Raw genomic sequence first — 57,671 nt, 5'->3', positions numbered from 1 at the left:
GTTATTCCGGTTTGTCTGTGTGGCATCCACAGTATTTTATGAGGAAAATGTCTCCGGTAAGAGAATGACGCCTCATCTGCCGTCTCTTAGCAATATGGAAATTCTTGCCTGCCACCAGGATGTAGATACCTATGTGCAGGTAATCATGAAGGATATAGTGCGGAAAATGAGCGGAGATGGGTACAAGGCCATGCATAAGGGAATCCGGCAGCTCTTAGAGTATATCCATGAAAATTACAACAGGGATATCGGCCTTACGGAGTTATCGGATTTCATCCATATGAATCCGGCCTATTTGAGCGTTCTGTTTAAAGAAGAGGTGGGAATGAGCTTCATTAAATACTTGACCCAGATCAGAATCGAGAAGGCCAAGGGACTTCTGGCTGAGAATTATAAGAATACGGAGGTCTGCCGGATGGTCGGCTATCAGAACTATCCTTATTTCTGCGAGATTTTTAAGAAAGAAACGGGAAAGACGCCTGGGGAGTTCCGCAATTCAAAGAGGGGGTAATCGTGTGGAGTGGAAAGGGATCGTCAGGAAATTGTCGCTGAATAAGATCAAGAGCCAGATTTTAATATCTATGATCATATTGACGTTTTTAACGACCATATTTTTAGCGTTTTTTATCTACAGGGTATCGGCAGACCGGAATTATAAGATGTACGGGGAGTTTAACAAAAGCAACATGACAGCCTACAGCAAAATGCTGGATTTAAAAATGGGCAATTTTGTGGAAATTGTCCGGGAACAGATTTTAAAGGATGAATTTCTGGTTTTGTTGGAAAATGGCGGAGGCAGCGCTTCCGGGACCCGATTCGACAGTGTGCGGGCAGTCAGCATTCTTCCGGTGCTTTCAAAAACCATTTCGAAGGATCACGCTTTTTCAGAAATCGCAGTGTTTGACCTCAACGGTCATTGCCAGATGGCATTTCAAAACACGAAAAACAGCACGGATTACCAAAAATATTATGAAGTACCGGTAACTGGCGAAGAGGACTGGTACCGGTCCGCAGTCCAGGGAAACGGCAAAGAAGTTTTCTGGGGATGTGATGTTCTGAATGAATCCAATAAGCAGGACATTTCATTTGTCAAACTGCTGAAAAGTACCAGGACATTTGAACCGGTGGGAGTTCTTGTGGTTGCTGTGAATAAAAAGGTGATCACCGATTTAATGGAAGACTGGGATATGGGGCAGAAGGCATACTCAATTGTGATCAATGACAGCAAGCTGAAAGACGGCGCCGTTTATTTCCGCGGCGAAGAACCGTCTGAGAATGATTTATATATGACCTGTACAAATGGAATTACGGGCTGGGAAATCACCAATGCAATTCCTTATGGCATTCTAAACCGGGATAATTTGTACATTAAAATGGTTATTTCAGTTTTGGTTATCTCAATCTGTGTGATTAATATTGTGCTTTCATTTGTGGTAAGCCGTAAGATTAACGGGCCGCTGAAAAAACTCCAGGTAGCAATTAACCGGATGAAAGAGGAAAACTGTGGGATAGAAACGGTTTTTGATGAGGGTGAAATAGGGGCCATAGGAAATCTTCTGAAGGAAACGGTGAACTACAATCTTTCCCTGAACACAAAATTGAACGAAGCCAGGATCAGGGAGCGGGATGCCCAGCTCCTTCTCTTACAGTCACAGATCAATCCCCATTTTTTATATAACACGCTGGATTCCCTGTATTGTATGGCGATCATTGACAATGCGGATGATGTGGCGGAAATGGTTTCCGCTCTATCGGATATGTTCAAATTATCATTGATTAGGGGGAAGCGCTTTCTGCCTCTTAAAGAAGAACTTGAATATGTAAAAAAATACATGCAGATTCAAAATATGAGATATAAGGACCGGTTTGAGACGGTTTTTTCAGTGAGAGACCAGGCTGAGGACTATTATATACTGAAATTTTTGATTCAGCCATTTGTGGAAAATGCGGTGTACCACGGTCTGGAACCTAAGATCGGAGAGGGAAAGGTGGAAGTTTCATGCTGGCTTGACGGAGCCTTATACATATCTGTAAAAGATAATGGAGTTGGAGCGGAGGACTGCCGCCAAATTGAAAATGGTTACGGGATCAATAATGTGAAGGAACGCATACGCCTCTTTTATGGAGAAAACTATGGCATATCCATAAAAAGTAAGAAGGGGGAAGGCACAGAAGTTGTTATACGCATCCCGCCCTGGGGCAAAGAACAGTACAGGGCAGTGATGAGGGAAATAAAATATTAGGACTTTAAAAGTGTAAACAGGCTGAACAAAAATAATAAGCCGGTTTACACTTTTTTTAGATTAAAAAAACAGACAGATCGAAAGAATCATGAATGAATTCTAAAATATGAGCTGTATCTATCTAAGCCATCTGATATTAAAATATATGTAACAGAAAAAATGAAAGGGAGGCTGCTTATGAACAAGAGACGTTTATTAACTATTTTATTGACATCGGTAAGTGTAATAACCGCGGCGGCAGGATGTGCGGGGAATGGCGGGCAGACACAGGCGCCAAGTGAGAGCGCCGGAGAAAGCGCTTCTGCAGCTCGTGAAACCCAGGCAGGAACAGAAACCCAACAGGCACAAGATGAGTGGACGCTTCATTTTATGATGCCTTACGCAGAAAACCATGCATTGGCAAAGACCATAGCAGGAGTTGTGGCCAAGTATCAGGAAACGCATCCCGAATTCGTGTATCATCCCGAATACATTTCAGACAGTGAGGCTTATTATCAGAAACTAAAAATTCTTATCAGCAGCAACGAAGCACCGGACTGGTTTTTTGGTGATCCCGATACATTTACCGAGGGGCTGAGAGATATGGGGATGCTGTATGATATCGGGGGGCTGATTGAGGAATTGGGAATCCGTGATTATTTCATGGATATTACTTATGAGTATCCCAAATATGACGACGGATCTTTATATCTGATGGCAACCGGAGCCAATACGGAATATTTTTTCTATCATCCATCTCTGTTTGAAAAGGCCGGAGTGGAGCCGCCGAAGACATTTAATGAATTCTTTGAAGTTTGTGACAAATTAAAGGAGGCGGGGATTACACCATTATCAGCCCAAAGCGATCCTTGGTATCTGCTGAGATTTGCGGCAATGGTGCCGTACCGCATGACAAAAAATGAGTTTATAGATTCTGCCAGAACGGGGCAGACGTCATTTCATTCTGAGGCGGGGATCAAAGCCGGTGAATTTGTCCAGCAGATTTCCCAGTATTTTGTGGATGGATGGGCGGGAAATGACGCGTCTACGGCCAGGGACTATTTTTTAAGCGGCGGCGCGGCCATGTGGTATAACCCCACGTCTTCCGCCCTGGATTATGTGACAGATGAGAATCAGGAATGGAAAGAAGATATCGCATATTTTACCATGCCCACACTGGATGGTTACAATGTGACAGCAGGCACGGATTATTTTGCGAACTCAGGAAAAGGCATTGCCATGCTTGCGGATTCCATGAGTGTGGAAATGAAGGATTTTGTCAAGTTTTTTGTGGAAAATTTCGGCGATACGGCCTTTTATGAAAATAATTATATCAGCGGCATCAAACCGGAAAATACCACGGACATTTCAGACTGTTACAAGGAACTTCTGGATAATTTCAGCAAAGTAGGCCCTCAGAATTATGCTTATTGCTGGGACGTGCGGATGGATGCGGCCAGTAATGAGGTGTTGAAAGCGGAAACCGTCAATCTGGCCATAGGGGAAATCACTCCGGAAGAATGGGCTGACCGGATTGATAAAGCGGTGAAAGAAAATGCAGGGAATTGATTAAAAGATTGATAGATGACAGAAGGAGAGTGAACAATGCGGGTTAAAAATCGTTTTACTCCATGGCTGTTCTCAATGCCGGCCTTAGCGGTATATCTGTTTGTTGTGCTGATTCCCGTAGTTTGGACCATATGCCTGAGCTTTTTCCAATGGGATGGAATTGCCCCTATGAAGTTTGCAGGAAGCGGGAATCTGCAAAAGCTTGTGGGAGATCAGACATTCCGTAAAGCGGTTATAAATAATCTGAAATTTACGTGCATCAGCACATGTTACCAGTTTACCGTGGGCATGGCGCTGGCCGTCATTCTGAGCAGCGTGAGCAGGGGCAGAAATCTGTTGAAAGTAATCTATTTCATACCGTGCATTATAGCGACGGTAGCGTTGAGCCAGATTTTTATCAAGTTACTGGCGCTGGAACCGATGGGGGTTTTTAATATTGTGATCGGTAAGCTGGGATTCCAGCCGAGATCATTTTTGGGAAGTCCCAAAACCTCTCTGGTTACTCTGGCGATGGTGGACGGATATAAATACTGCGGGATTTATATGGTCATTTTTTATTCTGCGTTTCTATCGGTCTCTCAGGATGTGCTGGATGCGGCGATGATTGACGGCTGCGGATTTTTTAACCAATACAGATACATTAAAATACCGATGATTAAAGATATTTGCGGATTGGTGCTGGTTATGCTGATTAACGGAACGTTGAAATCTTTTGAAATGCCATATGTTCTCACCAACGGAGGGCCTGGAACATCCAGCGAAATGGTGGCGACCTACATGTATAAAAGCGCATTTTCATCGATGAAATACGGTTACAGCAGCGCGATTGCGGTATTCCTTTTGATGGAGTGTCTGTTGGCGGTATCCTTGCTCAGAAAAGCTGTGGCCGCAGGCGGCGGAGAATAGGGGGGAGAATGTGAAGGGAAAGAAATTCAGGCCGGTGGCAGTTTTTTTCTATATTATTCTTATTTCTTTTGCTGTTATCCAGATCTATCCGGTGATTTGGGTAATGGCTTCAAGCCTCAAAACAGAGGAAGAGCTGGTAAACAGCGCGTCCTATACTCTTCCGTCGGGATTTTATTTCGGCCATTACAGGAATGCGCTGAAAAATTCCAACATACCGAGGGCTTATGTTAACAGCATTATTGTGGCCGTCAGCACATTGCTGATGGAAATCAGCCTGGACTGTCCGGCCGCGTATGCGATCTCGAAACTGCGTTTTAAATATGGAAAAAAACTGCTGTCTTTCTTTTTAATGGGGATGATGATTCCTACCTTTGTATGTTTGATTCCCATGTTCCGTGTATACAATATTTTGGGGCTCAGGAATACATACCTTGCGCTCATACTGCCACAGGTTGGCTTTGGGCTTCCTCTCGGAATTTATATGTACACCGGTTTTATGGGATTTATATCGGATTCGCTGCTGGAGGCGGCTAATATTGACGGCGCCGGGCCTCTCCAGATCTTTTTCAGGATCGTGGTTCCTATGGTAAAAAATACAACAATAACAATTGTTACATTTAAATTTATTTATGTATGGAATGAATTTACCTATGCGAATACATTTATGACCAGCAAGGCGATGAAAACCCTGCCTGTGGCCCTGAAAGATTTTGCGGGAGAAAATGGCCTTGTGGAATGGGGGTCAACCTACGCGGCAATTACCATGGCAATTCTGCCTACATTGGTGATTTATTTCCTATTGAGCAAGAATGTGATTGAAGGAATGGCGCTGGGAGCGGTGAAGAGCTGAATGGAGGAAAAATAATGAAGAATAGCGTAACAGTGAAAATTGGCCGTGCAGGGGAAACGGTCATCCAGCCAAATCTTTTTGCGCATAATCTGGAACATACCAGAAGCTGCATGTATCATGGGCTGAGCGCCCAGATGATCAGGAACAGAAAATTCGCGGGAAAACCGGCGTGCCGTACCGGTGTGGCGGATCAGTGGTACAGGATTGGCCGAAAGGAAGTCTATATGACGCTGGACAGAATGGACTCCTATGTCCGCCATGTAAATGATTCCGGCGTCCGAAGAAATGAATGCAATTCCCTGATAATACAGAATCCTTTTGAAGGCATGGAAGCGGGAATTGGGCAGGACGGCATTTATCTGGAAAAGGGGAAATATTATAAAGTTAGTGCAGTGATTAAATGCAGAGGTGAAAACCGGTTCCCCTGCCGCATCAGAATAATCAGCGGCAGCAGAGAAACAGTCTATGCTTACCATGAGGTATTGCCGGAGCAGGGAAGATGGGAAAAAACCGGTTTTTGTTTCAAAGCAGAGGAAAGTGACGCGAATGCCCGTCTGGAACTGGTCTTTTCTTCCAAAGGCGAGGTTAAGGCAGGAGTTGTATCAATGCTTCCGGAGGACAATTTTCACGGTATGAGGCGGGATGTTGTGGAACTGCTAAAAGAAATGGGAGTGACCGTACTCCGGTGGCCCGGCGGCAATTTTGCCGGAGAATACAGGTGGAAAGACGGCCTTCTCGATGTAGATGAAAGGGGGGCTCTGTTGTCCTACCGGTCAGTTGAAACTCATCCGCATACAGGCGGGTTTGATTTCCATGAAATGGGTGTCGATGATTTTATAGCCCTCTGCCGGGAGATAGGCGCCCAGCCCTATATAACGATCAATCTGGCCTGGGACAGCCCAAAAGAGAGCGGGGAATTTGTGGAATACTGCAATGGAAGTGAAGAGACCGTTTGGGGCCAAAAACGCTGTGAAAGAGGAAATCGGGAACCGTACAATGTGAAATTCTGGTCTTTGGGAAATGAATTCGGCCTGGGACACATGGAAGGCCCCAATACGCCAAAGGAATATAGTGAAAAGGCGCTGCTGTGCGCGGAAAAAATGAAGGAAGCAGATGACACAATTATACTATTCGCTTCGGGGGCCTATTCGCCGGAGCATGATTCCGGCCTATGGGTAAAGGAAAGCCTGCCCCGCCTGGCCCCTGTGATCGATTATATTTCATACCACTATTATCTTCCCCGGCTTTTTGAAAGCGGAATGGATTTTATCACTGAATCCGGCCTGAGGGAGTGCTGGAAAGCGGTTTTGCAGGCGCCGCAGCATTGTGCCGGCGATCTGAAGCATTTGCGGGAGAAGATGGATTCAGGAACTGAGGAGATGAAAAAGGTCAAAATTGCATTTGATGAGTGGAACCTTTATTTTACCTGGTATCACGATCCCTGTGTGCTGGAGGGCTTGTACACAGCCCTTATGCTGGAAATGTTCTGCCGGAAGCAGGACGCTTATAAAATGATGATGGCCATGTATTTTCAGCCGGTTAATGAAGGCGCGGTCAATGTCTATCCAGGCCATGCGGAGTTAACGGCAAATGGCCAGGTATTTAAACTGATGAAGGCGCACCGGGGAAACCGGCTCCTGGTTTCTGAAACCACCGACAGCAGCCTGCACTGCCTGGTATCGGAAAATGAAGATAAGACAGTGATAACGCTGATTAATACTGATTATGATTCTGATATGGAAGTTAAATTTGAGGGGATTGCTGTCTCCGGCGCTGAAAAGAGAGAGGTGCTGAGGGGGACTGAGATTTTACATGGATATAAGTTTATCGAGGAGACTATTGCGGGGGATTCTGAAACTTTGGCAGTGCCGAAACGTTCTATTGTGCAGATTGAAATGGGGAATGGCAGTGAGGAATAACAGTGAAACTCCTCACTGTTATTCCCCACGTCATTCATGTAACTATCGAACGATAGAGCCACGCGGTTCCTCAGTCTATCACTGCCACGCGGTCCGCTGCCGCCTCAAGCTTCTGTTCGTCCAGATAAATACCAAATCCATAGCCGCTTCTGTCGGGCCCGATAGGGTTTTTCTGGCTGTTTGTAGGGATTTTTAAAATGGAGTCGTAGTAAAAGTCCGATTCTGCTTCTTTTTCCGTCGCTTCTACCCATCCAGCGGAAAGGCCGACGGCCAATTGCTGCCATATGGTGCAGCCAGGCCCCACCAGGCTGTCGTCTCCGATGAAGAGGATGGAACCCAGAGCTTTAATTTTCTCTGCAAGGGCCACGGCGTCTATGATGGAAGCGGAGCAGCCCGGGTGGATGTTGTAGATATCGCCCATTCCGCTCACTATGGTTTCCCGGGCTTTCCGCGACGGCCTCATGGGATAGTCGGGAATCAGGGACAGGGGATGGACGCTGCTTTGGAGTTTCACCCATTCGTCCCGGGTTAAGAACGCGGGATCTTCACAGGCGTCCAGACCGGCTTCGTATAAGCGTTCCATGCTCGTAATGATTTCATCCAGTTCTTTTTTTGTACCCTCCGGCCGGTAGCCGCAGTTTACGTCGCCGATCAGATAAGTTTCCCGGCGGGACAGGTGTTTTCTCACAGTTTTAATCACCTGGCAGTCCAATTCCTCCCTGCCAAAAAGTTTTACCTTAATATATCTGGCTTTTCCACAGGAAATTGCGTAGCGGACTTTCTCATCCACAAAATCCAGGTCATCGCTGAGGATAACATAGACCCCGTATACCGGCTCTCTGCCTGGAAGTTCCAGTAAGTCCAGGGCGTTTTCTTTGGTTAATTTTCCCCAAAGATCGATCAGGGACATTTCTGTCATCTCTGTCATCCGGTCTTCCCATGCGTCTCTGTGATCTCTCAGGTAAGTGATGGCCTCTCCGACCGGCTTTCCAACCAGTTCCTGAAGCCAGCGGCTCCAGGTTTCAAGAGAGACATCCGGCCGGTTGACGGAGATGATGTTTTCCCCGCAGCCGGTTTCATTTCCGGCTTTTACTGCTATAAATACATGCTGTCTGCTGGTCCAGGTGCCGAAACTGAACTTTTTCGTTGCGTTTATCTGATACAAATATAGTTTAGCTTCTGTAATTACCGCATTAACGTTTTCGTATGATTTCATATTTTCCTATCTTCCTATCTATTCTTGATTCTCAGCGGATTCCATATGAGTGAGGAAACCGTCATTCTGTTCTTTGAGCCAGGAAATAAGCATTTTTTCCAGAGATCCCGCTATGGGATGGCTGGAAGGAGATGCAATGAGGGCCGGATTCATTTCCAAGGGGTCTTCTTTCAGGTCATAGAGCAGCCGTTTCATGTGGGGCGTGGTGTCGTATCCTGCTTCCGCGATATAGACATAGCGTGAGGTGCGGATTCCCCGCCAGCCAAAATCCAATGGATTTTTACCGGCCTCCCGGAATGCTTTGAGGAATACGTCCCGGCCCGGACATGCCGCCAAAAAACAGACTTTATCCGGATGAGCCGGAATGCCTTTGATGTCTGCCGAACAGTCCGTGCCTTCAACCGTTTTTGGAATGGGAAGATCCATCAGGCCCAGGAGTGTGGGCATAAAATCCGGACTTCCGATCAGGGTATGGCAGACGGCGGGGGATAAACCGGCCCCTCCTGCGATCAGCGGGATGCCGATGGATTCTTCAAACCACACGTGTTTTGCCATCAGGCCATGGGAGCCCATCATATCGCCGTGATCCGCGGACAGTACAATCAGGGTGTCATCGTAGATTCCCTGTTCCTTTAACGTTTCGATCAGGCGTCCGAACTGATCGTCCAGGCCGGAAACCGCTGCGTAATATTCTTTGGTGATCTGAATCAGCTCTTCTTTTGTATAACAGGCCGGTTCGTAGGTGTGATGATGGATGTTGGCCAGGTCTACATTTTCCTTTAAAGGGATGTCTTCTTCCTGATATAAATCCAGGTAACGTTTGGGAACCAGTTCATAGGGGCTGTGAGGCGGATTCCAGGAAATGAACAAGGCAAAGGGTTCATTTCCGGTCTGGTTCTTTAAATAGTCGATGGCAATATCTGCCTCATGCTCGGGTGACCAGGTATTTACCTTGATCTGCTCCGGAGTGTCCTTCCAGTAGTGGGGGGACAGATGCTGGTCGCAGGCCCCGTAAGAATACCAGAAGTCAAAACCGTGACGTTTTGGTCCTGGCGGAGTATAGGCGTCCCAGTTCACTGCGCCTGATTCCGGGTGGGGCGATTTATTCTGGTCCGGTTCGTCCAGGTGCCATTTGCCGATGTATCCGGTATGGTAGCCGTTTGCTTTCAGCACATCGCCGATACAGATTTCTTCCTCCTTTAAGCCCATGGACAGGTCGGTTTTACAGTTGGTAAATACTCCGGTGTTCAGCGGATGTCTGCCTGTCAAAAGGCTGGCCCGGTGAGGGGAGCAGAGGGGGAAGGTGCTGACTGCATCAGTGCAGTATACGGAATTTCTGGCAAATGCGTCCATATTCGGAGTTTTTACCGGGTCCTTACCCGCGAATCCCACCGCGTCCCTGCGCCACTGATCGGCAAAGACGAACAGGAGGTTTTTCTTTTTCCCTTTCATTTCCCGGAAAAATGGGTCGTTTTGCTTTTGGGCCCATTCCTTCAGCTCCTGATAGAGACGGCCGGAGGTTTCTTTGTATCGTTCGTCCAGGCAGAGGTTGGTTCTTTCGTGGGGGTCGGCATTTAAATCGTACAATTCTTCGGATACATTATCATAGATATATTTGTACCCGTCCTTTACGATCATGCGGCGCATATCCCCGAACTGGTGGTTTCCGCAGTATACGCTGAATATTGGGCGTTCCTCCGGTTCCGTTCCATTTATTATGCTTTCCTTTAACGAATGGCCGTCCAGATCATTGGATGTTTCAAACCCCAGCAGGCCGCCCAGGGTGGGCACGAAGTCCAGATGGGACACGGGAGTTGAAAAAAGGCGGCTTTTTGTACCTGGAACGTGGAAGATGGCAGGCACGCGGACCGCGGATTCGTACAGTTCCATTTTCTGATACATGCTGTGCTGGCCCATGTGTTCGCCGTGATCAGTTGTGAATACCATCACGGTATTTTCAGATAAGCCCTGCTGTTTTAGGGTGTCTCTGATCCGCCCGATTTGAGCGTCGCATAACGAGGATAGGGAGAGATGGGCGTGCCAGCCCTCTTTCCAGCCGTGTTCCGGCGGATAACTGCCAAGCTGCGCGGCCGCGCCTTTTCTGCGGTTTAGCGGTTCGCCGCAGGAGGGTTCGCCGGTGCCCGGAGGAAGCTGGATTTGGTCTTCATCAAACAAATCCCAGTATTCCTTTGGCACAATTAAAGGCGGATGAGGGGCCCACATGTATAAAAACAGGGCGAAAGGTTTGGCGTGGGGCTGTTTTAAGTAACTGACCGCTTTATCCGCAAACCATACGTCCTTGAAGTCTTTCAAGTCATAGGGCCAGATTGAGGTGCGGGCGTTGGAATAGCGGTGCTTTTCGTATGTTCCGTCCGCCAGTTCGTCGATTACAACGGAATCCGTGTCTTTCCGTTTGATATCCAGACCTTTCGCTTCTGCATAGGCGGCATAAGTGTGGTCATCCTCCCAGGCGGCGAAGGGAATGGAATCCTTCAGGGGCGGTTTAACGCTGATATGGTTCACTCCGATGTGGGCGACTTCGTATCCTGCGTTGTAAAGCATTTGATGGATGGTTTGGTGATTTTTTGCGTATTTTCCGGGTAAATCGTTGAGCATCATGCCATTTTTGATGGGATTGATGCCAGTGGCGAGGGCGGTTCTGGCGGGGACGCACAGAGGGCAGGCGTTATAGGCCTGCCGGAATACGGTGCTCTCGTCAGAGAGACGGTTCAGGCTGGGCGTCACTTCCCTGCCGCCGGATATCATTCCCAAGGTATCGGCACGCTGCTGGTCTGTCATGATAAATACCAGATTTTGTTTCATAGATTCTCTCATTCTGCCGGTCACGGCGGTTGTTGTGATTATAGGGTTGAGTGGTTTTAACATCAAGGGTGAAGGCATTTTCGAAAATGCCTTCACCCTTTACTTTAAATCAGCCATTATTCCAGCGACTGATAACGGTCATATGCTGTCTGATAGATGCCGATATAGTCCTGAATATGCATCTGATCCAGCTTCTTCAAATATCCGTCCCACTCAGTGTCAATGCCTCCGTTTACAATCCAGTTTGCATAGCACTGATCCACATAAGCCTTAATGTCTGTTTCCAGGGCAGAAATCTGTTCCACTTCTTCCATGGTGAAGTAAACGCTTGGGAACACTTCTTCGGCGGGCACGTTGTATGGTGCGAAGAATTCATCCAGTTCTTTTCTCTCCTGAAGGTTCGCATTCAGTTCCAGCTTGGAAGCGATATCCATGGTGACTGCGCCGACGCTGTTAACGCCTGGTGAGTAGTCGTGGATCATTTCTGTAAATGTTTTGCCATCCGGTACCGGCAGATAGTGATAGGTGCCGTCCTCTCTCTTTTCCAGTGTGCGTCCAAACAATCCCTGGTCGATCTGAAGGGAGGTTTCAGGGTCAAAATGAAGGTCGATCCAGCGCATCAGAACTTCCGGGTTCTGGGCTTTATTGGTGATGGCAAAGGAACCTTTTGAGTTGATGGCAGAGGTATATGTGTTCCAAATCTGTTTGCCGTCCGCCCCTTTAAGCGGCGCCAGGGGGATGAAATCATCCTTGTTTGCTCCGGCGCTGGAGGAAAGGCTCCAGGCCATGAAGGAACCGATATTTTTCTCAGGCGCTTTGATTTTGGCTGTGAACACATTGAAATCATGGGTGAAGCCCTCTTTGTCCACCAACTGCTCTTTGTACAGTCCATTAAAATATTCAATGGCTTCTTTATACGGTTCTGTGATTGCCGTATAGATGACTTTGCCGTCTTTTACAATAAAATGATCCAGTTTGTCAAGCTGTCCGAAACTTCCGAATAAAGAGAACAGGCCGTTTTCTTTTCTGTTGTAGAGAAATGTGAACGGGATCTCATCGTCGGTACGTCCGTCGCCGTTCATGTCATTGTCCCGGAACGCGATTAAAACATCTCTGAATTCATCCAGGGTTTCCGGCGCTTTCAGGCCAAGCTTATCCAGCCACACTTTGTTGATGAAGAGTTTGTCATGAGTGGTGGGTGAGAGTTCGGTCAGGGAAGGCAGGCTGTAAATATTGCCGTCCGGGGCGGTAAGCTGTTTGCGGTACTCATCGTTGCTTTCCAAAAGGTGTTTTACATTGGGGGCGTACTGGTCGATCAGATCATTTAAGGGGATCAGCATGCCCTGGGAGCCGTATTTAATCACGTCAACATCTGTTAAAATAGCCTGGCCGTAAAATGCATCCGGCAGCTCGCCTGCGAACAGAAGCCCTTTTTTCTCTTTCCATCCGTCCTCAGAGCTCATGTTCCATTCAATATGTACTCCGGTGTTTTCCTCCAGCTTTTGGAAGAATTCCAGCTCCGAGAAGTTCTTGTTGTGCCTTGACTTTGCGGCCATTTCGTAAGTGACCGGTTCATTGACGATGGGGAGTCCGGCCGCGTTAAACAGCCCTTTTTCGGCGGCAGCGGAGCTTTCCCCTGAAGACCCGCCCTGAGCCTCGGTTTGGGCAGCCGTAGTGGCAGTGGATGCTGCGGTTGCCTGTGTGGTTTTCTGCGGTACGCAGGCAGTCATCATTCCGGCTGTCATGGCTGCCGCCATCGCCGCGCTTAAAATTCGTTTCTTGTTTTGTTTCATGATACGTCCTCCTTATTCATTATATAGCTTGTTTGTATTAGAGCCAAACATTAAAACCGATATTCAATCCGTCATCCCTTAACAGCTCCCACCATAACCCCTTTAGCGAAATATTTCTGCAGGAATGGATAGATAACCAGTACGGGAAGGGCGGATACGATAATCAAACCGTATTTAATTAACTCCGCCGCTTTCTGCTGTGCCATCATGCTGTCGATATCTGCCATCATGTCAGCGGAAGCCTGATTTTGAACCAGAATGCCGCGAAGCACAAGCTGAAGGGGATAAAGCCCCTCGTCTCTGAGGTAGACCAGACCGTTCATAAATTCATTCCAATGGGCCACGCCGTAATAAAGAACTAAAACAGCCACAATGGATTTTGACAGCGGCATCACGATCTTACAGAAGAATTTGAAATGGCTGCATCCGTCGATTGCGGCCGCTTCATACAGCTCCTCAGGTATATTGTTCTGGATATTGGTCTTTGCGATGATCACGTTAAATACGTTGATTGCCGGCAGCAGGACCATAACCCAGGGGGTGTCATACAGATGGATATTCTGCATCAGTATGTAGGTGGGCATCAGGCCGCCCTGAAAATACATGGTGAACATCATAAAGAATGTTAAAAACTTTCGCCCGCAGAAATCCTTTCTGGAAAGCGGGTAGGCGAAGAGCATTGTGAGCACGATATTGATGCAGGTTCCCACTAAAGTATAGAAAATGGTATTTCCATATGCGCGCCAGATCTTGGTGTCTTCAAATATTTTTTGATATCCCAGGACATTAAAGCCCTTGGGCCAGAAAACGACCTGTCCCGTATTGATGAAATCCGGGTCCGAAAAGGAAGCGATTACGATGAAATACAGCGGATAGAGCACCAGTATGGTGATAATGCCCAGCATGGTATAGTTGAAGAGATCAAAGATGAGGTCGCCTTTGCTTTTCATTTTCAGTTTTGCTATCATCTGTCCCACCCCCTACCAAAGACTGTTTTCGCTGGTTTTCTGAGCGATTTTATTGACGGTTACCAGCAAAATAATATTGATGATGTTGTTGAACAAACTGATGGCCGCAGAATAGCTGTACTGGGCGTCGATCAGGCCGATTTTGTAAATGTAGGTTGGTATGATCTCGCTGGCGGATATATTTAATCCGTTCTGCATCAGGTATGCTTTCTGGAAGCCGATGTTCATCACCTTTCCCATTTCCATGATCAGCATCATGGTGATGGTAGGCATGATCCCCGGAATGTCGATATTGCGGATGATCTGCCATTTGTTGGCCCCGTCCATTCTGGCCGCTTCGTACAGATCGGTGCTGATTCCAGCCAAAGCGGCTATGTAGATGATGGCGCTCCAACCTGCATTCTGCCAGACGCCTGACAGCACGAATATGGGGCGGAACCAGGAAGGTTCACCTAAAAAGAATTTCGGATCGCCGCCGAATAATGTTATTATATTATTAATTAATCCGGTACGGGGCGATAGAAAAATGTACAGCATTCCGGTCAGTACTACGATGGAAATAAAATGCGGACAGTAAGTCACAGTCTGGACGAACTTTCTGAACCGCTGGTTTTTCATCTGGTTTAAAAGGATTGCCAGTATGATTGGAAATGGAAACCCGATCAGAATCTGTAAGAAACTGAGGGACAACGTATTTTTGATCAAAGGCCAAAACTGATAGGATTCAAAAAAACGTTTGAAATACTTAAACCCGACCCATTCACTCCCCCATATACCCTTGCTTGCATAGAAATCTTTAAATGCAATCTGTACCCCGTACATAGGGAGATAGTGGAATACAATAAAATAAATGACAGGCAGCGAACACATGAGAAGAAGCTGCCAGTCTTTCCGGACCGCCTTTTGGATTCGGACCGGCAATGGTTTTTTTGTTTGCTTATTGGACAATTGCCACACCTCCTGGTACGATTATAGGTGTGCAAAGTATATAATTACAATGTTCATTTTTTAATGCATAATACAAAATTTATATAAAAAACCGTTTAAAATCCGGGCGAAATGTTTAAAAATGCCCATAAAACCGTTGGTTTTAATACTTGGAGTATACATTTTTTACTACATAGGCATTTTTTTGATGGTTGCAAAGTCAGGGGCTGGTTGTTACAATTGATGTAATTATTCTGGCTTTGGAAAGGCAGGATGGGGGGACATCTATGCGTGGGTTAAAATTCGATAAACTTTTCTTTAAATTTTTACTTTCTTATTTACTGGTTCTTTTGATTCCTGTTTTGCTGATTAACGGTCTGTTCGGATACCGGTTTATCCGTACGTATCAGAAGGAGATACAGGCCCAGGTGGATGTGGATTTGATTCATTTCGGGGATACCATTGATTCCGAGATGCAGACGCTGGCCAGAACTGTGGATCAGATGCACCTTTTGATGGATTTTAATGGATACCATTTTGATGACAATCCGCTGGAAGGGCGGCGGTATGTGAATAATCTTTCCATTTACTGTACGACCAATCCGTTTATCAGGGAGATGGCCTTATATCTGCAGAATGAAGATTATATGTACATAGACCAGTCCACCTGCAAAGTGGATTTCTTTTTAGGGCAGTTATACCGGTTTGAAAATACCGATCCGGACAGCCTGAAGGAGCAGCTCGTTCACGGAGAGCGCAGGATGGTGCTGCCTGCTCAGATGGTGAAGACGCCGGGAAAAGATGTGGAATATATCACGGTTTTGGAGCCGCTGTATACGGATTACCAGACTATAAAGGGAACCTGCATCTTTTTTATAGAAGCGGATGTGATCAGGAACCGGGTTCACAACCAGTTGGGCAAATACGGGGTTGTGCTGTCCATAGAAGACCGGGATGGGAAACGGCTCTTTACCTCGGATCCGGAGTTTGACAGTATGGATGCGGCTGAGGAAAGAAAGGAGTTTTTTACCTCGGTCCATAGATCCGACCAGACGGGATGGACTTATACGGCCCATGTACCCAGGGATCAGCAGTTTTTACAGAAGATTAACATGATTAACCGGGAACTGCTGTTCATCACCCTGCTTGTGCTTTTTCTGGCCGGTCTGTTGATCTCCGTGCTGATGCGCATGAATTATTCCCCGATCCGCAGGCTGGGGGAGAAGGCGTCCTCTCTGCTGGACAGCCCGGGGCAGAATGGCGAGCTGGAAACCATATCCAGCACCCTGGACTTTTTGTCGGACCAGAACCAGTATCTGTCCGCTAAATTAAAAAGCAGCGCTGCGGCCATCAAGAGCAACCGGATTCATAAACTGCTGACCGGACATTACATGAGCCGGGAAGATTTCAACCTGGATGTCCAGGATCTGAATATGGGATATGAAAATGACTGGTTCTTCGTGGCGGTGGTTCAGGTTCACGGGAAAATCGAAGATTATGATGCGTTTGCCCTGCGCCTTCAGGAGCTGCTGTCCGGGTCCATGGAAAGTTTTTATACATTTACCCCGGAACCGGATAAGATCATCCTGATTAACGGAACCAAAAAGGAATCTGGTAAAAAGGCGGAAAAGGCATTGGAACAGATGAGGCTGACCGTAAAAGAAGAAACACGCATGGAGCTGACCATAGGCGTGGGCAAGCTTTATTCCGGCACTCTTTCGGTTCCGCGTTCCTATCTGGAGGCCCGCAGCGCCCTGGATTACCGTTTTGTGAAAGGAAATGGAAATACAATCCTCTATAAAGACCTCCTGACCGGGGATAATGCGGCATTTCCATATCCCAAAAGCCAGTTTGAGCAGTTGAAGGAGGCCATTGCCCGGGCGGACCAGAACGTGATCCATGCCTGCGTCGGCTCTTTGATCGACTATATACAGAGAAAGAACCTGCCGCTGTTTGTGGCTAAAGGCATTTGTTTTGACATACTCAGCATGTTTATTGAAATTTCTGATTCATTCCATTACACGTTATCGGATACGGTGGATCTATCGTGTCTCATGCAGCTGGACACCGTGGACGACGTGATCCGGCTGATCCAACAGCTTAACACGGAACTGACCGCCCATCCGGCAGGCCAGCCGAAACAGGACTCCGACCGGCTGCTTCAGGAGATCCTTGTGTACATTAAAGAGAACTGTCTGCGCTGCGATTTTTCAATCCAGGAAACAGCGGAACATTTTAATATGCTGCTGCCCAATTTGAGCCAGTTTTTTAAAGAGAAGACCGGGCAGAATGTTTTGGACTACAGCACGGATTTCCGCATGGAGAGAGCAAAAAAACTGCTGGCCGACCCTAAGCTAACGCTTAAAGAGATCAGCCAGCAGGTGGGCTATTATAATGTTTCCAGCTTCATCCGCCGGTTTAAACAGTTAAATGGCATCACGCCCGGAGATTACCGCAAACAGAAACGGTGAAAGGGGCCGGTTTACCAGCAGAGTACGGTGCCTCCGGTCTTTGGCTCTCCCGGCTTGAAGACCAGGACGGTGCCCAGTCCCATATATCCGTCTGCGCACAGCATTTCATTGGCTCCGGCAATATCTTTGTGGCCGATGATCACCACATAGGTCTGCCCGTTAAAGGTGATTCTCAGTCCGTGGGCATCTTCCTCCGGCAGGGTGATCCCTCTCGCCGGTGAGGTGACGTCAAGACGGGTGACCTGGGGTTTTGCATAAGAACCTTTTTTACCGCCTGCGATGACGGTTACCAGGGTGCAGCAGCCGTTTTTCTTCCGGGATAAGGTGATGGTCCGGTTTGATTCCATCTGGTTATAATTTCTGGAAATCCGGGTGGATGTGACGGCAGCGTCCCATTCCGTATTGATGTCAAAGATGAAATCAGCTTCCGCGTTCCGCCCGGTATAATGGGCGGAATTTTTCTGTTCAGACAGTTCAACGGTTCCGTCCGGGTTAAAATGATAGTTCTGCTGGTAAACATGCTCTGTGGAGCCATAAAATGTATCCGCAATGATATAAACTCCGGTTCCAACAGCCAGTACCCTGCGGTTGATATAGACGTCTCCCAGCCCTTCCTGCAGGTATCCGCCGTGACCGCCCTGAACCAGGGTGAATTCCCCTTTTTGGCAGTATGGCTGGCGGTAAGCGGGGGAGAGGCCGCTCACGCCCCAGGAATCCAGGCAGGTGAGGTAATCCCTGCTGTCCACGGTTGGGGTGTTGTGGCTGAGGGCATTTTTAAGTTCGTACCGGATTGGGCCGCCTACATAGTGATACCGGCCCGCATCCATCAGGATGTCTTCTCCGCCTAAAACCAGGTCAATGTGAAGTTTGTCGGAATGCCCGTGTCCGCCGCCCAGGCTTCCGCAGCGGAAATGGAAGAAATCATCGTCTTCGTTCCAGCCGGATCTCAGGTAGAAGTTCCCGCTGCTGTTAAGATCCTTTAAGAGGAAGTCCGGTTTCTGGGGTTCCATAGCTTCATAGGCCTTCACCCCATCTTCCAGATAATCCCAGATTCCGTCAAAATCCAAATGTTCATACGCGGCGTATTTTAACACCGGATCGCCGAACAAATAGGCGCTTTGGGCCAGCAGATCCCTGAGATCGGTTTCGTCGCTGTCGCCCTGGGCGGGCTGGCAGTGATTGGGCTTTTTCCACGCCAGGTTGACCCGTGCCATCTGATGCGCCTTATGTACAAAGGTTTCCGGCATGGAAAAACCGTACCGTTTCGCCAGGCGGAGGGCTTCTATGCTGCAGTGGAATACTTCGTTATGGTACATAGGAGACTGCTCCCACTGAACCCCGTCATCCATAATCTGAACCCTCAACCCCTCGTCCAGGCGGCTGATGGCAGTTTCTATCCAGGTTTTGGTTTCGCCGGTTTTGGAGATTTCCAATGCATCGGACAGTGCTAAACCGATTTCTAAAAGCCCTCTGCTTTCAATTACCCCCCAATTGCTTTTAATCTGGAAATATTTGTAAGATCCCATCAGATAGCGTGCGTGGTCGGTTAAACAGTTTACATAAAGTTCCATCAGCTCTTCTGTGACAACGGGACTGTCCTTAAAGTAAGCCATGGCCTTCACCCAGGTTTCCGCGCGGATTCCCGCCTCAATGCTCCGCCAGGTGGTTTCCCTGGAATGATCGGTCAGCGGATTTTCTTTGATCCAGGATTCCAGCAGTTTGGCAAACGCTTCTGCATATTTTTCATTTCCGGTCAAAGCATACGCCTGCCCCAGGCAGATAAAAAACTGGTGTCTGTTAAACTGAAAAATGAATTCCGGATCGTCCCCCGGCTGATAATCCCACTTGACAGGGCCGTCAAAATGGACAGGTTCATAAGTACGCTCCATATCCCAGCGGAGATCGAACAGGAACGTATGGTTCACCGCATCGTCCGCAATCCGGAGAATATGCCTGACTTCCTCCGGCCAATGAGTTTTACAGTAATCCCCGCACCAGGACATTTGACCGGAGGAGATGAAGTTGTTGGGGTTATTAAAGTAGGCTTTATACATAGTGATACCTCCATGGTTATTGTAAGTTTAGTATATAACGGCCTGGAGGTTTAGGAAATGTACTTTTTCTAAGATTAATATACAATTTTTAAAATATACCCGGTTTTTTACTTTATTTTGGCGAGAGTAACGCCATGAATCCTGGGAACGGGGCCGGGCATGGCCTGCGGGACCAGGGGCCGGCTTCCAACCGTAAGTGGTTCTAGGCCTGCAAGGGCGGACAGAATAGTAACCCCTCAAGGCATTTTCGGAAATGCCTTGAGGGGTGATGTTAAATGGTGTGGGGATTTACATTAAAGGGTGAAGCCATTTTCGAAAATGCCTTCACCCTTTATTTTAATTACTTTAGCCAGAGAAAACCAGCAGAAAAGCGGGACGAGGGAGCGGAGGCGGGATTGGATGTTTGGAGGCGGGCATGGGGAGCGGAATCCGTCGGGGATGAAAGCCATCTGGAAACCGTTAGTGAAACTTAGGCTCCAGAGATGGAAAAAGACGGGCAGAAACTGAAAACCAAATCAGTTTCTGAGATGCCCACTGAACGGTAAAGTCCCATAAAGAGTTTACCGTGAATGGGCATCGGACCGTCTTTTTCCATCCCTGGAGTCTTAGTTTCACTTACGGTTGGAAGCAGGTTTTCATCCCCGACGGATTCCGCTCCCCATGCCCGCCTCCAAACATCCAATCCCGCCTCCGCTCCCTCGTCCCGCTTTCCTGCGTAACTTTCACTAACTAAATCCCAATTTAAATCTCATTTATCTTCCCCAGCAATTCCTGCGCCTCCCTCGCCTGCTTTTGGATCATTTCCACATCCGGAATCTCAATATCATGGATCAGCACATTGCGCAGTTTCCTAAGGGATGCGATCTTGCCCAGCGCATCCTGGCTCAGGATATTGAGGCGCTTTAAGGAGTTGATATTGAAGGCCCCCCGGCTTCGCGGCGCGTTCTTATAGGTCATCCGGTTCAAGGTATTTTCCAGACGCACCCAGTGGGTAAAGAATTCATCCACCGCATGCCGTGTTTTTTCGTCCGCCCTGCTCTCGTCAGAGCGCAGTTCCCTGTAACTCTGGTAGCGCTTTTCACTCCCTGTTATGATCTGGTCTATGATCTGCTGGGAAATGTTGCGGCGGTCCTTTTCAAATTTCACGGATTTTAAGATCGGCTCGATTTCCTTAACGGTTGTGATCTTTAAATGGTTCAGAAGCTTAAAAAGCAGCTCTACATTGCCCATTCTGAGCTCTATATCTTCCGGCCGGAAGTTGTTGCTCAGATAATTATAGAGGTAGGACGCCAGATCGTACTGGCTGACAAATGAGGTGCTCTTGTTGCGTATGCGCTCATTTCCCGCGTTCTGAAGCCGCTCCAGGGCGATTTCACCGGTCAGCACCAGACCGTTCAGCTCATCGATGATGGCCAGTTCCTCTTCGGATAAAGTCCCCTGAAGTGGTTTGTAGATCAAGTCGTGCTCCACTTCCGACCAGGCATGCATGAGAACAGACGCTACCTGGATTTCGATGCGGGCCGCTGCATATTTCTGCTGGGACGGATCTAAATGTTCTTCCCTCATATGGGCGCGGTAATGGTTGGCCCAGTAGCCGGAAAAACGTTTATTATAAGAAGGAGGCTTTGACTGTTCGGGAAACTGTTTTGTTTCCAGGACCGCGAATAAATCGGCTATCAAAGCATTGGCCTTCTCACGGTCGCCGGGGAAATATAAGGAAACCCTGACGCCGGAAAGATCAGCAATATCCTCATAAATTTCCCTCATATTCTTATAGGGCACTTCCCTTCTGGAATTTCTCCGGAGCACTTTGCTTTTCAGCCTGCCTGGGTTCTTTGCCCGGGATGTGACGATGGCGCGGATACCGGCGGACTGCAGGGCGTCTTCCAACTGCTTTGCCGCCAGCCGGCCTGCGGTTTCATAGAACTGGAAACGTCTTTTATAATTTTCTATAAACTGGTTGACTAAGTCCATTAGAGCCTCCTCACTGCTTGGAGCGGGCCGGCAGGCGATGTTCCGGCGCGCTCTTGGTTTGGCTATATTATAGCTCAATTGGGTTTGTAACTGCAACAAAAGGTTTTCTTGAGATTCCTTACATATTTGTATTTGCTCCATGTGCCGCTTATGATATACTGAATTCATGGTTCTGGAGGAGCTTTTGTGAGGGGGTAATAAAATGGCTGGAATAGCTCTGCTCCTGCCCGATGCGCTTCTGTGCAGACAGGCAGAAGAGATTATAAAAAAGAAAAAACACCATGTGGTATATATTAAGGAAACAACTATCGACACCGTGGTGCTGGAAGCGAGAAATGCGATTGCCAAAGGGGCCAATATCGTCATTTCCCGAGGGAGCCAGGCCAGTGCGGTGAAACAGCATACCAATATCCCGGTTGTGGAGATCGAGCTGACGGCCCAGGAACTGGGGCTGTCGATTGTGAAGGCAAAGAAGATACTGAAAAAGAAAAAGCCGTTGATCGGTATCTTTTTCTGGAAAGGAATGCTGTGCGACACGTCTAAATTTGAAGAGCTGTTTGATGTGAGAATCATCAGACGGGATTTAAACAGCGAAAGGCCATGGATTGAAGAGGTGGAAGAGGCCATTTTAAGAGGGATGGACTTTCTGATCAGCGGGGAACAGTGTGTAAATTATGCTAACTAGAAGGGGATTCCCGCCATGCTGTTCCGCACCACCGGCGAAGCGCTTCAGGTGGCTTTAAACAACGCGGAAAAGATGTATTACACTTCCCGGGTGGAACAGCAGAGCTATGCCCAGTTCGTGTCCGTTTTGGACAGTGCATTTAATGGGATTATCAAGACCGATGCGGAAGGCAGCGTGCTTTTGATGAACCGGATGATGGAACAGCTTTTAAAGGCTTCTTCAGAAGAGCTTTTAGGCAGGCATATTGCGGATGTGCTGGAGGGGCTGGACCGGGATACCTTCGGCCAGGTGTTAAATGGTTCCATGGACAGCTATTCCACATTTATCAATACCAATTACCAGGCTCTGGTGGTGGTGGTGGAACCGATTGCTGTGGACGGCATGATCACCGGTACGATTGTGTCCTGCAATATGATGAAACGGCTGAACTGGGACCGGGAAGAGAACATGAGGGAGCAGTTTCTCCGTGGATTTGTGGCAAAAGGCAGCCTGGACGAGCTGGCGGCCCGGATGCCCAGCCTGAAAAATGTGGTGGATTTAGCCAAACTCTATGCCCAGTCCGCCAGTCCCATTCTGGTAGAAGGCAAGACTGCCCAGGAGCTGGAGGATTTATGCCAGGGAATCCACAACTACAGTCTCAGAAAAAACGGCCCGTTTCTGGTGGTCAATGTGGCCGGAATCCGGGAGGAGGACCAGATGAAGGTCCTTTTTGGCGAGGGGGAGGATAAAGGGCTTTTGATGCAGGCCAATTACGGCACAATTGTAATCCGGGCCATTGATAAACTGACCCTGAACGCCCAGTACCATCTCTTACAGGCCATACGGAAAAAGCGCCGTGTTTCCTCCATCGTGGACAATGACAATGTGCAGGAATTGGATGTTAGGATTATCGGGTGTACATCAAAAAAGCTGATTGAGCTGAAACGTAACGGTAAGATGAGAAAGGATCTCTACTATCTGCTCCAGACATTCCGCCTCACGGTTCCCGAGTTTTCAGAACGAAAAGAAGATGTGAGAATTCTGGTGGATGAATATGTGAAAAAGTATATGGATCTGTATTCCAGATTCCATATTCTCACCGATGAAGCCAGGGACGTGATCGTCAATTATTACTGGGAGGGAAATGACCTGCAGCTTGAAGCGTTTTGTGAACGTCTGATCCTCACCACCAGGCGGAGGAAGATAACTGCCGATTACGTAAATTATCTTCTGGATGATCTATACAATATCAGGGATAAGGATGAGTTTGAAGAGCAGCCCATCGGAGAACTACTGACCGGAGAGCTGGAAAATCTGAAAGCCGCGTTGGAAAAATACGGCGGAAACAGGATTTTAACCGCAAGAGCTTTAAATATCAGCACATCCACTCTTTGGAGGCGGATGAAAAAGTATAATTTGGACTGATAAAAATTTCATTTAGAAATGTCACTGACATGTTTGAAATGAATCTGAAACGAATAAATTTCAATAAAGAATCTATGCATGTTTTGTATAAAATGCATAGGTTCTTCTTGTTTGTTGTGTCAATTGCACTAAAAGATCATTTTAAATATAATAAAAACAGTTAAAAACAACTAAATAAAATGGAGGGAGGTTACAAGATGAAGAATAATAACGCATTTAAAGGCCAAAGGGTGAAAAGCAAGCTTTATTATAAACGGGCCGCGATTCCATACCTGTTATTGCTTCCGGTAGTGTTATTCGTAGCTCTGTTCATGCTATGGCCCATGCTTAACGTATTTATTATGAGTCTTCAGAACTATGTAGTAATCAAACCAAAGGACAGGGCCTTTATCGGCTTCCAGAACTATATTGAAATATTCACCAATGACAAGCTGTTTTTTAAAGGGCTTAAAAACTCCGCCGTATGGGTGTTTGTCAGCGTATTTTTCCAGACCATACTGGGTTTCTGGCTGGCATACCTGCTGAATAAGAAGTTCAAGGGCAGAGGCCTTTACCGGGCGCTGGTATTGTCTCCCTGGGCGGTAGCGGGAGTTATGGTAGGTATCATCTGGAGCTTGATTCTGGGTGAGACTTACGGGGTTTTAAACGATGTGCTTCAGAAACTGGGCGTCATCCAGAGGAACATTTCCTGGTTCTCCAGCGGAAACAGGGCTATGACAGCCGCCATTATGGCAAATATCTGGAGAGGTATCCCGTTCTTCACCATCAGCTACATATCGGCTCTTTCCAGCATTTCGGAAGATATCTACGAATCGGCTAAGATCGACGGAGCTGGCACAGGAGTGATCTTATTCAAAATCACCATTCCTATGATTAAAGATACCATCGTGCTCACAACCCTGCTGCGCGCCATCTGGACCTTTAACGCGGTGGATTTGATCTACAGCCTGACTTACGGCGGACCCAACAACGCGACTATGACAATGCCGCTCTACATCATGCAGATGTTTAAGGGCGAACTGAATTACGGATATGCTTCCGCATTGGCAGCCATTGCCACCCTGATTATGATGGTGGTAGCCTTTATCTACATTACAGGAAGCGGTATGGGAAAGGAGGAGATGTATTAATGGATATCAAGCAGAAAAGAAGAATCGGCAGAGTGTTCTGGCTCCATATTCCGCTGGCATTTTTCATTATCATCACTCTGGCGCCCTTTTACTGGATTCTGGTCACTTCGTTGAAGACCAGCACGGAGGTATTCGCAAGGCCCATCACCTATTGGCCTAAGGTGCTCACTTTTGAGAATTATACGTACCTGTTCCAAAAGCTTGGATTCAGCAAATACTTCATGAACAGCTTAATCGTATCGGTGTCCACCACATTCATCGTGAGCATGCTGGCGCTGATCGGCGGTTACGCCATGTCCCGTTACCGTTTCAGAGGCAAAGGATTTGTGTATGTGCTGCTTCTGTTCACACAGATGTTTCCGGCTGTAGTGCTCATGATCCCTCTGTTTGAGACGATGAATAAGCTGCGGTTAATCAATACCCTTCCATCCCTGATCATCACCTGTTCGGTAACAAACCTGCCGTTCTGCCTGTTTATGATGATGGGTTATTACAACTCAATTCCCAGGTCATTGGAAGAAGCCGCCCAGGTGGACGGAAGTTCCCTGATAGGAGCGGTATTTAAGATTCTGCTTCCTACCATGAGGCCCAGCATTGTGGCTACCGGAGCGTATGCGTTTATCAACTCCTGGAATGTGTTCATCTATGCAACGGCATTTATTACGAAAAAAGATAATTATACCATACCTCTGGCGTTAAATGTGTTCCAGGGCGAATTCAATACCAACTATTCCGGCCTGGCGGCAGGCTGTGTGGTAGCGCTGATCCCTGTACTGGTGATCTTCGCATTCATTCAGAAGAACCTGGCAGGCGGAGCTACAAGCGGAGCGGTTAAAGGTTAAAACATTAAATATTATAATATTTTTTAAGGAGGAAATTCTATGAAAAAGTTATTAGCACTGGCATTGGCATCAGGTATGTTGGTAAGCGGTATTACAGGATGCGGCGGCAAGCAGGAAGCTGCGCCCGCCACGACGGCAGCAGGGGCAGCGGGCTCGGAGGCTGCGAAGGAAACGCCAAAAGAGACTGCAAAAACAGCTTCCAAGGATAGGGAAGTCATTGAGTTCTGGTTCCATGCAGCGGATGAAAAGAACAATGAAATTTACGAAGCTGTATTCGAAGAATTTAATAATTCCCAGGATAAATATGAAGCCAGGTATACGGGATTTGCCAATAAAGATTTCCCTGACAAATTCGCTATGGCAATTGCCACTAACACCATGCCTGACGTGGTGAGCTTAGGCTTTTCCAATGTTATGACTTATGTTGCTCAGGACGCATTGATCGATGTCAACGACTATTTTGAAGGATGGGAAGACAAATCCAAGATCGCGCCGTCCATGGTTGAGACCTTAAAAGAACTGGGCGGAGGCAAACTTTACGGAGTACCGTATAACTATAATCAGGAAATTTCATGGTACAATACAAAATTCTTTGAAGAAAACGGCATCGAAGTTCCTAAGACACAGAAAGAATTTCTGGCTCTCTGCGAGAAATACGCGAATCCTGATGAGGGAACATATTTCTACAGCCTCAGAGGCGTAAAACCCTATGATAACCTGTTGGGCTGGATCTTTACATATGCAGACGGCGGCGGCTACAATGGTTCCTATTTTGATGAAAACGGCAACTGTATCATCAATAAGCCTGAATTCGTGGAAGCTCTTGACTTATACGCTTCTATTTATAAAAACGGATGGGTTTCCGGCGACTGTGTAAACAACGGATTTAACGAAATGGTAGCTGAATTCGGTTCCCAGACAGCGATGTACATCATGCATAACTCCTCTTCCAGATCTTCTCACATGAGCAACTTGGGAGACGGCAATTTCGACGCTGCAAAAGCTCTGGCAAATGATGAAGGAAGATATTATACATCGGCAATCCAGCCACAGCTCTATGCTGTAACCAATACAAAAGGCGAGGACGCGGATTATACCGGCGCATTTGAACTCTGCAAATATTTATCCAGCGCATCGACTGTAGAAAAAATTTCCAAGAATTTGGGAAGAATCCCTGTAAACTCAGACAACTATGAGAACCAGTGGTTTAAAGAAGACAAGTTCATGCCTCTGTATCAGGAAATCATGACAGATGAAAACTTCATCCAGATTCAGAACCCATACTGGCTGACCTCTTACTTTAACTTTATCAATAACGATATGACCGCTGATTTCCAGGCAGTTCTGCTTGGCGATATGACATCCCAGGAAGCTCTTGACAGATGGGCCGACTTCCTGACAAAAGAGCAGGCTGCTTACAAGCAAAACCAATAATAGGAGGTTCTTAAATGAACGAGCAGGTTCTGCTGTTTCAAGATGATTTTTTATCCTTTAAAATAGGTCCCTTCCCCTATGATCCGGATCATTCCGCCATGGGAGAATACCACTACTATCCTGTAAAAGGGTATACCGGCCAATGGTATGATCCAATCGTATGTACCAATTACCGCGGTCCAAGCTGGCTGATCACCGAGATGAACGGTGTCAAATACATGGAGCAGATGCGGGTCAGAAATCCTCTGACCCGCGGGGTATGCCCCATGCTGGCAGGCGGAGATGAGGACTGGGAAGATTATGAGGCCGGGGTCAGAATAAGAGCGCTGGATACAAAAGAAGAAGCGGGGCTTCTGTTCCGATATCAGACCTCCCTGATGCATTATGCTTTTTACCTGTGCGGGCAGAAGGCCCAGATATGGAAGATCGAGAAGAAGACCAGAACTCTGCTGGCGGAAACAAACTATCCATATAACTGCGATACATACTACGACTTAAAAGTGTGCTGCAAAGGCAGCAGGTTTGTCTGCTCCATCAATGGAGACGAAGTTCTGGACGTGGAAGACAGCCGCTATTCATATGGAAAAATCGGCCTGTCCAGCTATATGCCGGCGCAGTTCACCAACGTATGGGTAAAAACCGATAAAGACAGCTATGAAAAGCTGATAGATAAAAGAAAAGCACAGGAAGAGCGGGTGGCCGCAAAACGGCTGAAATATGCAAAACCTAAACTTCACAAAGTCATCGACCTTCAGAATTACGGCGCCGCCAGACAGGTGCGTTTCGGACACCTGACAGGCGGGGACACCTGGTATTTTGTGATGGCCCAGCACCAGAAACGGGTGTTTAAGGACCGTTATTCGGTGATCAGCTGTCTGACTGCGGTCAACATGGAAAACGGAAACATTTTATGGCAGATCGGCGAGCCGTCGGAATTGAAGGACAATCAGAACGTAACCGCAGACCTCCCGTTCCAGGTCTGCGATATCGACAACGACGGAGCGGATGAAGTGATCATTTCCAGAGATTTCAAGCTGATGATCTTAAATGGCCGCACCGGAGAGGTGATCCGTTCTGTGGATACACCATACAATGAAGACCCAGCGGATCAGATTCTGGGAATCGAGTTCCAGAAACACGCCTTTGACCGGGTAAATGTGGACGCCATCCGCATCATCAACGTATCGGGAAATGACCGTCCGTCGGACATCATGATAAAAGACCGCTACGCCAGAATCTGGGTTTACGACAGCCAGTTAAACTTAAAATGGAAATTCAACCACAACAACACAGGCCATTTCCCATACGCCTATGATTTCAACGGAGACGGAAAAGACGAGATTTTCAGCTGCTACAACATGATAAGCAGCGACGGAAAACTGGTCTGGCAGCTCCCCATCGACAGGGATCACACGGATGAAATCATCGTAGGCCGGTTCGACCCGGACGAAGACGAGCAGATCGCCATCGTGTCAGGCTGGGAAGGCTTCATGATCGTGGATAAGCAGGGAAATATCAAAGTCCGGGATATCAACGGCCACGGCCAGCGGATCAGCACGGCAAACTACTGCCCGGACCGGAAAGGCCTTGAAATCTGCACCACAACCTACTGGGAGTACCAGGGAATCGTCTATCTCTATGACTGTAAGGGCAATGAAATCTGGCATAAAGAGAACGGCAGCAACGGCAACATCATCGCGCCGGTAAACTGGAAGGGGGACGGAACGGAACTGATTCTGCTGAACGGAAATGTGAAGTACGGCGGAATGATGGACGGAGACGGCGACGTGGTCGTTACCTTCCCGGACGACGGACATCCTGACCTGTGCGCGGAAGTGATCAATCTCACCGGAGACAGCCGGGACGAGATCGTCTTGTGGGATGCCGGAAAGATGTATATCTACACCCAGGACCGGCCCTGTGAGATACAGGACATGGAATATGTTCCGGATAAATACCCGCATTACAACGCATCGAACTACAGAGGAGAATTCTCCTTTGCAAAATGGATAAAAAAAGAGAAGGATCAGAACTGATAAATTCAGGCAGGAAGGGGACATATGGTTTTTGACGTATATTTTTCAGATTATTTAAAGCAGTTCAACGCAATGGAATTGAACCGCTGGAATTACCACTACGGCTGCGTTCTGACGGGCGCGAAATACCTGTATGAGGTGACGGGGAATGAAGAGTACCTGGAATCCATTTTAAACTTCGGAAGAAAGTATGTGGATGAAAATGGTGTGATCATAGGATTTAAGGCGGAGGAGCAGAATGTGGACCTGATGGCCAGCGGCCGGCTTTTGTATTTCCTTTATGACCAGACCGGAGAAGAGAAATACATAAAGGGAATCCACAGCATTATGGATGTTTTGAGAAACCAGCCCAGAACCAGCACGGGCAATTTCTGGCACAAAAAGATCTATCCCTATCAGGTCTGGCTGGACGGTTTATATATGGTGCAGCCGTTTTATATGGAATATGAAAAGCGGTTCAACCACAAAGAAAATTATTCTGACACTTTAAATCAGTTTAAAAATGTGAGAAAATATCTCTATGATGACGAAAAACACCTGTATTACCATGCTTACGACGAAAAGAGGGAAATGATCTGGGCCAACAAGGAAACCGGATGTTCTCCCTGCTTCTGGCTCAGGTCCATGGGCTGGTATCTGATGGCTCTGTGCGACTGCTATGAGATATCAGAAGACTTCGAAGCAAAAGTGGCCTTAGGCACCCTGTTAAAAGAGGCTGTAGACGGGATTCTCCCTTATCAGGATAAGGAATCGGGGTTGTTCTACCAGTTGATTGACCGGGCGGATTTAGAAGACAACTATCTTGAAACTTCAGGTTCTGCCATGGTGGCTTATGCGGTGTTAAAAGGATGCCGTCTGGGCGTTCTGGATAAAGAAAAATATTTAAAGACAGGTGAATTCATCTTAGCGTCTCTGGAAGCGCAGAAATCTGCGGTCGGGAACGGAGAAATCCATCTGACCGGAACATGTGCCAGCGCAGGACTGGGGCCAAAGGACGAAAGGGACGGAAGCCCTGAATACTATTTGAGCGAGGCCGTTAAGGATGACAACGCCCATGGCGTCGCGACCTGCATGATGGCGTACAGCGAATGGCTGAAAATCAGGGATAATTGGAAGGCATAGTAAAAATAAGCCGGCATGGAGGACAAAATGACAAAACGGGAACGCATCTATAATTTAATAGAAGGAAAAGAAATCGACCGCTGCCCGGCAGGATTCTGGATTCATTTTCCTGAAGAATGCCAGCATGGGGCGGAAGCGGTAAAAGCCCATATTGATTTTATGAATCACACGGACACGGATATCTTAAAGGTCATGAATGAAAATATTCTTTATGACGGTGAGAGTAAGATCATGTGTCTGAACGACATAAAGAAATTCCGGGGCTTTTCCAGAAAAGATGGAATTTTCCAGGACCAGATGGAGATTATCAAGAGAATCGCAGACAGTTCAAAGGCGGAATACCCCATTCTTGCCACGATTCACGGCCTGCTGGCCTCTGCATTTCATGAAACCGGATTTTCCGGCAATTTCACCAGCATGGGCTACTGCCTGACGCTTTTCTGCCGGGAACGGCCCAATGAGATGAAGCAGGTATTTGAAACCATAGCGGAGACGCTGATGGAATTTGTGGACTGTTCGCTGGAAGCCGGGGCGGAAGGCATTTTTTATGCGGCCCTCGGCGGGGAAAAGAGGTATTTTACGGATGAAGAATATGAAGAATTTGTCATTCCCTATGAGCTGAAAGTCTATAACCACATAAAAGAGAAGACAAAATTCGACGTGCTTCACATCTGTAAGAGCGGAATCGGCTTTGACCGCTATGTAAAGCTGAAACCGACCATAGTAAACTGGGGCGTATATACCAATGGCTTCAGCCTGACAGAAGGCAGTGAGCTGTTTAAAGACAGCATCATCCTGGGCGGATTCCCGGACCGTTCCGGCGTGCTGGTAGACGGTACGGAAGCTGAAATCACGGAACACGCCCGCAGATGTTTAGAGGAAATGAAGGGCAGAAGGTTTATCGTAGGTTCCGACTGCACCCTTCCTACCGAAATTTCCTATGACAGAATCAAACATGTAGTGGAAGCTGTGGAGAGATTAGAATCATGCAGATAAAAGAATGGATTGAAGAGAATAAAGCCGGCCTCATCCGGGATGTCTGCGCTCTGACGGAAATACAGAGCGTCAGCAGCCCGGGAGAGGGTGGCTGGCCCTTTGGAACCGGGTGCAGACAGGTTCTTGAGAAAGCTCTGTCACTGGCGGAAGAAATGGGACTGGAAACAGAAAATCATGAGAATTACTGCGGAAGCGCGGTGCTGAGAGGGGAGACCGGCGAAGAGCTGGGATTCTTCTCCCATCTGGATGTGGTGCCGGAAGGAAACGGCTGGACCGTTACCCAGCCCTACATCCCTCTTATAAAAGACGGATGGATCTATGGCCGCGGCAGCGCGGACAACAAAGGCCCTGCTGTAGCAGCCCTTTACACAATGAAATATATTAAGGAAAACAACATCCCGCTGCGCCATACGCTGCGTCAGTTTTTCGGCTGTGATGAAGAGCGGGGAATGGAAGATATTAAGTATTATCTGGAACACCATAATCCGCCTTCCTTTTCCCTTGTTCCCGATGCGGCCTTCCCGGTCTGCTGCGGAGAAAAAGGGCGGTATCAGATCGTCTGTGAGGCCCGGATTTCGGATGACATCATTTCCATAAAAGGAGGGGAAGGAATTAATTCCGTGCCTTCCAAAGCGGAGATTTCGTTAAAGAAAGCCGGTGGGGAAGCGGTGACAGCCAGCGGCCGGTCCGCACATGCGGCAAAACCGGAAACCGGAGAAAATGCCATAGTAAAACTGGCCGGACATTTAATTCAAAACGGTCTCCTTGGCGAAGCTGACAGAAAAACGTTTTGCTTTCTCTCGGAAGCTCTGGCGGATTATTACGGAACAGGGCTTAAAATAGACTGTAAAGACGAAGTTTCCGGCCCTCTCACAGTGGTGGCGTCTATGCTGGAAAGCACAGAATGCGCCGGTACGATCCGCCTGTTTCTCGATCTCCGCTATCCGGTGACTGCGGATACGGACAGAATCGAATCAGGAATAAAAAGAGCTGCCGGGAGTTATGGGTGGAAGGTCATAAAAATGGAACATAATCCGTCTTTCTATATGGATAAGGAAAGCAGTACGGTTAAAATGCTGACTGATCTATGCAGCCGGGTGTACGGCCGTCCTTTCGAACCCTTCTGTATGGGCGGCGGAACCTATGCCAGAAAACTGCCCAATGCCGTTGGATATGGCCCGGGACTTTCTTTCCAGAAGAAGCCCTGCGAAGACGGGCATGGAAGAGGGCACCAGCCGGATGAGTGCGTGTGTATTGAGAATTTGGTGAAGGCAGTGGAGATTTATATCAATGCGGTGATGGAGTTGGATAAGATAATATAGGATTTAGCATGAAGTGTTACGCAAAATGTAATAGTTCAGACAGGTCTGAACTATTACGCATCCAGCCCATTAAAGTCGCCTGCGGCGAGGGGCTGGATGCCTGCAACCGCTATGTTTTCGTACAGTCCGCGCAGTAAATGCGCAGACCTATCTGAACTGTTACCGCAAAATTTCTTCGCGTTTCATAAAATTACTTTCGATAATTGACAAGTAATAGTTGTAATGCTATAGTATAAATATAGGAACAACCGCCACACATGGTGGAGCTTTCCAGGTTGTAGATTACTTTAACCTCTCGATGCGAGAGGCTCCCATCCTGTCGGCTAACAGGGTGGGATTTTTATTTTCTCTTATTGTACCTATCTATGTAGGTCAGCAATGCGAGAAGGAATGCAGCAAATAGCATAAGATCGCTAAATGTAAACATTACCATAAGCATCACCTCCCGTCTTTTGTAGAAACAAAAAAACTGGAAGGCTTCCACCCTGTATCACGATTGTTCCATAACATCTAATATAACATAATAGCCGTAAAAATGCGATAAAAATTTCATGAAATAATTTGTTTCCAGTAACAATTCGGATGGTGCACTGTTCGAACTGTTACTATTTCTATAACTGCTGTTCAATGCTTCTGTGTCTCTGGCTATATTCAACTGTTCTCATTTTTATATTTAAATATAATTCCTTCTGTGAAAACCCCAAGTACATGTAAGTTTGTTGAAAATAAACTATAAAAAGGTTATAATCTTAATCAGGTTATATTTTATTTCATAGGAAAGTTCACCCTATTAAATAAAAAAGCCCTCCGGGCAGATAAAACCGTAAAAACTAAACTATAAATCAGAATATCGGAGGTAGATTATTAATGAAATGGGGTATTTTAGCTACTGGAAAAATCACGAATAAATTTGCTCAGACAGTCATTGATATGAAAGGCGAGGACGTTTTAAGCGCCGTAGGTTCCCGCCGCCCGGAAGCCGCTGCCGAATTTGCGGCGAAGTACGGAATTGAACATGCATACGGTTCTTATGAAGAACTCTGCAGTTCCCCATACGTGGATGCCGTTTACATTGCCACACCAAACAGCATGCACTATGAAAATGCGAAAATGTGCCTGGAGGCAGGAAAGCATGTGCTGTGTGAGAAACCATTTACTACCAATGCGGCCCAGGCGGAGGAACTTTACCGTCTCGCAGAGGAAAAAGGGCTTTTCATCATGGAAGCGTTCTGGACCCGTTTTCTCCCTCTTTTGCTGGAGATGAGACGTTTGATTGCAGACGGGGTCATTGGGGACGTAAAACATGCCCGCTGCGACTACGGATTTGTCACCGACGATTCCAGAAAAGGGAGAAAATTCGATTCCGGACTGGGCGGAGGCGCTTTGCTGGATATCGGAATTTATAATTTAGGATTTATCCATATGGTGATGGGCGAAGCCCCGGTTCATTTCTCATCCGAAGTCAATATCAATGAATACGGAACCGATGATTTCAGCTCCATTCTGCTGGAATATCCGGGCGGCCGGACCGCTTGTGTGACTACGGCAATCGGCCTGAATATGCCCAGGGAAGCCGTTGTATTCGGAACAAAAGGTTCCATTTCCATTCCTGATCATCAACACGCCCAGGTTATGACTGTGCGTCCGGATAATGGAGACCCTTATGAGGTTAACATGCCATTTGATGTAAACGGTTTTGAATATCAGATCAGGGAAGTCAACCGCTGCGTAAAGGCGGGAATGAGCACCAGCGATATATTAGAGAAAAATGATTCCTTAACCGTGCTGGCCCTGATGGATGACATTAGAAAATCATGGGATATGAAGTTTTCCTATGAGGAAAATGCATAGTTTTTCATTTGAGTTCCGGTTTAGACAGAGTGTTTTTAATACTTGAAATTAAGGAGGGTGGAAGGCATGGTGCAGCCCATTACAGACTATGCTGAATTCCTGAGAGATGCAAAAGCGGACGTGCTCCGAATGGCACAGCTCACCGGGCAGGAAGAACAGTTGAGGCAGGAAGAATACCGGCTCGAACGATCAGTGGAAGCGGAGAAAAAGTCGGTTTCAGAGTCCATAAATTATACCATTAAAAAAAGGACAGAGGCTTTAAACGCGAGTTATGATCAGGAAATAGGAAAAGGGCAGGAACGGTTAAAAAAGGCCCGGGCAAAACGGGAAAAAGCCAAAAATCAAGGCATAAAAGAGCGGATTGCGGAAGAAACCTCCGAACTCAGGGAAGAAAACCGGGAACTGAACCTCAGGCTCAAAACACTGTTTCAGAAAAACCATGTCCCCGGAATCTGTCGTGGAAACTGGTATTACGCCCTCTTCCTTCCCCGGTGGTTCGGCGAATATTTAAGGCTCCTTTGTACGGTGCTGGTCTGTTTCCTGGCGGTTCCATACGGAACCTATCTTCTGATCGGGCAGAAGAAACCGCTGGTGCTGGCTGCGATTTATTTTGTGACGGTTCTAGTATTTGGAGGTCTGTACGTATTTGTCAGCAACAAGACAAAAATCCCTCATCTGGAAGCTTTAAGAGACGGGCAGATGATCCGGGATCAGATTCACGGAAATAATAAAAAAATAAAAGTGATCACCCATACCATTCAAAAAGACCGCAATGACGCCGTGTATGATCTGCAGATCTACGATGACGAGATCGCGCAGCTGGAACAGGAACTGTCGGTTACCGCCAGCAAGAAGAAAGACGCCCTCAATACATTTGAAACTGTAACAAAGAACATTATCGCAGACGAAATCACAAACAACAGCAAAGAAAAGATCGAATCCATGGAAGCGGATTTAGACGTCCTGAAACGGCGTTTAAAAGAAGTGGAGACAGCCAGAAATGAAAAATGCCTTTATGTTACGGAACATTATGAACCTTATCTTGGAAAAGAATTTTTAATCCCCTCCAAGCTTGACCAGCTTCTGGAGAAAATTGTGAGCGGATCGGCTTCCAACCTCAGCGAGGCCATGGATATGTGCCGGGAAGTGAAATAAAAGATATTGCTGAATCTATATGCATGCGGCAGTAATTGGAAGGAAAAACACCCATGGAAATTTTAAAAGTCAGAGAAAATTGCGAATTGGCCTATAGAGCAGCGGAATGGTTTCATTCCAAATGGGGGATTCCGGTTGAGGCATATGAAGAAAGCATAAATGAATGCCTGGAGAAGAAAAAAAGTGTTCCTCAATGGTATGCTGCATTTGAGAATGGTGAAATGATAGGCGGCGTTGGCGTTATAGAAAACGACTTCCATAACCGTAAGGATTTGACGCCCAATGTCTGTGCGTTATATGTTGAAAAAGAATACCGTTGTAAAGGCATTGCGGGGAAATTGCTGCAATGTGTCTGCGATGATATGAACAGTAATGGGATAGACACGCTCTATCTCATTACGGATCACACCTCATTTTACGAACGTTATGGATGGAAGTTTCTATGTATGGTGCAGGGAGACGGGGAGCCTGATATGACAAGAATGTATATTCATAAGATGTAATAAATGCCATATGCCGTCTGTCGGCGGATTAAAATGACAATGGGCTGGTGGATCAAAAGAAACAATATTGAGAATCCGGGCAGGAAAAGATGGATTTTTCCATCCTTTTCTGCCTTTTCATTTGAAAAGGAGAATAAAACGGATGGTGATAACAATAGAAAAGGGAACCGAACATGATATTAAAGAGCTGGGATGCCTTTACGATACCGTATGCGATTATCTGGAACACAATGTCAATTATCCGGGCTGGAAAAAGGGCATTTATCCGGCGGAAGAAGATGCGGTTCAGGGCGTGCAGGAAGGGAATTTATATGTTGCCAGACATGACGGCCGGATTATAGGAACCGTAATCCTCCGCCATACGCCTGAAGACGCTTATGCCAAAGCGGATTGGGGGATTGACCTGGATTATGACCATATTTTTGTCATATATACCTTTGCCATACATCCCGATTACCAGAACAAGGGCGTAGGGCGGCAGATGATGGAGTTCATCATAGACCACAGCAAAAAAATGAATGCCAAGGCGGTCCGGTTAGATGTATACGAAAAGAATGCGCCGGCCATTGGTCTTTATAAAAGGTTTGGCTTCCAATATATTGATAAGGTGGATCTGGGATATGGGGATTTTGGATTGGAGGAATTTGAACTTTACCAAAAGATATTGTGATATGATAACGCCTGTCTTCCAGCAAATTTATTATTTGCATAATTATCCCACAGCCTGCCTATAATAGAATTAACAAAATGATTGTAACAGTTCAGAAGATGAGCCGTCTGAACCGTTGCAAATGATGAGGCGGAGTATTTTATGAAACTGTGGGAATGGATTGGAATGAGAACCGGACAGGAAGTGTACTATTATCATGCCGGAGAGGGGTTTGAAACCGATAAACTGGCCACCCGGCTCTATCAGATGATAGCCGAAGAACTGAAGAACCAGAATAAATCAGGCGTTTTAATTTTATGCATTGGAACAGACCGTTCCACCGGGGACAGTTTAGGCCCGCTGATTGGCTATAAATTAAAAGAGAAAAAGGTGAAAAACCTGGAGGTGTTCGGAACCCTGGAACGCCCTGTCCATGCGATGAATCTGGAAGAATATCTTGCTGTGCTCAAATGCAGTTTTCCCAACCATCTGGTGGTTGCGGTGGATGCCTCTGTGGGTAATAACGAGCATGTGGGATATATCACCCTGGGGAAAGGGTCCCTGCGCCCCGGCCTGGGTGTCAGCAAAGAATTGGTGCCTGTGGGGGATATTTTTATCACCGGGATCGTGGGCGGCTGTGCGGGGGCGGATCCCATCATGCTTCAGAGCATACGCCTGGCTGTGGTTATGAGGCTTGCGGACTGTATCAGCGACAGCATTTTTATTGTCGAAAAATTATGTGAGTCGGCGGCACTGGTTTGACAAGATTTGCAAAACATCCATGCTATGATTGTTCAGATATTAGAATAAGTTAGCGGGGTGAGCCAATGGGAGAATTATATAACCCGTACCCAAAGCTGCCTAAAAATATCAGGCAGATCGGTGAGCGGGACCAGATTGTAAAATTATATTTGGAAGACTATGTGAATACCTACTTACAGAAACTATATCCGGCAGGAGGACAAGACCTGCGGGTAGGACTGCTTCTTGGCAGCAGTGAACAGCACGAGGGAACCCCTTATCTGTTTATAGACGGAGCCATGGAGATGGAAGATGTGACACGCGACGGAGAAAAAGTGGAATTTACTGAGGCAGCATGGAAGAAAGCCTATGAAGATATGGAGCAGATGTTTCCGAAAAGGACGGTTCTGGGATGGTTTCTCTGCGCATCACAGGGAAGCCAGCTGAGCCCCCTGAATTATTGGAAAGAGCATGTGAAGTTTTTCCCCGGTAAGAACCAGTTGATGTATTTGAATTCCGGGCTGGAAGGAGAGGAATCCATCTATGTGACGTCTGAAGACGGATTTTATAAACTCCGCGGACACAGCATTTATTATGAACGGAATCAAATGATGCAGGACTACATGGTGCTGCGCAAAGACGTGAGACGCGTGGAGACAGGCGTCCCGGACAATGTGGTCACCGACTTCAGACAGAGGATCGAAAGCCGGAAAACGGAGGTCAAAGCCCATAAAAATACGGTCAGCGTGCTGGGCGGCCTGTGCAGCGCACTGGCGATTGTGGTCATGGCAGGCGGAATTGCCATGTTCAATAACTATGAAAAAATGCGCCAGATGGAAAGCGTGATGGTATCAGTCCTTCCTGAAGGGGTGAAGAATTGGCAGGAATATGATCCGAAATCGGATAAGGAAAAGCTTTCCGTTGAAGAGATACCCGGACAAGTGTATCCCACGGAGCCGGTAGAGCATTATACCATGTCATCAGAACCGGAAACAACGGCGGCGTCTGCGGTGCCGGCGGAGAGCAGCCCTCAGGAAACGGCAGTATCTGAGACCGCTGCTGAAACTACCGCGGCAGTGGCTGCAGATCCTGGAGCCGAAGCGGCGGCCATACCGGAAACCTACATAATCGGAGAAGGCGAAACTCTGCATGGAATTTGTCTGAAATTTTACCATAACCTGAGTAAAATGGACGAAATCTGCCGCCTTAACGGTTTGGACGATCCCAATAAAATTATATCCGGCCAGAAATTAGTTCTGCCGTAGAAAAATTTAATGCGTTTCTCTGGAAAATGTTGTATACTATATTCTATATTTGGGCATTTCCGGGAGAATAACCGCATGAGTGATATGAGCTCTATGAATAGAGAGACGAAAAAAAGACAACTGAAAAGCAGAGTGATTACGCCCAATGCCGCGCCCCCGCCCCGAATGGAGATGGATGACGGCGACAGCGAAGAGATCGTTAAAAAGGCCTCCAGAAAGGTATGGCGCAGACGTTTCTTTCTGTCTTTGGCGGCGGCTCTGGCCATCACCGGAGCCGGGTTCGGATATTATCAGTATCAGGCCAGCCACCAGTATATGGATTACCAGATATCCTGGGAGCACAACGTGGAGCGGTCTGACAGCAGCATTAACGAATACATAAATTTCGGCAATAATGTGATCAAGTACAGCAAGGACGGCGCTGCCTACACGGACAACCAGGGCAAAGACATCTGGATTGAGAGCTACGAGATGAAATCACCGGAAGCGGTGGTCAATGGGGATTATGCAGCCATTGCCGACCGCCAGGGCAACAGCATTTATATCTGCAATAAAGACGGGCGTCAGGGTATAGCCACAACCTTGCTGCCCATAACTAAGGTTGCGGTATCGGCCCACGGAGTGGTGGCGGCCATCCAGGAAGACAGCAAAGCCGGAAAGATAACATTTTTCAGGAATGACGGCACGCCCCTGGATATTTCCATAAAGTCTACGCTGGAAAAGGACGGGTATCCCATCGATCTTTCCCTTTCGCCGGACGGGACCCAGCTGATGGTGTCCTATGTCTATTTAAGCAGCGGCGCGGCCAAAGGACAGGTGGTTTTCTACAACTTTTCCGAGATCGGCAAGAATGTGCCGGGGCGTCTGGTGGCAGGTTATAAAGATATCTATGACAACAGCCTGATTGCCAGGGTGCGTTTTTTGACGGAAACTTATTCCTGCGCATTTGCAGACAACAGTTTGACCTTCTTTTCATCCAAGAATGTGATGTCCCCGGAGATGCTGGTTCAGATCCCGGTGGAAGAAGAGATCAGGAGCATTTTTTATTCCCAGGATTTCGCCGGTATTGTGGTGAACAATACGTCAGGGGAGAACCCTTACCGGGTTGATGTTTATAAAAATACCGGTGAAAAGCAGTTCAGCAAAGATTTTAATCTCCAGTATACCCATGCGGATATTGACGGAGATTACGTTCTTTTGTATAATGAAGATTCCTGTGAAGTTTATAACATGCAGGGCAATTTAAAATTCAGAGGGGAATTTGATTTTACGGTATCTAAGGTAACTAAGGGGAGGCTCCCGGGCACGTTTATCGTGATGGGGCCGCAAACTATAAAAGAGATAAAATTAGGAGGCTAATAACAATGAATCACATCGACAAACTGTCAGTAAACGCAATCCGTGTGCTTTCTGCGGACGCAATCCAGAAAGCCAACTCCGGTCATCCGGGACTTCCGCTTGGATGCGCTCCAATCGGTTATGAACTTTGGGCTAACCATATGAATCACAATCCGGCAGACCCTGATTGGGCCAACCGTGACCGTTTCGTTTTGTCAGGGGGACATGGATCCATGCTTTTGTATTCCCTGCTCCATCTGTTCGGCTATGGCAATTTGTCAAAAGAAGACATTATGAACTTCAGACAGATGGGTTCATTGACACCGGGCCATCCGGAATACGGCCATACGGTAGGCGTGGAAGCGACTACAGGGCCTTTAGGCGCAGGTATGGGCATGGCGGTAGGTATGGCCATTGCTGAGACCCATATGGCGGCTGTTTTCAATAAAGAAGAGTATCCTGTTGTGGATCACTACACCTATGTGCTGGGCGGAGACGGATGTATGATGGAAGGAATTTCCTCAGAGGCATTTTCTCTGGCGGGTACTTTGGGGCTGGGAAAATTGATCGTGATCTATGATTCCAATAAGATTTCCATCGAAGGAAGCACGGATATCGCCTTTACGGAGAACGTGCAGAAGAGGATGGAGGCATTCGGATTCCAGCTCATTACCGTAGAAGACGGCAACGACCTGGCTTCTATCGGCGCGGCAATTGAAGAGGCCAAGGCAGATACCACCAGACCTTCCTTTATCACTGTAAAAACACAGATCGGCTACGGATGTCCTGCAAAGCAGGGAAAGGCCAGCGCCCACGGAGAACCTCTCGGCGCGGACAATATCCTTGCCATGAAAGACAACTTAGAATGGCCGTCTCAGGAACCGTTCTTCGTTCCTCAGGAAGTATATGACCACTTTAATGAGATCGCAGCCCGCAAAGCGGAGGCAGAGGCGGCATGGAACGTGATGTTTGCCGCTTATTGTGAGGAGTTCCCGGAGATGGAAGAACTCTGGAACCAGTACCATGCCCCAGTGGATGCGGATAAATTATATAACAATGAAGAGTTCTGGGCACAGAACGAGAAGCCGGACGCTACCAGAAACTTATCCGGAAAGATGATCAATAAATTAAAACTGGTGGTTCCAAACCTGATCGGAGGTTCCGCAGATCTGGCGCCGTCCAATAAAACCAATATGTCCGATGTGGGAGATTACTCAAAGGAAAACCGCTTAGGACGCAATATACACTTTGGCGTGCGCGAACTGGCTATGACAGCAATTGGCAACGGCATCATGCTCCACGGAGGGCTGCGGGCTTATGTGGCCACCTTCTTTGTGTTCAGTGATTACGTAAAACCTATGGCCCGCTTATCCGCTCTTATGGGTGCGCCACTTACCTTCGTATTAACTCATGACAGCATCGGCGTTGGTGAAGACGGCCCGACACATGAGCCGGTTGAGCAGCTTGCTATGCTCCGCGCTATGCCCAACTTCCATGTATTCCGCCCATGTGACGGTGTGGAGACGGCAGCAGCCTGGTACAGCGCGGTAACTTCTGAAAAGACACCGACCGCATTGGTGCTGACAAGACAGAACCTGACGCCAATGCCGGGAAGCAGCAAAGACGCGTTAAAAGGCGCATATATCATCGATGACTGTGAAGGCACTCCGGATGTGATTCTGATCGCTTCCGGATCAGAAGTGGAGCTGGCGGTTAAGGCCAAAGCAGAACTTGCTAATGAGCATCAGATCCGCGTGGTTTCCATGCCGTGTATGGATTTATTCGAAGAGCAGTCAGAGGAATATAAAGAATCCGTTCTTCCTAAGAATGTGAGAAAACGTGTTGCCATTGAAGCCCTGGGAGATTTCGGCTGGGGCAGATACGTGGGACTTGACGGCGCTACCGTTACTATGAAGGGATTTGGCGCAAGCGGCCCTGCTGGAAAATTGTTCGAGCATTTTGGATTTACGGTTGAGAATGTAGTAAAGACAGTCCGCTCACTGTAATTGATATGAATTGGGGGCGCCGCCAAACCTTGAGTTTGCGGCATCCCCTTTTGCTGTAGTTAAATGAAGGGAAAAGGAGTTATGACAATGGATATGAAGTGCATCGGAGTAGATGTAGGAGGTACAAGCGTTAAAATCGGGCTTTTTACAACAGACGGGGAAGTGTTGTGCAAATGGGAAGTCCCGACACGTAAGGAAGAAGCGGGAAAGTACATACTGCCGGATGTGGGAGCTTCAATCTTGAACGTTCTGAAGGAAAGAAACATCGAAAAAGATGAGATCGCAGGCGTTGGTCTGGGCGTTCCCGGACCGGTTATGCCGGACGGCTACGTGGAAGTGTGCGTAAACCTTGGATGGAAAGATAAGAACCCTCAGAAGGAACTGAGCGCGATTCTGGGAATAGAAAATGTGCGCAGCGGCAATGATGCTAATGTGGCGGCTCTGGGCGAGATGTGGCAGGGAGGCGGAAAAGGCTATAAGGATGTTATGATGGTCACTCTTGGAACGGGAGTGGGCGGAGGCGTGATTATCGATGAAAAGATCATAGCCGGAACCCACGGCCTGGGCGGTGAGCTGGGACATATTCATGTGAGAGATGAGGAAAAGGAGTACTGCAACTGCCACGGACAGGGATGTCTGGAGCAGGTGGCGTCCGCAACCGGAATTGCCAGAGAGGCCAGAAGAATGATGGCGTCCAAAGATGATCCGTCCGCTATGCGTGAATTCGGAGCGGCCATTACGGCGAAAGATGTCTATGACTGTGCAAAGGCCGGGGATGCCCTGGCTAACGAAGTTGTGGAAGTGGTAAGCCGTTATCTCGGTCTGGCCCTGGCCCATGTTGCCATGATTGTGGATCCTCAGGTTTTTGTTATCGGCGGAGGCGTATCAAAGGCCGGACAGTTTTTAATTGACCGGGTGGAAAAATACTATAGACATTTCACTCCGATTTCTGAGAATAAAGGGGTTATCGCCCTTGCTGAACTGGGCAATGACGCCGGTATCTACGGCGCTGCAAGGCTGGTTCTGGATTAACGGACGCCGGCTTTGCCGGCAGAAAAAAAGAGTGATAAAATGAGGAGACCCCGATTGCCAGGCAATCGGGGTAATTATGAAAAATCTATGTGCAATTTGACGATTTAATCAATCCACATAATTGATTTTCTATACAAATAGTATAAAAAATAGTTATGAATAAAATGTGAACAAGTTGTAAATAGATTATGAAAAGTGGAGGTAATATGGCGGAGTATTGTAAACATAAGACAATCGTAATTGGACACAAAAATCCGGATACCGACTCGATCTGTTCCGCGGTATGTTATGCCAACCTGAAACGGGAAATTACAAACAAAGAATACCAGCCGGGACGGGCCGGTCATGTGAATGAGGAAACCCAGTTTGTGCTCAACTATTTCGGTGTGGACGCGCCGGAACTGGTTCAGAATGTAAAAACCCAGGTGAGGGATATCGAGATTCGGGAAACAAAGGGCGTGGCCAATAATATTTCCCTGAAAAAAGCATGGAAAACCATGCAGGAAGCCAATGTTGTGACCATTCCGGCCGTGACTGGCGACGGGATGCTGGAAGGGCTGATCACAGTGGGAGATATTGCCCAGTCCTACATGAACGTATATGACAGCAGCATTTTATCGAAGGCAAATACCCAGTACTCCAACATCATTGAGACCCTGGAGGGGGCTATTGTGGTTGGGGATGAGCATGCTTTTTATAACCGGGGCAAGGTATTAATTGCCGCGGCTAATCCTGATATGATGGAATACTATATTGAGAAAAATGACCTGGTAATTTTGGGTAACCGTTATGAATCCCAGCTCTGCGCAATTGAGATGGAGGCGGCATGCATTATCGTGTGCGAGGGCGCGGCGGTATCCATGACCATTAAGAAGCTTGCTGCGGAACGCGGCTGTACGGTGATTACGACCCCGTATGATACCTATACGGCGGCGCGTTTGATCAACCAGAGCATGCCCATCAGTTACTTTATGAAAACGGAAAACCTGATCACCTTTGAAGATACGGACTATATCGACGACATCAAAGAAGTGATGGCCAGCAAGCGTCACCGGGATTTCCCGATCCTGGATAAAGACGGCAAATACAAAGGCATGATTTCCCGCCGGAATCTGCTTGGCGCCAGGGGAAAATCCGTGATTTTAGTAGACCATAATGAAAAGAGCCAGGCTGTGGATGGAATTGAAAACGCCCGCCTGCTGGAGATCATCGACCACCACCGTTTGGGGGCGATTGAAACGATTTCGCCGGTATTTTTCAGGAACCAGCCGTTAGGATGTACGGCTACCATCATTTATCAGATGTACCTGGAAAATAATGTGAAGATCGAAAGGCATATTGCGGGCCTGCTCTGCAGCGCGATCATCTCCGATACCTTATTGTTCCGCTCCCCCACCTGTACTGAAATTGACCGTCAGGCAGGACTTAAACTGGCGGAAATCGCAGGTTTGAATATCGAAGAGTATGCGGCGGAAATGTTCGCGGCAGGCAGCAATTTAAAGGGAAAATCCGATGAGGAAATTTTCTATCAGGATTTCAAACATTTTACCGCAGGCAAGCTTTCCTTTGGCGTGGGACAGATCAGTTCGCTGAATGCGGATGAGCTGAAACAGCTCAGGGTGCGGATGCTTCCATACCTGAAAAAGGCTCATCAGGAACATGGGGTGGATATGATGTTCTTCATGCTCACCAACATTTTGACCGAGTCCACAGTTCTTTTGTGCGAGGGACAGGGAGCGGAGCAGTTGATTTCAGAGGCATTTCACGTGGAACCGGAAGAGGAACACACGGAAAACAATGACTGTGTCGTTTATCTGCCGGGAGTGGTTTCCCGCAAGAAACAGTTGATACCAGGGCTGATGATCGCGGTTCAGGCTTAGGGAATACGATGCTGTAACATGCCTGGAAATATAAAAAGGCGGTTATAATAGATAGAAAAAGAGGAAAGGAAGGCGGGAAAGATGACATTTATCTATCCAGCGGTTTTTACACCTCATGAAGAGGGAAAAGGCTATCATGTGGAATTTCCGGATCTGGAATGCTGTGAGGCGGACGGCCCGGATCTGGAAGACGCGGTTGATAACGCAAAGGACGCCGCTTATAACTGGATTTGTGTGGAACTGGATGAGGGCGGCGATCTGCCGGCTCAGACGCATATAGAAGACATTGAGTTGAAAGAAGGGTGTTTTGTTAAACATCTGGTAATAACGATCAAACTCATGCCGGATAACGATTAGAGAAAGAAGGGCGGATATGGCAAAACAATATTGGAAACCAGGAAATATGCTGTACCCGGTTCCGGCAGTGATGGTGAGCTGTCAGAGAGAGGGCGAAAAGCCGAATATCATTACGACGGCGTGGTGCGGTACAACCGGTTCCACGCCGCCCACCCTTTATGTATCCATACGGCCGGAACGGTACTCCTACGATATTATCAAAGAAACCGGAGAATTTGTTGTAAATCTGGTCACAAAAGACCTGGTATTTGCCACGGATTTCTGCGGGGTTAAATCGGGCCGGGATACGGATAAATTTAAAGAAATGAAGCTGACGCCGCTTCCGTCCCAGCACGTCAAAGCGCCCGGTATTGAGGAAAGCCCTGTAAACATTGAGTGCAGGGTGACGAAGATCATTCCGCTGGGCAGCCACGACATGTTTTTGGCCGAAGTGGCGGGCGTGACGGTGGATGAAAAATATATGGATGAGAACGGAAAGTTCCATTTGAACTCCGCCGGTCTGACGGCCTATTCCCATGGAGAATATTTTGAATTAGGAAAGAAATTGGGAAAATTCGGGTATTCGGTTCAGAAGAAAAAGAAAAAGGCCAGAAAATAAGTAAACTACATCAGGATGAGAAGAACATGAAGAAAAATATTACATTAATCGGTATGCCTGCATCGGGAAAGAGCACAGTGGGCGTTTTGCTGGCGAAAAGGCTGGGATATTCTTTTGTGGATTCGGATATAGTGATTCAGGAGAAAGAAGGACGTCTGCTGAAAGACATCATTGAGCAGGAGGGGCTGGCCGGTTTTCTGGAAGTGGAAAACAGGATCAACAGCCAGCTTGACGTGACCCATTCGGTAATTGCCCCCGGCGGCAGCGTAATTTACGGCAAAGAGGCCATGGAGCACTTAAAAGAGATCAGCACCGTGGTCTATCTCAAGCTGAGCTACCAGGAAGTAAAGGCGCGGCTGGGAGATTTGAAGGACCGTGGAGTGGCTTTAAAGGATGGCATGACCTTAATGGACTTGTATCATGAGCGGGTTCCGTATTATGAAAAATATGCGGATATCACAGTGGATGAAAATGGCAGGACGCCCGGACAGACTGTGGATGAACTGAGAGAAATGATAGAAAGAGACTTAAAAAATACATAGGGGGAATAAAGCGATGAAGTATATAGTAATGCTTGGCGATGGTATGGCGGATTATCCGGTAGAGAAGCTGGGAGGACGCACGCCCCTTGAGACTGCAAAAAAGCCGAATATAGACAGGCTGGCCTCAAAAGGCATTTTAGGCATGGTGAAGACGGTGCCGGAGGGCTTAAAACCGGGCAGTGATGTGGCAAACCTTTCGGCCATGGGTTATAACCCGGTGGAATGCTATACAGGCCGTTCCCCGCTGGAAGCGGTCAGCATAGGGATTGAGATGTCGGATACGGACGTGGCGTTCCGGTGCAATCTGGTAACCCTTTCCGAGGAAGCGGATTACGATCAAAAAACCATGGTGGATTACAGTTCGGACGAGATTTCAACCGCAGAGGCGGCACAACTGATCCAGGCCGTAAATGATGCGTTCAGGAGCGATGAGATCGAGTTCTATCCGGGAATCAGCTACAGACACTGCATGATCTGGCACGAGGGCCCGGTGGGGCTGGATTTAACCCCGCCTCACGACATTTCCGACAGGAAAATCACAGAATATGTTCCGAAAAATGATGTGATCTATGATCTGATGAAACGCAGCCATGAAGTGCTGAAAAACCACCCGGTCAACCAGGCACGTGAGGCAAGAGGGCTTCATCCGGCCAACTCCATCTGGCTCTGGGGTGAAGGAACCAAACCCGGAGTATCCAGCTTTGAGAAAACATATGGAGTTAAGGGAGCAGTCATCTCCGCTGTGGATTTGATTAAAGGAATCGGAATCTGCGCGGGTATGAAGGTCATAGAAGTGGAAGGCGCAACCGGCAACATTGATACTAATTTTACCGGAAAGGGAAAAGCCGCTTTAGAAACTCTGCTGGAGGGCCAGGATCTGGTTTATATTCACGTGGAGGCGCCGGATGAATGCGGGCACAGAGGTGAGATAGAAAATAAGGTGAAGGCCATTGAACTGATCGATGAACTGATCGTAGGGCCGCTGCTGGAGGGCCTGGAACAGGCGGGCGAGGAATACTCCATACTGGTTATGCCGGATCATCCCACCCCGCTGGCAATCAAGACCCATATTTCAGACCCAGTGCCGTTCCTGATCTACAGGAGCACAGACCCGGTGGATTCAGGAATCAATACCTATACGGAAGAGGCATGCAGGAGCACGGGGCGGTATGTAGAGCATGGGCATGAGCTGATGAAGGCGCTGCTGGAGAAAAATGAGATTTAATTGGTGAACGTTACGCAGGAAAGCGGGACGAGGAGACAGAGGTCGGGCCGGAATATAACGGTGCCGGAAAGCGGCTTCCAACCGTAAGTTAAACTAAGGCCGCAGAGACGGATAAAGACGGTCCGATGCCCATTCACGGTGAATCCTTTATGGGTCTTCACCGTTCAGGGGCATCTCAGAAACTGATTTGGTTTTCAGTTTCTGCCCGTCTTTATCCGTCTCTGCGGCCTAAGTTTAACTAAACGGTTTCCAGACGCCTTCCGGCGCCGTTATATTCCGGCCTGACCGGCCCATACAGATTCCCGGCCCGGCCTCCGTCCCCTCGTCCCGCTTTCCTGCTGGTTTTCTCTGACGCTGGTAATTAAATGCAAGTTTGCAGTGAGTAAGTCATTTTTAACATCAACCCTCAAGGCATTTTCGAAAATGCCTTGAGGGTTTAATGCTAATCCCCACGTCATTTACATCAAATTTCGGCTGGAATCCGTACCCTAATTCTTATACTCCCCGGCCGCCAGCCCAGGCTTCCCCTTCTTCACGGCGTAACTCCGGCCATTCACTGAAAATCCAAATAAGCTTTAATGGCAAATCCAATATACTTTGATGCGCCTTCTCCATACTGCTTATCTGTTGCCTGGATGTATGCCGGTGATGAAATATAAAGGTCCGCCATATTGGGCCAATAATTTTCGCCCATGTCCATTCCGCGGCTGCATTCGTTGACATAAGTAATTAGTTCTCCGGTGATTTCACGGATTTCCGGAGAAGATACATCTTTTGTCAGATCTGCGGTCAGTTTTCTTGTCAAAGCATTTGATCTGTCCAGCAGGGAATTGACTTCTGATGGATCGACCGAAGGACCGTTATCAAGGAAATCAGCCAGGCTTTTTTTCATCGCTTTTGTGTAATTTTCCAGACTTCCGTATTGATTTATGGCCATTTCGGCAATTTCATCTTCCCGGGATTTCAGGTCTGAGATCATATCATCAAAATTCTCCATATTTCCCAGTTGTTTTATAATTTTATCTCTGTGCGTTGTTTTAAAATCGGCTAAGATTCGAAAATAACCGCTCATGTCGAAGTCTTTAAAATCCATACATTTTTCTCCTTTAACCAGTTTGTCCAGTAGTTTTAACAGGTTGTTTAAACGGTCGCGCTTTATCAGGATCAGTTCCCGCTGCTTTGCAAATGCCTCTGTTTTATCAAATTGTGGATTCTCCATGATTGTTTTAATTTCCTTTAATGTAAAATCCAACTCTTTAAAAAACAGGATTTGCTGCAGGATTTCTAATGCATTTTCATCATATAGACGATATCCTGCGTCTGTTACGGTGGTCGGTTTGAATAGACCGATCTCATCGTAGAACTGCAGGGTGCGCACGCTGACACCCGTTAAAGCAGAAACCTGTTTTACAGTCATCATATCAAATCACCTCTTAAATAAAATTGAGTGCGGCCGGTTATGCCCTGCCGGCAGTGAAGCATTCAGCGGCCTGTTCTCTGATTACAACTGTACACTATCACCATGCGTGAGAGTCAATATGGAAAATAAAGAACTTCATTATTTTTTGCTGCTGTTCACAGTCCCTTATTTTTTGCCGGGCCTGTAGAGCCTCTGATGATCAGTTTTGGATCATATTCTATTTTAATGATATCGCTGCCTGCCGAAGATGTGTGGTCAATCAGCATGTCAAGGGCGGCCCTGCATCGGTGGGGCAGAAAATGATCCACTGTAGTGAGAGAAGGAAAAATATAGTCTGAAAGGAAGAGGTTGTCAAAACCGCATACCGATATATCTTCCGGTATCCTGATTCCTGCTTCATTCAGCGCCTTACAGATTCCTATAGCGAACATATCGTTCAATCCGATGATAGCTGTGATGTCATTTCGGCGGGACAGTAAATCCTGAGTCAGGGTATATCCGGTGTTGGCTTCGTCCCCGCAGCCGCTAAGCGCTTCATTTTCCTTTTCCGCCTGGCAGATTACCAAATTATGATCCAGGCCATGTTTTTTTAAGGTGGAGAGCACGCCTTCAAAACGCAGTTTCCGTGAGATCGCCCGGCTGGATAAAGGCGTGGTTATAAAAGCGAACTTTCTATGGCCTGATTCTATCAAGTGCTCTGCAATCAGTTCTCCGGATTTAAAGCTGTTTAACGATACGGTATTAATATTGATGTCATAGTTTTTTTCAGCCAAAATCACAATAGGGATTTGGCGGCTGTAGGATTCGATCAGATCCAGTTCTATGGGATTATAGGAATAGATGATTCCGTCCACTTTTTGACTGATCAGCCATTCCACCTGTTCCGCTTCCCCTTGCCGCTCCCTCCTGGTGTTGCATAAGACGGTGTGACAGCCCTGTTTTCCGGCCTCGCTGTCAATGATCTGGGCGGCCATGAAATGAAAGATATTGGCAAAAGACGGAAAAACATATCCGATAACCGGATTTTGCTTTTTGGTGCGGGAACCGGCGGACTTATGGATATAACCCAAAGACCGGGCGCAGTCCAGCACCTTTTTCCTGGTCTCCTCTGAGATGGATATACCCTCTTTGTTGTTTAAAACAAAGGAAACCGTAGACTGGGAGACACCGGACAACTTTGCAATGTCAATGGTGGTAACCTTTTTTTTATTGTTTGATTTCTGCATGGTTGTTTATCAAGTCCTTTTATAAGATTAATAGTTATAAATATATATTAGCTTATCTCCTGCTGAAAATCAATTGCAGCTTAATTCTATTTCTGATAAATTAATAAAATATTACTAATAAAATTTGAAGATTTAATAATAGTATAAATAAGAATACTTGATAAAACATACGAAAAATGCGTTTTTATTTGACATAGTATTTGTAATATGTTAATATTTAAGTGGAAATAATGCTAATAAAAGTATTAATAAATTGCTAATAATATAACTAATAAAAAAGGAGGGCAATTATGAACCGGGTGTCTGCTCTAAAGAAAATAAATAACCATGAGTGCCGGATTTCCATAGCTATATTTATTTTGGGCCTGTGCATCCTTGTACCGTCCGTCAGATATAATCCGGGGGTCAGATTGTTTCCTGTGCTAACGGGAGCCTGCTTTATCGTTATCGGGGCCGGAAACCTGGTTTTATCATTAAAAAAGGATAAAGAAGAACCGGATAAAACAGTAAAACTTTTGAACAGGCTTGAACTTTTAATTTTTTTCATTATGGGATTGACAGCCGCTTTAATTAAAATACTGGGCTTTTATGTCTCTCTCTACCTGTGCATGCTGGGGGTCTGTTTCCTGGTAATAAAGCGGGATACATTTAAGAAAACGCTGATTTCCAATGCTGTTTTCTGTCTTGCGGCTGTGGCGGTATTGTTCGTCATATTCCACCTGATCCTGCATATCCCCACGCCCGCCGGTCTGCTGATTTAATTTGTAACTGGTAACCAGTGAAATAAAATGAGGAGGTAACTTATTATGCTGAAAAAGAACAAAATTTGCTTTTTTCTGGCTGCCGCCATTGTTTTGGCCATCACCGGCTTGGCCGGGTGTTCAAAACGGGAAGAGAAGTACCCGGATAAAAACAAAAGCGTAACTATTATCGTGGAGAGGGCGGCCGGAGGCGGAAGCGACCTGACTGCCAGGGCCATTGCACCCCTGCTGGAAAAGGAGCTGGGTATTCCCGTTGTGGTAGTCAATAAAACCGGAGGTGACGGGGTAGTTGGCCTTAACGAGACAGCCGCCTCAAAACCGGACGGATATACCATTGACCTGTCTGCGGATACGGTTCAGGCCATCCATTCTGTTTTGTACACAGACACCAAATATACGGAGGACAGCTGGGAGTATCTGGCGGCAACCAATATGACAGCTTACATCATGGTTTTAGGTAAAAACAGTACGTTTAACACCCTTCAGGAAGTGATGGAATATGCGCTGGCCAATCCGGGGAAGCTGACCCTGGGAACGCCGTCAGGAATTGCGGAAGTGATGTCCACCCTGGAAGTGAATACAGGAACAGGGTTCACACAGATTGTAAATGACAGCGGAGCCAATAACCTGGCCTCCATCGCCGGAGGACATGTGGACATCGGCCTTCTCACGGCTCAATTCTACCAGCAGGCTGTGGACCAGGGGCTGAAAGTGGTTGGGGTGACAAGCCCTGACAGGCTGCCTACCTGCATGGATGTTCCGACGTTTATAGAAAGCGGATACGATGTGAATATTGTACAGAATTTCATTCTGATTATGCCTAAGGGAGCGCCTGAACAAGTTCTGACAACGCTCAGAGCCGCCCTGGACAAGGTGGGTAACAGCCAGGAGTTCAAAGACAGCCTGGAAGCCATCGACGCGATACCTGCTTATAAAGGCGGAGAAGAAGCCGGAACCTATATTCTCGATAATATAAAACGGATAAAAAGCGGACTGGAAACCTGGCAGGCCAGTAAATAATAAAGAGCTCAGGGCCTGATCCGCGGGAAGGATGCAAATGGAAATTATCTTAACCGTATTTAAGGAACTGTTGTCCCCTGGCACCATATTGATCACCCTTCTGGGCGCAGTTCTCGGAGTTGTATTTGGGGCCATACCCGGGCTTAACGGATCTATCTGCATCGCCGTATTGCTGCCGGCCACTTATGGTCTCAGCCCTGTCCACAGCCTTTTACTGCTGGGGTCCATCTATATGGGATCTTCTTATGGCGGCTCTATTTCAGGAATACTGATCAATGTACCCGGCTCCAGCGAGGCAGCCTGCACCGCCATTGAAGGCAATGCTATGGCTAAAAAAGGGAGAGGGAGAGAGGCGTTGTATTATTCGATCCTGTCTTCCGTGTTCGGCGGTTTATGCGGGGTGTTTGTTTTGATTTTCTTTGCGCCGCTATTGGCCGGAATCGCATTAAAATTCGGGCCCCCGGAAATGTTTCTGATAGCGGTTGCCGGCCTGGCGGTGGTGGGGAGTTTGTCAGGAAAGAGTGTTATAAAGGGCTGTTTTGCTGCTCTGTTCGGTGTGTTCCTTAGCATGATCGGGGTGGATTCCCTAACCGGAAATACCCGTTTGACCTTTGGAATCGGGGCTCTTTCATCAGGAATTGGCCTGATTCCTGCAATTGTCGGCTTTTTTGCACTGGCTGAGATGGTGCGTCAGTGCAAAGGGGCGGATAAGAGCCAGAGCAGCGCAGGGGTAGCTCTGGAAAAGGCCAGGGTTACGGATGTGATTGTCAAAATGTCTAAAAAAATGCCGGTTCTCATCAAATCCACGCTGATCGGCATTTGGATCGGGATTTTACCCGGTACCGGCGGCGCCATTTCATCCTTTGTATCCTATGGGGAGGCGAAGCGGAATTGCAAAAAAGATGAGACGCCTTTTGGGCAGGGTAATGAAAACGGCATTATTGCGGCGGAAAGTTCCAATAATGCCGCGGTAGGCGGTTCCCTGATCCCTCTTCTGGCCCTGGGAATTCCGGGTTCGGCCACGGCGGCCATTATCTACAGCGCGATCCTGATCCATGGGATCACACCGGGGCCTAAGCTGTTTGGAGAAACGCCTGGACTGGCGTACAGCTTTACCATTGGAATGATGTTTGCAGTGGTTGCCATGGGGGTGATAGGGGTCTGCGGAGTTCCCCTGTTTTCCCAGATATTAAAGATCAAGATCCGGTACATCATACCCGTTGTTATTGTCAGCTCCCTGATCGGAGCGTACAGCGCCCGCAACAGCGTATATGATATGGCGGTTGCGGTCGTGTGCGGATTTTTGGGCATAATATTTTCCAGATGCGGGATTCCGGCGCCGCCTGTCCTGCTGGGGCTGATTTTAGGCAAACTGATCGAGGTGAATCTGCGCAATTCTATGCTGATTGCCGGAGCGAAAAATATTTCGGTATTCCAATATATGTTTACAAGGCCTCTTTCTGTGGCAGTTATCCTGTTAGCTGTCCTGATGTTCGCAGGCAATTTCAGAACTACGGCTAAGTCCGGGAAAACGGAGGGAAAATAATGTGAAAGAGAGTACAAAACCTAATATTGTCCTGATCATGACAGACCAGTGCCGGAGAGAGGCCCTTGACTATATGCCCAATTTACAAAAACTGGCTGCAAAAGGGACCTGTTTCACCAATGCTTATACCCCCGCCCCCCTCTGCCAGCCGGCGCGGGTTTCCATCATAACCGGCCTCTTACCTCATCAGACGGGAATCTGCGGCAATGGGGCCGAGCCTGTGAGGGACGAAATAAGGCTCCAAACTTACCCCAACCTGCTCCGGGAAAATGGATATGAAACCGCAATGATAGGCAAACACCATTTTATAGACAGCTATGGAAAGTTCCGTGACATCACAAACGATGGCAGCGTGATAGGCGGATATGGATTCGACACGGTTGTGCAGGTTTTGGATGATGGGGAAAACCAGTCCAACAGCGACGATTATACGCATTTTTTGGAGAAACACGGGCTTTTGGAAATGTTCGGCTCTGTTTCTGTAAACCCAAACCACGGCGATAATTTTTTCAACCATATTTTTGAAGAACCCTATACGGCAGAACATTTTATCTATGAGAGTGGTACTGATTTTATCAGCCGCTGTGAATTTAAAAAACCTCTTTATTTCCAATGGTCTTTCATCGGCCCTCATCCGCCGCTCTGGCATCCGGGAGATTTGACGATTAAGCCGGAAGATGTTTTTCTGCCCATAGATGCGCCGGACACAAAAGACTGCCGGACGCGCCGGGCTCATTATCTTCAGAAATGCGCAATTATTGACGGATATATCGGGAAAATGCTGGAGCTTTTCAAGAAAAAAGGCCAATACGAAAATACCGTGTTCATTTTCACTTCTGATCACGGCGATAATCTGGGGGACCATGGGATTTGGGACAAGCGCTGTTTTTATGAGGGCAGCGTGGGGGTTCCGCTGATTCTTGCAGGACCGGGAATTCCCAGGGACACCATGATGAACGGCAATAAAAAATGCAGGGCCCTGGTATCCCTTCTGGATTTGTACCCAACGGTTCTGGAGCTGGCGGGAGTAAAAACGGCGGAAGACGGCCGCAGGTTTGGAAGAGATTTACTGCCGGTAATGCAGGAGCGGCGGGGATCTTCCCATAAAGCCGTAATTTCAGAGTTGGGCACAGGTGTGATGATACGGACGCCCGGATGGAAAATGATTTATGATCCCCAGCAGGGCGGCGTACAGTACCTGTTCAACCTGATATCAGATCCTCAGGAATGCGGGAATCTGGCCGGAAATCCGCTTTATTCCCGGGCGGCGCACGATTTGACCGCCCAAATACTGGACAACCGCATCCGAATGTCCCAATACACCCATGAAAGGGACCAAAACAGGATACAAAAATTACATATTATATAAAGAGGAAACATTCGTTGTTTGGCAGGGGCCAGATCCTGGATTTGGCCCTCTTTTTTACTATCTGGATGTTTTAGAAGGGAGCAGTATATGAAAAATGACGAAATACGGCGCCTGATGGACGAATACAGGCGATTAGAGGAAAGCGACGAAAACCGCCGCCGCCGTTCCATGTGGAAAGGGCTGGATCACTGCAGCAGGGAACAGTGGAGGGCTGCCCCTAAGTCAGACCGTTCCTGGCAGGAGGGACAAGTGCCGTTTACAGCGGATATCCAGACCCTTACATGGTCAAAATACTTTGGATTTGACATTAATGAATATTATTTTAACGCTGAGGTATTTGTGGAAAATTATCTCAGGATCATGATATTCCGGTTTAAAAACTTCCCTGATGATACATTTTTAGAAAAATGGCTGCCCATGTGGGGTAGTACGGTATTGGAAGGTACGATTTTCGGGGTAAAAGCTATTTATTCAAAAGATGCTGATCCCTGCATAGTGACGGAACCCATTATACGGGAACCGGAAGATATAAAAAAGATCCAGCCGGTGGATTTCTATAAGAGTGGAATCATGCCATGGCTGATCCGGGCATATGAAGAAGCATTGGAGCTTGTGGATGATGATTTTGAGATTCTGTTTCCCGAATGGATCAGAAGCGTGTTTGGCGTTGCCATTTATTTGAGAGGGTATGGGGATTTTTTAATGGACATGGCCGGAGACCCGGATTTCGCGCATCAGCAGCTTCGTCTGGTCACCGATGCCAGAAAACATTGGTTCGACCAAATGCACTCCTACCTGAAAATTCCCCGTCATCCAGGCAGCTTGTTTAACGATGAGGTTAACGTACCCACCATCTCGCCAAAACTTTACCACGATATGATATTTCCATACGAACAGGAATTGTCCAAGTACCACGGCGGGATCAGCTACTGGCATAGCTGTGGAAATGTGACAAAAATGGTATCCGACATAGCGAAACTGGACCGCCTTGCCATGTTTAATGTAGGGCCGTGGACGGATATCTATGAGGCGGGCTGCGCCTTCCGGGATAAAGCTCCGCTGGAAATCTGCATGAATCCTGAACTGGATATTTTAAGAGCCGGTCCGGAACAGATGAGAGAAAAGTTCCGCTATGTAATGGAATGCTGCCGCCGCAGTGATGTATCCGGCATGGGGCTGAAAGTAAGTGCTGTAAATGCGCCGTCATTTGACCGCCCAACGATTGAACAAACTATTTCTAAGGTGCGCCGCTGGGCCGTGATTGCCCGGGAAATGACGGATAAAATGTCGGATAATTCTGAAAGTTTGAAGAATATGTGAATATTAGCACTCGCTGCTTGACAGTGCTAATAATATGTGTTATAGTACAGCTATAACAAAGATAAAGAAAAGGAGCGATGACTTATGATGTTAATGCCTAGCATATTTGGAGAAAGATTATTTGACGATTTTATGGATTTTCCGTTTAACAGCTACGGAACCTCAAAAAACAGCATGATGAAAACCGATATTAAAGATCTGGAAGGCAGCTATGAATTGGCTATCGATCTTCCAGGCTTTAAGAAAGACGACATCACGGCAGAGTTAAAGGACGGTTATCTGACCATTAACGCATCATCCAATACCAGTAAGGATGAGAAAGACAGCAACGGCAGATATATTCGCAGAGAGCGTTATTCCGGTTCCTGCAGCAGAAGTTTCTATGTAGGAGAAGCGGTAACAAAAGAAGATATTAAGGCCAGATTTGAAGACGGTATTCTGAAGCTGACAGTTCCTAAGATGGAGAATAAACCTGCGGTGGAAGAGAAAAAGTATATTGCAATCGAAGGCTGACCGGCTGACCGGGCCTGAGGCACAAAATTGGCTGAGCCGGGATTGACTGTGGAATGGAGGTATGACTTATGTTAATGCCTGATTTATTAGAAGACAGATTGTTTGATGATTTCATGGATTTCCCATTTGATGATAGATTTTATAAAAAGCTTGAAAAAGAGTTTTTCAAAAACAGCGGCCGCCATAAGATAGGAAAATGGATGAAAACTGATGTCCGGGAAACTGATAACAGCTACGAACTGGAAATCGACCTGCCTGGATTTAAAAAAGATGAGGTGACTGCACAGCTCCGCGATGGATATCTGACCATCAGCGCGGTAAAAGGCCTGCCGGATGACGGAGACAAGAAAAGAGGCAGATATTTAAGAAGAGAGCGTTATGCCGGAGCGTGCAGAAGAACCTTTTATATAGGCGGCAATGTGGATGAAGACGGCATAAAAGCAAAATTCAAACATGGTACCCTAAAGCTGTCCCTTCCCAAAAAAGGGGAGCAGCCGATGGTTGAAGATAAAAATTATATACAAATTGAGGGGGGATGAAAATCTTTATTTAGTTGAGGAAGTTACGCAGGAAAGCGGGACGAGGGGACGGACTGGATGTTTGGATGCGGACGGGCCAAGGGGAATCCTTCGGGGATGAAAACCAGCTTCCAACCGTAAGTGAAACTAAGGCTCCAGGAATAGAAAAAGAC

General features: G+C 47.3%; 48 protein-coding genes (1 of these 48 running past the window's edge). 38 read left to right on the top strand and 10 right to left on the bottom strand.

The annotated features are described in order from the left end of the window. The 6 genes from GPL15_RS06390 to GPL15_RS06365 form a co-directional block, all read left to right on the top strand. A protein-coding gene (locus GPL15_RS06390; protein ID WP_215697144.1) for a response regulator crosses the window boundary here: on the top strand, positions 1-511 show its 3' portion. Its footprint begins 536 nt before the window's first position; the window shows 511 of its 1,047 coding nt (coding positions 537-1,047); its start codon lies off the left edge, out of view; its stop codon occupies positions 509-511. A gap of 4 nt (positions 512-515) precedes the next feature. Beyond that, positions 516-2,243, top strand: coding sequence for a histidine kinase (locus GPL15_RS27930; protein WP_215697142.1), 1,728 nt, complete (start codon positions 516-518; stop codon positions 2,241-2,243). Between the two features lie 177 nt (positions 2,244-2,420). Further along, positions 2,421-3,791 (top strand): ABC transporter substrate-binding protein, encoded by a 1,371-nt coding sequence (locus GPL15_RS06380; protein WP_215697140.1) that lies wholly within the window; start codon positions 2,421-2,423, stop codon positions 3,789-3,791. Between the two features lie 36 nt (positions 3,792-3,827). Then, the gene (locus GPL15_RS06375; RefSeq protein ID WP_215697138.1) at positions 3,828-4,697 is read left to right on the top strand and encodes a sugar ABC transporter permease; all 870 of its coding nucleotides are present in this window, start codon (positions 3,828-3,830) and stop codon (positions 4,695-4,697) included. Positions 4,698-4,707: 10 nt separating this feature from the next. Continuing rightward, positions 4,708-5,547, top strand: a complete 840-nt coding sequence (locus GPL15_RS06370; protein ID WP_346344907.1) for a carbohydrate ABC transporter permease — start codon at positions 4,708-4,710, stop codon at positions 5,545-5,547. A gap of 14 nt (positions 5,548-5,561) precedes the next feature. Further along, positions 5,562-7,466 (top strand): hypothetical protein, encoded by a 1,905-nt coding sequence (locus GPL15_RS06365; protein ID WP_215697136.1) that lies wholly within the window; start codon positions 5,562-5,564, stop codon positions 7,464-7,466. 70 nt (positions 7,467-7,536) lie between these two features. On the opposite strand, the gene GPL15_RS06360 is transcribed toward GPL15_RS06365, so the two are convergent. From GPL15_RS06360 to GPL15_RS06340, 5 genes are all read right to left on the bottom strand, one after another. Beyond that, complete coding sequence (locus GPL15_RS06360; RefSeq protein WP_215697134.1) at positions 7,537-8,682, bottom strand: hypothetical protein; 1,146 nt, start codon at positions 8,680-8,682, stop codon at positions 7,537-7,539. A gap of 18 nt (positions 8,683-8,700) precedes the next feature. Next, positions 8,701-11,505, bottom strand: coding sequence for a sulfatase-like hydrolase/transferase (locus GPL15_RS06355; RefSeq protein ID WP_215697132.1), 2,805 nt, complete (start codon positions 11,503-11,505; stop codon positions 8,701-8,703). Between the two features lie 116 nt (positions 11,506-11,621). Next, entirely contained in the window at positions 11,622-13,298 is a 1,677-nt protein-coding gene (locus tag GPL15_RS06350) for an extracellular solute-binding protein (RefSeq protein WP_215697130.1), read from the bottom strand. A gap of 71 nt (positions 13,299-13,369) precedes the next feature. Beyond that, positions 13,370-14,266, bottom strand: a complete 897-nt coding sequence (locus tag GPL15_RS06345) for a carbohydrate ABC transporter permease (protein ID WP_252198131.1) — start codon at positions 14,264-14,266, stop codon at positions 13,370-13,372. A 12-nt stretch (positions 14,267-14,278) separates the two neighbouring features. After that, positions 14,279-15,223, bottom strand: a complete 945-nt coding sequence (locus GPL15_RS06340) for an ABC transporter permease subunit (RefSeq protein ID WP_346344906.1) — start codon at positions 15,221-15,223, stop codon at positions 14,279-14,281. Positions 15,224-15,480: 257 nt separating this feature from the next. Here GPL15_RS06340 and GPL15_RS06335 point away from each other — a divergent pair, with 257 nt between their 5' ends. Continuing rightward, the gene (locus GPL15_RS06335; RefSeq protein ID WP_215697129.1) at positions 15,481-17,664 is read left to right on the top strand and encodes a helix-turn-helix domain-containing protein; all 2,184 of its coding nucleotides are present in this window, start codon (positions 15,481-15,483) and stop codon (positions 17,662-17,664) included. Between the two features lie 11 nt (positions 17,665-17,675). Here the strand turns inward: GPL15_RS06335 and GPL15_RS06330 are convergent, their stop codons facing one another. Further along, on the bottom strand, positions 17,676-19,718 hold the full coding sequence (locus tag GPL15_RS06330; RefSeq protein WP_215697128.1) for a heparinase II/III family protein: 2,043 nt from the start codon (positions 19,716-19,718) through the stop codon (positions 17,676-17,678). A gap of 275 nt (positions 19,719-19,993) precedes the next feature. Here GPL15_RS06330 and GPL15_RS06325 point away from each other — a divergent pair, with 275 nt between their 5' ends. Next, positions 19,994-20,191, top strand: coding sequence for a hypothetical protein (locus tag GPL15_RS06325; protein ID WP_215697127.1), 198 nt, complete (start codon positions 19,994-19,996; stop codon positions 20,189-20,191). Here the strand turns inward: GPL15_RS06325 and GPL15_RS06320 are convergent. Next, positions 20,188-20,400 carry a hypothetical protein gene (locus tag GPL15_RS06320; protein WP_215697126.1) on the bottom strand — a complete coding sequence of 71 codons (213 nt, stop codon included), beginning with the start codon at positions 20,398-20,400 and terminating at the stop codon, positions 20,188-20,190. The two genes, GPL15_RS06325 and GPL15_RS06320, sit on opposite strands and share 4 nt — an antisense overlap. A gap of 59 nt (positions 20,401-20,459) precedes the next feature. Continuing rightward, positions 20,460-21,692, bottom strand: coding sequence for a RelA/SpoT domain-containing protein (locus GPL15_RS06315; protein ID WP_215697124.1), 1,233 nt, complete (start codon positions 21,690-21,692; stop codon positions 20,460-20,462). A gap of 202 nt (positions 21,693-21,894) precedes the next feature. Here GPL15_RS06315 and GPL15_RS06310 point away from each other — a divergent pair, with 202 nt between their 5' ends. The 23 genes from GPL15_RS06310 (at position 21,895) to GPL15_RS06200 (ending at position 47,805) form a co-directional block, all read left to right on the top strand. Next, a complete protein-coding gene (locus GPL15_RS06310; RefSeq protein WP_215697122.1) occupies positions 21,895-22,377 on the top strand; it encodes a PrpR N-terminal domain-containing protein in 483 nt (160 codons plus the stop codon). A 15-nt stretch (positions 22,378-22,392) separates the two neighbouring features. Further along, entirely contained in the window at positions 22,393-23,781 is a 1,389-nt protein-coding gene (locus GPL15_RS06305; protein ID WP_215697120.1) for a sigma 54-interacting transcriptional regulator, read from the top strand. A 197-nt stretch (positions 23,782-23,978) separates the two neighbouring features. Continuing rightward, positions 23,979-24,911: a sugar ABC transporter permease gene (locus GPL15_RS06300; protein WP_215697118.1), complete on the top strand. Its 933-nt coding sequence runs from the start codon at positions 23,979-23,981 to the stop codon at positions 24,909-24,911. Beyond that, positions 24,911-25,753 carry a carbohydrate ABC transporter permease gene (locus GPL15_RS06295; protein ID WP_215697116.1) on the top strand — a complete coding sequence of 281 codons (843 nt, stop codon included), beginning with the start codon at positions 24,911-24,913 and terminating at the stop codon, positions 25,751-25,753. Before GPL15_RS06300 ends, GPL15_RS06295 begins: the two co-directional genes overlap by 1 nt. A gap of 39 nt (positions 25,754-25,792) precedes the next feature. After that, a complete protein-coding gene (locus tag GPL15_RS06290) occupies positions 25,793-27,187 on the top strand; it encodes an extracellular solute-binding protein (RefSeq protein ID WP_215697114.1) in 1,395 nt (464 codons plus the stop codon). A gap of 14 nt (positions 27,188-27,201) precedes the next feature. Next, positions 27,202-29,223 carry a family 16 glycoside hydrolase gene (locus tag GPL15_RS06285; RefSeq protein WP_215697112.1) on the top strand — a complete coding sequence of 674 codons (2,022 nt, stop codon included), beginning with the start codon at positions 27,202-27,204 and terminating at the stop codon, positions 29,221-29,223. 24 nt (positions 29,224-29,247) lie between these two features. Next, a complete protein-coding gene (locus GPL15_RS06280) occupies positions 29,248-30,345 on the top strand; it encodes a glycoside hydrolase family 88 protein (RefSeq protein WP_215697110.1) in 1,098 nt (365 codons plus the stop codon). 27 nt (positions 30,346-30,372) lie between these two features. Next, positions 30,373-31,341, top strand: a complete 969-nt coding sequence (locus GPL15_RS06275; protein WP_252198129.1) for a uroporphyrinogen decarboxylase family protein — start codon at positions 30,373-30,375, stop codon at positions 31,339-31,341. Then, the gene (locus tag GPL15_RS06270) at positions 31,332-32,663 is read left to right on the top strand and encodes a Sapep family Mn(2+)-dependent dipeptidase (RefSeq protein WP_215697106.1); all 1,332 of its coding nucleotides are present in this window, start codon (positions 31,332-31,334) and stop codon (positions 32,661-32,663) included. Before GPL15_RS06275 ends, GPL15_RS06270 begins: the two co-directional genes overlap by 10 nt. A gap of 867 nt (positions 32,664-33,530) precedes the next feature. After that, the gene (locus GPL15_RS06265) at positions 33,531-34,514 is read left to right on the top strand and encodes a Gfo/Idh/MocA family oxidoreductase (RefSeq protein WP_215697104.1); all 984 of its coding nucleotides are present in this window, start codon (positions 33,531-33,533) and stop codon (positions 34,512-34,514) included. Between the two features lie 66 nt (positions 34,515-34,580). Further along, entirely contained in the window at positions 34,581-35,669 is a 1,089-nt protein-coding gene (locus tag GPL15_RS06260) for a hypothetical protein (RefSeq protein ID WP_215697102.1), read from the top strand. Positions 35,670-35,722: 53 nt separating this feature from the next. Next, positions 35,723-36,172, top strand: coding sequence for a GNAT family N-acetyltransferase (locus GPL15_RS06255; protein WP_215697100.1), 450 nt, complete (start codon positions 35,723-35,725; stop codon positions 36,170-36,172). 142 nt (positions 36,173-36,314) lie between these two features. Then, on the top strand, positions 36,315-36,842 hold the full coding sequence (locus GPL15_RS06250; RefSeq protein ID WP_215697099.1) for a GNAT family N-acetyltransferase: 528 nt from the start codon (positions 36,315-36,317) through the stop codon (positions 36,840-36,842). A gap of 141 nt (positions 36,843-36,983) precedes the next feature. After that, complete coding sequence (yyaC, locus tag GPL15_RS06245) at positions 36,984-37,583, top strand: spore protease YyaC (protein ID WP_215697097.1); 600 nt, start codon at positions 36,984-36,986, stop codon at positions 37,581-37,583. Between the two features lie 65 nt (positions 37,584-37,648). Next, complete coding sequence (locus tag GPL15_RS06240) at positions 37,649-38,827, top strand: LysM domain-containing protein (protein WP_215697094.1); 1,179 nt, start codon at positions 37,649-37,651, stop codon at positions 38,825-38,827. A gap of 75 nt (positions 38,828-38,902) precedes the next feature. Further along, a complete protein-coding gene (locus GPL15_RS06235) occupies positions 38,903-40,186 on the top strand; it encodes a DUF5711 family protein (RefSeq protein ID WP_215697092.1) in 1,284 nt (427 codons plus the stop codon). A gap of 5 nt (positions 40,187-40,191) precedes the next feature. Further along, a complete protein-coding gene (gene tkt, locus GPL15_RS06230) occupies positions 40,192-42,171 on the top strand; it encodes a transketolase (protein WP_215697090.1) in 1,980 nt (659 codons plus the stop codon). An 87-nt stretch (positions 42,172-42,258) separates the two neighbouring features. Further along, on the top strand, positions 42,259-43,203 hold the full coding sequence (locus GPL15_RS06225) for an ROK family glucokinase (RefSeq protein ID WP_215697088.1): 945 nt from the start codon (positions 42,259-42,261) through the stop codon (positions 43,201-43,203). Between the two features lie 206 nt (positions 43,204-43,409). Beyond that, the gene (locus tag GPL15_RS06220) at positions 43,410-45,083 is read left to right on the top strand and encodes a putative manganese-dependent inorganic diphosphatase (protein ID WP_215697077.1); all 1,674 of its coding nucleotides are present in this window, start codon (positions 43,410-43,412) and stop codon (positions 45,081-45,083) included. A gap of 81 nt (positions 45,084-45,164) precedes the next feature. Continuing rightward, on the top strand, positions 45,165-45,440 hold the full coding sequence (locus GPL15_RS06215) for a type II toxin-antitoxin system HicB family antitoxin (protein ID WP_215697075.1): 276 nt from the start codon (positions 45,165-45,167) through the stop codon (positions 45,438-45,440). A 16-nt stretch (positions 45,441-45,456) separates the two neighbouring features. Then, complete coding sequence (locus tag GPL15_RS06210) at positions 45,457-46,038, top strand: flavin reductase family protein (RefSeq protein WP_215697073.1); 582 nt, start codon at positions 45,457-45,459, stop codon at positions 46,036-46,038. Between the two features lie 26 nt (positions 46,039-46,064). Continuing rightward, positions 46,065-46,580: a shikimate kinase gene (locus GPL15_RS06205; protein ID WP_215697071.1), complete on the top strand. Its 516-nt coding sequence runs from the start codon at positions 46,065-46,067 to the stop codon at positions 46,578-46,580. A 13-nt stretch (positions 46,581-46,593) separates the two neighbouring features. Then, the gene (locus GPL15_RS06200; protein WP_215697069.1) at positions 46,594-47,805 is read left to right on the top strand and encodes a cofactor-independent phosphoglycerate mutase; all 1,212 of its coding nucleotides are present in this window, start codon (positions 46,594-46,596) and stop codon (positions 47,803-47,805) included. A gap of 553 nt (positions 47,806-48,358) precedes the next feature. On the opposite strand, the gene GPL15_RS06195 is transcribed toward GPL15_RS06200, so the two are convergent. Together GPL15_RS06195 and GPL15_RS06190 are read right to left on the bottom strand one after the other, a co-directional pair. Then, positions 48,359-49,225, bottom strand: a complete 867-nt coding sequence (locus GPL15_RS06195) for a MerR family transcriptional regulator (protein ID WP_215697067.1) — start codon at positions 49,223-49,225, stop codon at positions 48,359-48,361. Between the two features lie 155 nt (positions 49,226-49,380). Next, a complete protein-coding gene (locus tag GPL15_RS06190) occupies positions 49,381-50,451 on the bottom strand; it encodes a LacI family DNA-binding transcriptional regulator (RefSeq protein ID WP_215697065.1) in 1,071 nt (356 codons plus the stop codon). A 290-nt stretch (positions 50,452-50,741) separates the two neighbouring features. On the opposite strand from GPL15_RS06190, the gene GPL15_RS06185 reads away from it, so the two are divergent. From GPL15_RS06185 to GPL15_RS06155, 7 genes are all read left to right on the top strand, one after another. Continuing rightward, on the top strand, positions 50,742-51,212 hold the full coding sequence (locus GPL15_RS06185) for a tripartite tricarboxylate transporter TctB family protein (RefSeq protein WP_215697063.1): 471 nt from the start codon (positions 50,742-50,744) through the stop codon (positions 51,210-51,212). A gap of 45 nt (positions 51,213-51,257) precedes the next feature. Continuing rightward, positions 51,258-52,232, top strand: a complete 975-nt coding sequence (locus tag GPL15_RS06180) for a tripartite tricarboxylate transporter substrate binding protein (RefSeq protein WP_215697061.1) — start codon at positions 51,258-51,260, stop codon at positions 52,230-52,232. Positions 52,233-52,269: 37 nt separating this feature from the next. Then, complete coding sequence (locus tag GPL15_RS06175; RefSeq protein WP_215697059.1) at positions 52,270-53,778, top strand: tripartite tricarboxylate transporter permease; 1,509 nt, start codon at positions 52,270-52,272, stop codon at positions 53,776-53,778. Between the two features lies 1 nt (position 53,779). Next, on the top strand, positions 53,780-55,147 hold the full coding sequence (locus GPL15_RS06170; protein ID WP_215697057.1) for a sulfatase-like hydrolase/transferase: 1,368 nt from the start codon (positions 53,780-53,782) through the stop codon (positions 55,145-55,147). 87 nt (positions 55,148-55,234) lie between these two features. Next, entirely contained in the window at positions 55,235-56,467 is a 1,233-nt protein-coding gene (locus tag GPL15_RS06165; protein ID WP_215697055.1) for a uroporphyrinogen decarboxylase family protein, read from the top strand. 87 nt (positions 56,468-56,554) lie between these two features. Then, positions 56,555-56,980 carry an Hsp20/alpha crystallin family protein gene (locus GPL15_RS06160; protein WP_215697280.1) on the top strand — a complete coding sequence of 142 codons (426 nt, stop codon included), beginning with the start codon at positions 56,555-56,557 and terminating at the stop codon, positions 56,978-56,980. Between the two features lie 68 nt (positions 56,981-57,048). After that, positions 57,049-57,519 carry an Hsp20/alpha crystallin family protein gene (locus GPL15_RS06155; protein WP_215697053.1) on the top strand — a complete coding sequence of 157 codons (471 nt, stop codon included), beginning with the start codon at positions 57,049-57,051 and terminating at the stop codon, positions 57,517-57,519. The last annotated feature ends 152 nt before the right edge of the window (positions 57,520-57,671 follow it).

Source organism: Clostridium sp. MCC353, from assembly GCF_018785315.1.
Classification (GTDB): domain Bacteria; phylum Bacillota; class Clostridia; order Lachnospirales; family Lachnospiraceae; genus CHH4-2.
The sequence above is the reverse complement of the archived record's forward strand: the minus strand, read 5'-3'. Positions and strand labels throughout refer to the sequence as shown.

Coding starts and splice junctions, on each gene's coding strand:
- GPL15_RS06215 (WP_215697075.1), top strand. CDS start 45,165: ATGACATTTATCTATCCAGCGGTTTTTACACCTCATGAAGAGGGAAAA.
- GPL15_RS06310 (WP_215697122.1), top strand. CDS start 21,895: ATGGCTGGAATAGCTCTGCTCCTGCCCGATGCGCTTCTGTGCAGACAG.
- GPL15_RS06345 (WP_252198131.1), bottom strand. CDS start 14,266: ATGATAGCAAAACTGAAAATGAAAAGCAAAGGCGACCTCATCTTTGAT.
- GPL15_RS06265 (WP_215697104.1), top strand. CDS start 33,531: ATGAAATGGGGTATTTTAGCTACTGGAAAAATCACGAATAAATTTGCT.
- GPL15_RS06295 (WP_215697116.1), top strand. CDS start 24,911: ATGGATATCAAGCAGAAAAGAAGAATCGGCAGAGTGTTCTGGCTCCAT.
- GPL15_RS06180 (WP_215697061.1), top strand. CDS start 51,258: ATGCTGAAAAAGAACAAAATTTGCTTTTTTCTGGCTGCCGCCATTGTT.
- GPL15_RS06240 (WP_215697094.1), top strand. CDS start 37,649: ATGGGAGAATTATATAACCCGTACCCAAAGCTGCCTAAAAATATCAGG.
- GPL15_RS06270 (WP_215697106.1), top strand. CDS start 31,332: ATGCAGATAAAAGAATGGATTGAAGAGAATAAAGCCGGCCTCATCCGG.
- GPL15_RS06220 (WP_215697077.1), top strand. CDS start 43,410: ATGGCGGAGTATTGTAAACATAAGACAATCGTAATTGGACACAAAAAT.
- GPL15_RS06315 (WP_215697124.1), bottom strand. CDS start 21,692: ATGGACTTAGTCAACCAGTTTATAGAAAATTATAAAAGACGTTTCCAG.
- GPL15_RS06165 (WP_215697055.1), top strand. CDS start 55,235: ATGAAAAATGACGAAATACGGCGCCTGATGGACGAATACAGGCGATTA.
- GPL15_RS06250 (WP_215697099.1), top strand. CDS start 36,315: ATGGTGATAACAATAGAAAAGGGAACCGAACATGATATTAAAGAGCTG.
- GPL15_RS06325 (WP_215697127.1), top strand. CDS start 19,994: ATGGTGTGGGGATTTACATTAAAGGGTGAAGCCATTTTCGAAAATGCC.
- GPL15_RS06285 (WP_215697112.1), top strand. CDS start 27,202: ATGAACGAGCAGGTTCTGCTGTTTCAAGATGATTTTTTATCCTTTAAA.
- GPL15_RS06205 (WP_215697071.1), top strand. CDS start 46,065: ATGAAGAAAAATATTACATTAATCGGTATGCCTGCATCGGGAAAGAGC.
- GPL15_RS06335 (WP_215697129.1), top strand. CDS start 15,481: ATGCGTGGGTTAAAATTCGATAAACTTTTCTTTAAATTTTTACTTTCT.
- GPL15_RS06350 (WP_215697130.1), bottom strand. CDS start 13,298: ATGAAACAAAACAAGAAACGAATTTTAAGCGCGGCGATGGCGGCAGCC.
- GPL15_RS06210 (WP_215697073.1), top strand. CDS start 45,457: ATGGCAAAACAATATTGGAAACCAGGAAATATGCTGTACCCGGTTCCG.
- GPL15_RS06365 (WP_215697136.1), top strand. CDS start 5,562: ATGAAGAATAGCGTAACAGTGAAAATTGGCCGTGCAGGGGAAACGGTC.
- GPL15_RS06275 (WP_252198129.1), top strand. CDS start 30,373: ATGACAAAACGGGAACGCATCTATAATTTAATAGAAGGAAAAGAAATC.
- GPL15_RS06235 (WP_215697092.1), top strand. CDS start 38,903: ATGAGTGATATGAGCTCTATGAATAGAGAGACGAAAAAAAGACAACTG.
- GPL15_RS06260 (WP_215697102.1), top strand. CDS start 34,581: ATGGTGCAGCCCATTACAGACTATGCTGAATTCCTGAGAGATGCAAAA.
- GPL15_RS06225 (WP_215697088.1), top strand. CDS start 42,259: ATGGATATGAAGTGCATCGGAGTAGATGTAGGAGGTACAAGCGTTAAA.
- GPL15_RS06160 (WP_215697280.1), top strand. CDS start 56,555: ATGTTAATGCCTAGCATATTTGGAGAAAGATTATTTGACGATTTTATG.
- GPL15_RS06300 (WP_215697118.1), top strand. CDS start 23,979: ATGAAGAATAATAACGCATTTAAAGGCCAAAGGGTGAAAAGCAAGCTT.
- yyaC (WP_215697097.1), top strand. CDS start 36,984: ATGAAACTGTGGGAATGGATTGGAATGAGAACCGGACAGGAAGTGTAC.
- GPL15_RS06195 (WP_215697067.1), bottom strand. CDS start 49,225: ATGATGACTGTAAAACAGGTTTCTGCTTTAACGGGTGTCAGCGTGCGC.
- GPL15_RS06190 (WP_215697065.1), bottom strand. CDS start 50,451: ATGCAGAAATCAAACAATAAAAAAAAGGTTACCACCATTGACATTGCA.
- GPL15_RS06305 (WP_215697120.1), top strand. CDS start 22,393: ATGCTGTTCCGCACCACCGGCGAAGCGCTTCAGGTGGCTTTAAACAAC.
- GPL15_RS06200 (WP_215697069.1), top strand. CDS start 46,594: ATGAAGTATATAGTAATGCTTGGCGATGGTATGGCGGATTATCCGGTA.
- GPL15_RS06280 (WP_215697110.1), top strand. CDS start 29,248: ATGGTTTTTGACGTATATTTTTCAGATTATTTAAAGCAGTTCAACGCA.
- GPL15_RS06185 (WP_215697063.1), top strand. CDS start 50,742: ATGAACCGGGTGTCTGCTCTAAAGAAAATAAATAACCATGAGTGCCGG.
- GPL15_RS06290 (WP_215697114.1), top strand. CDS start 25,793: ATGAAAAAGTTATTAGCACTGGCATTGGCATCAGGTATGTTGGTAAGC.
- GPL15_RS06380 (WP_215697140.1), top strand. CDS start 2,421: ATGAACAAGAGACGTTTATTAACTATTTTATTGACATCGGTAAGTGTA.
- GPL15_RS06360 (WP_215697134.1), bottom strand. CDS start 8,682: ATGAAATCATACGAAAACGTTAATGCGGTAATTACAGAAGCTAAACTA.
- GPL15_RS06255 (WP_215697100.1), top strand. CDS start 35,723: ATGGAAATTTTAAAAGTCAGAGAAAATTGCGAATTGGCCTATAGAGCA.
- GPL15_RS06175 (WP_215697059.1), top strand. CDS start 52,270: ATGGAAATTATCTTAACCGTATTTAAGGAACTGTTGTCCCCTGGCACC.
- GPL15_RS06355 (WP_215697132.1), bottom strand. CDS start 11,505: ATGAAACAAAATCTGGTATTTATCATGACAGACCAGCAGCGTGCCGAT.
- GPL15_RS06375 (WP_215697138.1), top strand. CDS start 3,828: ATGCGGGTTAAAAATCGTTTTACTCCATGGCTGTTCTCAATGCCGGCC.
- GPL15_RS06330 (WP_215697128.1), bottom strand. CDS start 19,718: ATGTATAAAGCCTACTTTAATAACCCCAACAACTTCATCTCCTCCGGT.
- tkt (WP_215697090.1), top strand. CDS start 40,192: ATGAATCACATCGACAAACTGTCAGTAAACGCAATCCGTGTGCTTTCT.
- GPL15_RS06155 (WP_215697053.1), top strand. CDS start 57,049: ATGTTAATGCCTGATTTATTAGAAGACAGATTGTTTGATGATTTCATG.